Source organism: Pseudomonas fluvialis (genome assembly GCF_014207935.1).
GTDB classification, from domain to species: Bacteria; Pseudomonadota; Gammaproteobacteria; order Pseudomonadales; family Pseudomonadaceae; genus Aquipseudomonas; species Aquipseudomonas fluvialis_A.
Map to the genome: position 1 here is coordinate 55,781 of NZ_JACHLL010000002.1, position 56,834 is coordinate 112,614.

The window sequence follows — 56,834 nt, forward strand, 5'->3', positions numbered from 1 at the left end:
GCCGACGATGGCCACGCGCTCGCCGGCATGCAGCTCCAGCTCGACCCCGGCCAGCACCTGTACCGACTGCGGGCCTTCCTCGTAGGACTTGCCCAGGTTGCGACAGCTCAGAACCGCCTTATCACTCATAACGCAAAGCCTCCGCAGGCTGCGTGCGCGAGGCACGCCAGGCCGGATACAGGGTCGCCAGGAAACTCAGCAGCAGTGCCGCGCCACAGATCAGCAGCACATCCTGAGCCATCACCTGGGACGGCAGATAATCGATGAAATAAACGTCGGAATTGAGAAACTGGTGGCCCAGCGCGCCTTCCAGCCAGCGCACGGCGGCACTCACATTCAGCGCCGCGAGAATGCCCAGCACGCAGCCGATGGCAGTGCCGATCACGCCGATCACCGTGCCCTGGACCATGAAGATGGCGAGGATCTGCCGCGGCGTGGCGCCCAGGGTGCGCAGAATGGCGATGTCCGAACGTTTGTCGTTGACCACCATGATCAGCGTGGAAATGATGTTGAAGGCTGCCACCGCAATGATCAGCAGCAGCAACATGCCGATCATCGACTTCTCCATGCGGATGGCCTGGTACAGATTGCCGTGGCTGCGCGTCCAGTCACTGGCGTAATAGTCGTAATCCTTGTTCGAGCGATCCCGCACCAGCTCCCAGGCCAGCTGCGGGGCCTGGAACAGGTCGTGCAGCTTCAGGCGCAGGCCCTGCACATGATCAGGCTTCCAGCGGTGCAGGCGGCCAGCATCGGCTATATGCACCAGACCGAGATAGCCATCCAGCTCGCCGGCGCCCACGTGGAACAGCCCGACCACGGTGAAGCGCTTCATCCGCGGGAAGACGCCGGCAGGTGTCACCGCCACATCCGGCGCGATGAAGGTGACCTTGTCGCCGATCTTCACGCCCAGGTTGTTGGCCGCCTTGTCGCCGATGACGATGCCGAACTCACCGGGCTGCAGGCTGGCCAAGCGGCCCTGCTCGGGCAGAAAGAAGCGCGAGATGATCGACACGCGGTCTTCCAGCTCGGGCTGCACACCATTGAGCAGCACCTTCTGCACCACGCCGTTATTGCTCAGCAGGCCACGCAACTGAATGAACGGGGCTACTGCGGCGACTTCCGGACGGGCGCTCAGTTCGTCGCTGAGTTCATGCCAGTTGCCCAGCGGCTGATAGGCCTCCAGAGTGGCGTGCGGCACCATGCCGAGCACCTTCTGCTGCATTTCACGGTCGAAGCCGTTCATCACCGACAGCACCAGAATCATCACCAGCACGCCCAGGGCGAGGCCGATGATCGAGGTCAGCGAGATGAAGGATATGAAGTGGCTGCGACGGCGGGCACGGGTATAGCGGCTGCCGATGAAAACGGGAAAGGGTCTGAACATGTCGGCCTGAAATACGGAGGGGAAAACGTCCTTGTGGCGGGGCTTGGCTGGCAGCGTTTACACTCAGACCATCGCTACCAGTCGGGGTTCGCCATGTCGACACCAGACGCGGATGACCGCCGCGAATACTACCGTATCGAAGATACGATCGCACTGGAATTTCACCCCCTGAGCGGCCCCGAGGCACTGGCTCAGGATGTGCTGCACGACCCGTCGCCGCTGTTCAATCTGCTCAGCGAACTGCACCTGCTGGATTACGAGTCGCAGCACCTGCAACGGCAGATCAGCGGCCGTGACCGCACCCTGGCCGACTACCTGAAAATCATCAACAAGCGCATCGACCTGCTCGGCCAGGCCATGGCCCAGGGCCTGCTGCGCGAGATCGGCGCCCCGCGCAGGGTCAGCCTGTCCGAGGGTGGCATCAGTTTTCCCAGCAGCCAGAGCGCCGAGATCGGCAGCCATGTCGCCCTGAAGATGGTCCTGATGCCGCAGGCCCTCGGCCTGCTGCTGCGCGCGCAGATTGCCCACTGCCGACTTCGCGAGGATGGCAGTTACGAGATCGGCGCCGAGTTCGAGGCACTGACCGATACCCAGCGCCAGTTGCTGGCCCGGCACATTCTGCAGAAGCAGGCGCTGGAGCGGCGCCAGGCCCGCGAACAGGACCACGAGCAACCATGAGAACCCTTGGACTCGCCCTGTTGCTGGTCACGACGCTGTCGATCCAGGCGCAGACCTTGGAAATCCCGCTCGGTGAGCAAGGCGATCCGCAGCTGACCCAGCTGCCGCAAACCGGTGAATCCCGGCGTAGCGTGCTGGAGCGCTTCGGCCTGGCCGATGAGGAGCATGCCCCCGTCGGTCAGCCGCCCATTACCCGCTGGGACTACCGCGAATTCAGTGTGTATTTCGAATACGACCACGTGGTGAACAGCGTTCGCCACCACCGTCCCCAGTACCTGAAGGAACAACCATGACGGTCATCTACGGACACCGCGGCGCCAAAGGCGAAGCTCCGGAAAACACCCTGGCGAGCTTTCAGCGCTGCCTGGAACACGGCGTCACCCGCTGCGAGCTGGACCTGCACCTGTCGCGCGACGGTGAACTGATGGTCATCCACGACGCCACCCTCAAGCGCACCACCGGCCATCGCGGCAAGGTCAGCCAGCACAGCGCCGAAGAGCTGATGCAGCATGATGCCCGCCTGGGTTGCCCGCCCTGGCTGCAGCCCTGCCCTATTCCGCGCCTGGAAGAACTGTTCCAGCGTTGCCCGTTCGAACACTGGCAGCTGGAAGTGAAAAGCGCTTCGCGGGTGCGCGCCGCCCGCACGGTGCAGGCCATCGAGGCCCTGGCCAGCCGCTACAACCTGCTGGACAAGGTCACCGTCACCTCTAGCTCGCGCGAGGTACTGCGTGCCCTCAACCGCCTGACACCCAACCTCAAGCGCGGCCTGGTCGCCGAATACGCCTGGCTCGACCCGATCAAGGTCGCCCGCCATCACGGTTGCCACCTGCTGGCGCTGAACTGGACGCTATGCACCCCGGAGCGCCTGCTCAAGGCGCAGAAGGCAGGGCTGCACGTGTCGGTCTGGACGGTGAACGAGCCTGCCCTGATGCGGCGCCTGGCCGACTTTGGCGCCGACAGCATCATCACCGATTTTCCCGGCCTGGCGACTGTCACCCTCAAGTCCTGAGGCCGCACAACAGGCAATAAAAAACCGGCCCTGATGGCCGGTTTTTTATTGCCTGTTCAGAAGCTCTCGCGGTTGGGCCAGTGCCAGCACTGGCCGTCGCTCAAGCACGCTCCCCCCGCTTCAGGCCAGCGGTCGGAGCCGCTCAAAAAAGCCGGTTGAGGCCGTCAAAAGCAGCCACACGATAGGCCTCGGCCATGGTCGGGTAGTTGAAGGTGGTATTGACAAAGTACTTGAGGCTGTTGGCCTCACCCTTCTGGTTCATCACCGCCTGGCCGATGTGGACGATCTCCGAAGCCTGGTAGCCGAAGCAGTGCACGCCGAGGATTTCCAGGGTGTCGCGATGGAACAGTATCTTCAGCATGCCCACCGGCTCGTTGGAAATCTGTGCTCGCGCCATGCCCTTGAAGAAGGCCTTGCCGACTTCGTAGGGAATCTTCGCCTGGGTCAGCTCCTGCTCGTTCTTGCCGATCGAGCTGATCTCCGGAATGGTGTAGATGCCGGTCGGCACGTCGTCGACAAAACGCGAGCTGTCGTTTTCCGCCATGCTGCCCGAGGCCGAACGGCCCTGGTCGTAGGCGGCACTGGCCAGGCTCGGCCAGCCGATCACATCGCCAGCGGCATAGATATTCGGCACCGAGGTGCGGTAGCGCTGATCGACATCGACCTGACCGCGGCTGTTGACCTTGATGCCGACGTTTTCCAGAGCCAGCTTGTCGGTGTTGCCGGTACGGCCGTTACACCACAGCAGGGCATCGGCCTTGATCTTCTTGCCGGACTTGAGGTGCAGGACTACGCCGTGCTCGAGGCCTTCGACGCGCTCGTACTCCTCGTTGTGGCGGATCAGCACGTTGTTGTTGCTCAGGTGATAGCTCAATGCATCGGAAATCTCGTCGTCGAGGAAGCTGAGCAACTGGTCACGGGTGTCGATCAGGTCGACCAGCACGCCAAGGCCGCTGAAGATCGAGGCGTATTCGCAACCGATCACGCCGGCGCCGTAGATGATCAGGCGGCGCGGGGTGTGGGTCAGGCTGAGGATGGTGTCGCTGTCATAGACGCGCGGGTGGCTGAAGTCGATATCCAGCGGACGGTAAGGACGCGAGCCGGTGGCGATGACGAACTGATCAGCGATCAGACGCTCGACCGTGCCACCCGGTGTCACCACCTCGACAGTGCGCTCATCGAGGAAGCTGGCAGTGCCGCAGAACATGTCGATACGGTTGCGCGAGTAGTACACGGTGTGGGCGGCGACCTGCTTGGAGATCACGTTCTCGGCGCTTTTCAGCACGTCCGGGAAGGAGAACCAGCGTGGCTCGCCGATCTGGCGGAACAGCGGATTGGTGTTGTACTGCATGATCTGCCGCACCGAATGACGCAGTGCCTTGGACGGGATGGTGCCCAGGTGCATGCAGTTGCCGCCGACCACCTTGCGCTTGTCGACCACCGCCACACGCTTGCCCTGGCGCACGGCATTCATCGCCGCACCCTCGCCCGCCGGGCCCGTGCCCAGAATCACCACGTCATAGTTGTAAACCGTCATATTCACTCCTTGCACTGCATCAAGGCGCCCTGCCGGCACCTCTGCCACGCGGCTCATATCAAAGACATAAGCCTAGCTAGCTGAATTCGGCCTGCACATTAGCGCTTGGTCGCGTCGTAGGCGAGATTTGTCTTCACTACATCCTTGTCGCGATTCACTTCCTCGCACTTCTGCCGGTTGCCGCCGCAGATCGAGCACTCCTTCTCGATGCCCAGCGCGGCAATACCCCCACAGGAGCCGGCAATCGGCTTTCGGCCAAACATCACACCGACGGCCATCGCCAGAACCACCAGCAGCATGGTGAGAAAAACGATTAACCAGGTCATGGCTGATCTCCATCGAACTGCCGGGCGAATGCCGGGCTACTGTGGGTGACGAAACCATCGCCCTCGCGCGTCACGAAAAAAGCGGCAATCTGCTCGCGCTCGGCATAGGCCATGCCGCGCTCCGGCCCCAGCACCATCAGCAGGGTCGAAAGCCCGTCGGCACGCAGAGCCTGCGGATCGATAACCGTGACCGAGGCCAGGCGATGACTGATGGGCCTGCCGGTCTGTGGATCCAGAGTATGCGAGTAGCGCCGGCCGTCCTGCTCGAAGTAATTGCGGTAGTCACCGGAGGTCGACACGCCCAGGCCGTCCAGGGCGATAACCTTCTGTGCCACCTGCTGGTCATCGCGCGGCGCCTCGATGGCGATGCGCCAGGGCGTGCCGTCTGGCTTGTGGCCTGCGGCCTTGATCTCGCCGGTGATATCCAGCAGGTAACTGTGCACACCCTGCTCGACCAGTCGTGCGGCAATACGGTCTACCGTGTAGCCGGCAGCAATGCTGTTGAGGTCGAGCTGCACGGCGGCGTCCTTGCACAGCTGGTCGCCGTCGATACGCAGGTGATGGTGACCGGTACGCTGACGCACTTCGGCGATCTCCTCCGCCGTCGGTACGCGCTCGCCGCGCGAATGCGGGCCGAATCCCCAGAGATCGAGCAGCGGTTCCAGGGTCAGGTCGAAGGCGCCATCACTGCCTACTGACAATTGCTCGCCGAAACGCACCAGCTCCAGCACGGGGGCCGGCATCGCGCGGCAGCTGCCGGCCGGCAGGCGGTTGAACTCGGATAGGTCGGAATCGGCGCGCCAGGTGGACATCTGCTGGTCCACCTCGGCCAGCAGAGCCTCGACATCAGCCTTGATCGCGGCGGGCTCAGGCGTGGTCTCGCCCGGCACATATTTGAGCGAGTAGTGGCTGCCCATTGTCGGGCCGCCGAACTCCTCGATCTTCTCGCCGCAACCGGCCAGCAGGGCGCTGGCCAGCAGCAGGCATAACGCGGGACAAACTTGGCTTGAGTGGCGTAGCGAGCGCAGCGTATTGGGTCGCAGCCAGCGCGCAGGAACCGCAGTGTACGAACAGCGGATTCCGAGCACTGCCTGTGGCACAAGACGCAAGCGCAGTAGCCAATCAGGCCGAGTTTTAGCCACCGAAGTCGTCCAGCAGTATGTTCTCGCGCTCGACGCCCAAGTCCAGCAGCATCTTGATCACCGCGGCGTTCATCATGGGCGGACCGCACATGTAGAACTCGCAATCCTCGGGAGCCGGATGGTCCTTGAGATACTGCTCGAACAGCACGTTATGGATAAAGCCTTTCAATCCCTGCCAATTGTCTTCCGGCTGTGGATCGGACAGCGCCAGGTGCCACTCGAAGTTGGGGTTCTCCGCAGCGAGCTGGTCGTACTCCTCGACGTAGAAGGCTTCACGCAGCGAGCGAGCGCCGTACCAGAAGCTGATCTTGCGCTTGGACTTGAGGCGCTTGAGCTGGTCGAAGATGTGCGAGCGCATCGGCGCCATGCCGGCACCACCACCGATGAAGATCATCTCAGCGTCGGTGTCCTTGGCGAAGAACTCGCCGAACGGCCCGTACACGGTGACCTTGTCGCCCGGCTTCAAGTTGAACACCCAGGACGACATCTGGCCCGGCGGCAGATGGTCCTTGCCCGGTGGCGGCGAGGCGATGCGGATATTGAATTTGACGATGCCCTTCTCGTCCGGGTAGTTGGCCATGGAGTAGGCGCGGATCACCGGCTCGTCGACCTTGGACACATACTTCCACTGGTTGAACTTGTCCCAGTCACCCCGGTACTCGGGCTGGATGTCGAAGTCCTTGTAGTTGACCACGTGCGGCGGGCATTCCAGCTGCACATAGCCGCCGGCGCGGAAGTCCACGCTCTCGCCTTCTGGCAGGCGCAGGGTCAGCTCCTTGATGAAGGTAGCGACGTTGGGGTTGGACTCCACCGTGCATTCCCACTTCTTCACGCCGAACACCGACTCCTCCACCTCGATGTGCATGTCCTGCTTGACCGGAGTCTGGCAGGACAGGCGCCAGCCCGCCTTGGCCTCGCGCTTGGTGAAGTGCGACTCCTCGGTCGGCAGCATCTCGCCGCCGCCGCTTTCGACGATGCACTTGCACTGCGCGCAGGTGCCGCCGCCACCACAGGCCGAGGACAGGAACACGTTGTTCGCCGCCAGGGTCTGCAGCAGCTTGCCGCCGGCCTGCACAGTGAGAGTACGCTCACCGTTGATAACGATGCTCACGTCGCCGCTGGACACCAGTTTGGCGCGAGCCAGCAGGATCAGCAGGACCAGCGCCAGGACGATGCCGGCAAACATGCCCACCGCCAGAAAAAACTCGAAACTCAGCATGGCCACTCCTTACAACTGGATGCCGGAGAAGGACATGAAGCCCAACGACATGAGGCCGATGGTGATGAAGGTGATGCCCAGCCCCTGCAAGCCCTCCGGCACATCGCTGTACTTGAGTTTCTCGCGAATGCCGGCCAGCAGGGCGATGGCCAGCGCCCAGGAAATCCCCGAACCAAAGCCGTAAACCACGCTCTCGCCGAGGTTGTAGTCGCGCTCGACCATGAACAGCGAGCCGGCCATGATCACGCAGTTCACCGTAATCAGCGGCAGGAACACACCGAGGGCGTTGTACAGCGCCGGCATGTACTTATCGAGCAGCATCTCGAGGATCTGCACGATGGCCGCGATCACGCCGATGTAGCTGAGCAGGCCGAGGAACGACAGGTCGACTTCCGGCAAGCCGGCCCAGGCCAGCGCGCCTTCCTTGAGCAGCCAGGTATACAGCAGGTTGTTGGCCGGCACGGTGATGGCCTGTACCACCACCACGGCAATGCCGAGACCGATGGCCGTCTCGACCTTCTTGGAAATGGCAATGAAGCTGCACATGCCGAGGAAGAAGGCCAAGGCCATGTTCTCGATGAACACGGACTTCACGAACAGACTGAGGTAGTGCTCCATCAGCAGGCCTCCTTGTCCGAAACCTGCGGCGCCAGGCGGAACGCCGGTGCCTCCTTCTGCTCCGGCTTCCAGCTGCGCAGCGCCCAGATGATCAGGCCGATCAGGAAGAACGCCGAAGGCGGCAGCAACAGCAGACCATTGGGCTGATACCAACCGCCATCATTGACGGTCGGCAGGATGCTGTAGCCCAGCAACTTTCCCGAACCGAACAGTTCCCGCACCACACCCAGCACGACCAGCATGGCGCTGTAGCCCAGGCCGTTGCCGATGCCGTCGCAGAACGCCAGCAGTGGCGGGTTCTGCATGGCAAAGGCCTCGGCGCGGCCCATCACGATGCAGTTGGTGATGATCAGGCCGACGAATACCGACAGCTGCTTGGACAGTGAGTAGGCGAAGGCCTTGAGCACCTGATCGACCACTATCACCAGGGACGCAATGATCACCATCTGCACGATCATGCGGATGCTGCTCGGAATCTGGCTGCGGATCATCGAGATGAACAGGTTGGAGAAGGCCGTCACCAGGGTCAGGGCAATCGACATGACCAGTGCCGTCTTCAGGTTGGAGGTCACCGCCAGCGCCGAGCAGATACCGAGGATCTGCAGACCGATGGGGTTGTTGTGCAGGATGGGATCGAGCAGCACGCTCTTGTAGGTGGGTTGCGACATGCTTATGCCTCCCCTGCTTTCTGGGTAAGGAGCTTGAGATTGGCCAGCAGCGGCCCGAAGCCGTTTTCGCCGAGCCAGAAATGCAGCAGGTTGTTGACGCCCTTGCTGGTCAGTGTGGCGCCGGCCAGGCCGTCGACCTGATGCGCAGCCTTGGTCGACTGCGGATCGACGCTGCCCTTGATCACTTCCACGGCCAACGTGCCCTGCTCATCGAACAGGCTCTTGCCGGTCCACAGTGCCTTCCATTTCGGGTTATCCACCTCACCACCGAGGCCCGGCGTTTCGCCGTGCTGGTAGAAGCCAAAGCCCACCACCGTGTTCAGGTCCCCTTTCACCGCAATAAAACCGTACAGGGTCGACCACAGGCCATAACCGCGCACCGGCAGAATCAGGCTCTCCAGCTGGCCATCACGCTCGACCAGGTAGACGGTGGAGAAACGCTCACGACGCTTGATCGAAGCGATGTCCTGCTCACGCGGCAGGGCATCGGACAACTGCGGATCCTTGGCTGCCTTGAGCGGGTCGAAGCTGGCGGCGTCCTGGGCTTCGCTGAACTGCCCCGTCTGCAGGTCCACCACACGGGCTCTGATTCGCTCGGCATAGAGCGCCTTGACCTGTTTGGCACTGAGGCCTTCCCCGCCCAGCCCGGCAATCGTCAGGATACTGCGCTGTTTGTCCAGCTGGCGGTTCTCTACCTGGGTCGGTTTCAGCATCACCGCGCCGCCGGCAACGAAAATGGAGCACACCAGGCACACCAGCATCGCCACTGTCAGGGTGCGCAGAGTCGATTCTTGCTTAGCCACGCGCGATCCTCCGCTTGATGTTGGCCTGCACGACGAAATGATCGATCAGTGGCGCGCAGAGGTTGGCGAACAGAATCGCCAGCATCATGCCCTCGGGGAACGCCGGATTGACCACGCGGATCAGCACGACCATCAGGCCGATCAGGGCACCAAAGATCCACTTGCCGGTATTGGTCATGGATGCCGATACCGGATCGGTGGCCATGAAGATCATGCCGAAGGCGAAGCCGCCCGCCACCAGATGCCAGTACCAGGGCATGGCAAACATGGGGTTGCTACTCGAACCAATGCTGTTGAGCAGCAGGCTGGTCGCAACCATGCCCAGCATCACCCCGCCGACGATGCGCCAGGAGGCGATTCGGGTCAGCAGCAGCACGGCGCCCCCGATGAAAATGGCCAGGGTGCTGGTTTCCCCCATCGAGCCCTGCTCAAAACCGAGAAAGGCATCCCACCAGGACAGACCTTGCGCCGTCACCTGCTCGATACCACCCGCCGCTGCTACCGACAGCGTGGTCGCGCCGGCAAAGCCATCCACTGCCGTCCACACCGCATCTCCCGACATCTGCGCCGGGTAGGCGAAGAACAGGAAGGCACGACCGACCAGTGCCGGGTTGAGGAAGTTCTTGCCGGTGCCGCCGAAGACTTCCTTGCCGATCACCACGCCGAAGCTGATACCCAGTGCCACCTGCCACAGCGGAATGCTCGGCGGCAGGGTCAGGGCAAACAGCACCGAGGTTACGAAGAAGCCTTCGTTGACCTCATGGCGACGGATGGAGGCAAACAGCACCTCCCAAAAGCCACCAACGATAAAGGTGACCGCATAGACCGGAATAAAGAAGGCCGCGCCCTGGATAAAGTTGTCCCAGATGCTGCCTGGATCGAAGCCCGCCAGCGCGCCGATCAGGCCGAAGCGCCAACCATCCTGGGCCGCCAGGAGCGCGGCGTTGCCAGCGAAGAGACTGTTGGCCTGGTAGCCGATGTTCCACATGCCGAACAACATGGCCGGGAAGGTACACAACCACACGGTGATCATGATGCGCTTGAGGTCGATACCATCGCGCACATGGGCAGTGCTTCTGGTCACACTGCCGGGGCGATAGAAGAAGGTATCGAAGGCCTCATAGAGGGCGTACCACTTTTCATAGCGGCCGCCCTTCTCGAAGTGGTGTTCGATCTTGTCGAGGAATTTGCGTAGAGACATGGATCAGCCCTCCTTCTCGATGCGAGCCAGGTTGTCCCGCAGGATCGGGCCGTATTCATATTTGCCAGGACAGACGTAGGTGCACAGCGCCAGGTCTTCCTCATCCAGCTCAAGGCAGCCGAGCTTCTGGGCCATCTCGGTATCCCCGACGATCAGGTAGCGCAGCAACTGGGTCGGCAGGATATCCAGCGGCATCACCGCCTCGTAGCTGCCCACCGGCACCATGGCGCGCGGGCTGCCGTTGGTGCTCGTATCGAAGGCAAAGCGCTTGTTGCCGAGCAGCCGGGAGACGAACACGTTGAGCACCGAATGCTTGTTGACCCCGGCGCGCAGGTAGTGAAGAAACTCGCGCTCATCGCCCTCGTGCAGGCAGGACAACTGCTGGTGATAACGTCCCAGGTAGGCAAACGGCCCGCGCGCATGACGCCCGCCGAGCACCGATCCGGAAATCAGGCGGTTGCGCCCCTCCTGCAATTCGCCGCTGGCCAGAGCGTCCAGGCTGGCACCAAGACGGGTGCGCAGCAGACGCGGGCGCTTGACCGCCGGGCCACCCAGGGCAATGACGCGCTCAGAGTTCAACTGCCCCGTGGTGAAAAGCGCGCCGATGGCCAGCACATCCTGGTAGCCGATGTGCCAGGCCGTCTTGCCGGCAGACACAGGATCGAGGAAATGCATATGGGTGCCTGGCAGACCGGCCGGATGCGGGCCGGAAAACTCGGCAACCTCGACATTGGCCTGCACCTCGCCCGGCAGAGCCTGGCCGGCAGCCCTGCACAGGAACACCCTGGCCAGACGGGCCAGCACGCTCAGGCCATTGGCGAAGTCGGCCGAGCGCTCGGCAATGATCGGCGACGGATCAGCCGCCAGCGGGTGGGTATCGATGGCCGTGACGAAGATCGAGCTGGGAACGGCATCAATGGCCGGCACCTTGCTGAACGGCCGGGTACGCAGCGCCGTCCACAATCCGGACTGCTGCAGGTTGTCGCGCACCTGCTGCGGGTCGAGTGCAGCCAGCTCGGCGGCGTCAAAGCGGGAAAACTCGACGGACTCATCACCCTCGACGTCGATCACCAGCGACTGCAGCACACGCTGCTCGCCGCGATGAATGGCACTGACCACGCCGGCTGCCGGTGCGGTGAACACCACACCCGGATTCTTCTTGTCGGCAAACAGCACCTGGCCGAGCCGGACCCGCTCCCCCACCTGCACCGCCATGGTCGGACGCAGACCGTGATAGTCGCCGCCGAGCAAGGCGACACTGGAGACAGCCGGCGCCAGCTCGATGAGCGGCGCGGGCTGGCCACTGATGGGCAAATCCAGCCCACGCTTGATTCTTATCATTTCCACTCCCCCACTGCAGATTCGGACCAGAATGCCAGACCTGCAGTCCCCTGTTTGAACAACCGGTCAATTATAGGGATGCCGGCACCCTGACCACCATCCACAAACGCGACAGGCAACACCTGGCAATAAAGCCCGGATTGACCCAGCAACGCCGCTGAGAAATAAAGCACCCATCCCCTTGCGAGGACCGAGCACCATGCATCGCTGGCTACTGATCCTGAGTTTGCTGAGCCTGCCAGTGGCCGCCGATGAGGCCAGCCGCCTGCAGCAGGCAGCCTTTGCGCCTCAATTGCAGCACCAGCAAACGGTTCTGCTACGCAAGAACCAGAGCCTGCTGCGTTATCTTTGGGTCGATGTGTATGCCGCAGCGTTCTACAGCGAAGCCCAGGTAAGCCCACAGCGCGCGCTGCGCGAACAACGCGACCGTCACCTGGAGCTGTATTACTTCCGTGAGATCAGTCGAGACGACGTGATCAAAGCCGCCTGGGTCACGCTGGAGCGTCAGCATAGCCCGCAAGTCCTTGAGCCCTTGCGAGGCGAACTCGACCGGCTGCATGCGAGCTTTAACGACATCCGCCCCGGCGACCGCTATGGACTGGACTACAGCCAGGCAACAGGCCTGCGTCTGCTGCGCAATGGCGAAGTGATTTTCCACAGCGGGGATGCCCGCCTGGCTCAGCTGTATTTCGGCATCTGGCTGGCCCCCGAAGGACTGTCCGACGAGCTGCGCGATGCGCTGCTCGCCGAACGCTGAAACCCCTTAGCTCGCTGCGCGGCGCTTGAGCCAGTAGCACAGGCCGATAAACGCCAGCCACAGCGGGATGGCATAGACCGACAGGTTGATCCCCGGAATCTGCAGCATGACCACCAGGATCAGGCCGACAAAGGCCAGGCACAGGTAGTTGGAGAACGGGTACCACAGCGACTTGAAGCCAGGCTCAATGCCCCGCGCCAGCAGGCTCTGACGGAACTTGAGGTGCGACAGGCTGATCATTGCCCAGTTGATCACCAGGCTGGCCACTACCAGCGCCATGAGCATTTCCAGCGCCTGCTGCGGCGCCAGGTAGTTGACCAGTACACACAGCAGCGTGATCAGTGCCGACACGCCGATGGCCAGCACGGGCACACCGCGCTTGTTCACGGTCATCAGCACCTTGGGCGCATCCCCCTGCTCGGCCAGGCCGAAGAGCATGCGGCTGTTGCAGTACACGCCGCTGTTGTAAACCGACAGCGCCGCGGTCAGCACCACGAAGTTGAGGATATGCGCCGCCGTGTCACTGCCGATCAGCGAGAAGATCTGCACGAACGGACTGCCACTGTACGGATCGCCCGCTGCATTGAGAGTCTCCAGCAGCTTGTCCCAGGGATAGAGCATCAGCAGCACGCTCAGGGCGCCGATGTAGAAGATCAGAATCCGCCAGATCACCTGGTTGATGGCCTTGGGAATCACCTTCTTCGGCTCCTCGGCCTCGGCCGCGGTAATGCCAACCAGCTCCAGGCCACCGAAGCTGAACATGATGATCGCCAGCACCATCACCAGCCCCGAGAGACCGTTTGGGAAGAAGCCGCCATGGGCCCACAGGTTGCTCACCGCCGCCTGCTCGCCTCCGCCGCCGGAAACCAGCAGGTACAGGCCAAGCAGGATCATGCCGATGATCGCCACCACCTTGATCAGCGCAAACCAGAACTCGGTCTCACCGAAGACTTTGACGTTGAACAGGTTGATGGCATTGATCAGCACGAAGAAAGCCGCTGCGGTCGCCCAGGTCGGCACATCCGGCCACCAGAACTGGATGTACTTGCCCACCGCCGTGAGCTCGGCCATGCCGACCAGCACATAGAGCACCCAGTAGTTCCAGCCGGAAAGAAAACCGGCGTAACCGCCCCAGTACCGGTGTGCAAAGTGGCTGAAGGAGCCGGCCACCGGCTCTTCGACGATCATTTCGCCCAGCTGGCGCATGATCAGAAAGGCAATGAAGCCGGCAATCGCGTAGCCGAGAATCATCGAAGGACCGGCCGATTTCAGCACCCCGGCAGAGCCGAGGAACAGGCCGGTGCCGATCGCGCCACCAAGGGCGATCAGCTGGATATGACGGTTTTGCAGACCACGTTTGAGTTCGCCCGTGTGCATGGGTAGCTCCTGTAGGAGTCGGCTCAAAGCCTGCTGCGCGCCGGGCCTGCTGCGTTAAAAGCAGGTTCGAAATGCTCATTTACCATTCGTAAACTCCGCTTCCTCACCTGCTTTTGCCTTGCATGCCTCTAGCTCGCGAGCCTTTGAGCAGTCTCTAAAACCATTGCGTCAGGCTTCATTCGCCAACGCTGAAATGGCCGCTGCACGGGATCGCCGCACACCAGCCATGAACGAAAAACGGGAGCCGAAGCTCCCGTTTCTCTTCTCGCCTAGCTTAGCGCGGGAAAGCCGGCGGGTTGACCCCGGCCATGTCTTCCATCACGCGAACCACCTGGCAGCTGTAGCCGAACTCGTTGTCATACCACACGTACAGCACGACACGATTGTCGTTGCTGATGGTGGCTTCGGCATCGACCACACCGGCGTGGCGCGAGCCGACGAAGTCGGTGGAGACCACTTCCTGCGAGTTGACGAAGTCGATCTGCTTCTGCAGGTCCGAGTGCATGGCCATCTGGCGCAGGTACTCGTTGATCTCTTCGCGGGTGGTGGCCTTCTCCAGGTTCAGGTTGAGGATGGCCATGGAGACGTTCGGCGTCGGTACGCGAATGGCGTTACCGGTCAGCTTGCCCTTCAGTACCGGCAGGGCCTTGGCGGCTGCAGTGGCGGCACCAGTTTCGGTGATCACCATGTTCAGCGCGGCGCTGCGGCCACGACGGCTGCCTTTGTGGAAGTTGTCGATCAGGTTCTGGTCGTTGGTGTACGAGTGAACGGTTTCGACGTGGCCGTTGACGATGCCGTACTGGTCATTCACGGCTTTGAGCACCGGCACGATGGCGTTGGTGGTGCAGGAAGCGGCGGAGATGATCTTGTCGTCGGCGCTGATGTCGCCATGGTTGATGCCATGCACGATGTTCTTCAGCGCGCCCTTGCCCGGTGCGGTCAGCACCACGCGATCGATACCCGGGCAGGTCAGGTGCTGACCCAGGCCCTCGGCATCACGCCAGACACCGGTGTTGTCGACCAGCAGAGCATTGTTGATGCCGTACTGGGTGTAATCGATTTCCTTCGGGTCCTTGGCGTAGATCACCTGGATCAGGTTGCCGTTGGCGGTCAGGGTGTTGTTTTCCTCGTCGATGGTGATGGTGCCATCGAACGGGCCATGCACCGAGTCGCGACGCAGCAGGCTGGCGCGCTTGACCAGGTCATTGCTGGCACCCTTGCGCACAACGATGGCGCGCAGGCGCAGGCCGTCGCCACCACCGGTTTTCTCGATCAGGATGCGCGCCAGCAGACGGCCGATACGACCGAAACCGTAGAGCACCACGTCAGTACCCTTGCGCTGATTGACGCCCTGCTGACCGGCTACGGTCGCCAGCTCGTCCTTGACGAACTGCTCGACGCTGCGGCCATTGCCTTCGGCCTTGAACTTGCTGGCCATCTTGCCCAGGTCCACGGAAGCGGCGCCCAGCTTGAGCTCGCTCATGGCCTTGAGGATCGGGAAGGTATCGTGGACCGACAGTTCGGCCTCGCCTTCGATGCGGTGACGGGCGAAACGATGGGCCTTGAGGATGGAGATCACCGAACGGTTGATCAGGCCACGGCCGTAGATCGAGGTCACCACATTGTTGTTGCGGTAGAGCTGACCGATCAGAGGAATCATGGCCTCAGCGAGGGCTTCACGATCGATCCATTCACCGAGACACTGGTCGGGCTTCTGAGTCACGGGCAATACCTTCCGATATGTAGGGGCTGAAAAAAGGGGCTACATTATGCCGGCCTCGCCCTGCCGGAGCAATGCACGACTGTCGCTGCGTGCCTGCTGGCTTTCACGCTCGCCTCCCGCCTGCCCACCTCGCTACAATCGGCGCCTTGTCATTTTGGGGCCGATGCCTGTGTCCGTACTGCACTTGCCGAAACTACCGGCTGCCGCCGGCAAACAGCTCTGGGGCAACCTGCCGGGAGCCGCCCAGGCGCTGGCCATCGCCGAGGCCGCCAGCGCGGCCCGCCGTTTCACCCTGCTGCTGACTGCCGACAGCCAGAGCGCCGAGCGCCTGCAGGAAGAACTGTCGTTCTTTGCCCCGGAACTGCCTGTGCTGCACTTCCCGGACTGGGAAACCCTGCCCTACGACCAGTTCTCGCCGCACCAGGACATCATTTCCCAGCGCATCGCCACCCTCTACCGCCTGCCGGAGATCAAGCACGGCGTTTTGGTCGTGCCCATCGCCACCGCTCTGCACCGCCTGGCGCCGACCCGCTTCCTGCTCGGTTCCGGCCTGGTGCTGGATGTCGGCCAGAAACTCGATGTCGAGGAAATGCGCGCCCGCCTGGAGGCGGCCGGCTACCGCTGCGTGGACACCGTTTATGAACATGGCGAGTTCGCCGTGCGCGGTGCGCTGATCGACCTGTTCCCGATGGGCAGCGAGACGCCCTACCGCATCGACCTGTTCGACGACGAGATCGAAACCCTACGTACCTTCGACCCGGAGACCCAGCGCTCAGTGGACAAGGTGGAGTCGATCCGCCTGCTGCCGGCACGCGAATTCCCGCTGGAAAAGAAGGCCGTCACCGATTTCCGCGGGCGCTTCCGCGAGCGCTTCGATGTCGACTTCCGCCGCTGTCCGATCTATCAGGACCTTGCCTCGGGTATCACCCCGGCCGGTATCGAGTACTACCTGCCGCTGTTCTTCGAGCAAAGTGCCACCCTGTTCGACTACCTGCCGGGGGATACCCAGGTGTTCTCTCTGCCCGGCATCGAGCAGGCCGCCGAGCACTTCTGGAACGATGCGCGCAACCGCTATGAAGACCGCCGCTACGACCCCGAGCGCCCACTGCTACCGCCGGCCGATATCTTCCTGCCGGTCGAGGACTGCTTTGCACGCCTGAAGCACTGGCCGCGCGTGGTGGTCAGCCAGGAGGACGTGGAAGTCGGCGTCGGCCGCGAACGTTTCAACGCCCAGGCGCTGCCGGAGCTGGCGATCCAGGCCAAGGCCAGCGAGCCGCTGGCGGCCCTGCGCCGCTTTATCGAAGGCTATCCGGGCCGCGTACTGTTCTGCGCTGAATCCGCCGGACGCCGCGAGGTGCTGCTGGAGCTGCTCGCCCGTCTCAAGCTGAAACCCGTGGAAGTCGGCGGCTGGCCTGAATTCAGCGCCTGCGGCGAACGCTTGGCCATCACCATCGCACCACTGGACGAAGGCCTGCTGCTCGACGACATCGCCCTGATCGCCGAAAGCCCGCTGTTCGGCCAGCGCGTGATGCAGCGCCGGCGCCGTGAGAAATCACGCGACGCCGGCGACAATGTGATCAAGAACCTCACCGAGCTGCGTGAAGGCGCACCGGTGGTGCATATCGACCACGGCGTCGGCCGCTATCTGGGGCTGGTGACCATGGAGTTCGACGGCCAGGCCGCCGAATTCCTCGCCCTGATGTATGCCGAGGAAGCCAAGCTCTATGTACCGGTTTCCAGCCTGCACCTGATCGCCCGCTACACCGGCAGCGACGACGCCCTGGCCCCGCTGCACCGCCTGGGCTCGGAAACCTGGCAGAAGGCCAAGCGCAAGGCTGCCGAGCAGGTGCGCGATGTCGCCGCCGAGCTGCTTGACATCTACGCCCGCCGCGCCGCCCGCGAAGGCTATGCATTCAAGGACCCGGCCGCCGACTACGCCACCTTCAGCGCCGGCTTCCCCTTCGAGGAAACGCCGGACCAGCAGAGCGCCATCGACGCCGTATTGGCCGACATGCTCGCCGCCAAGCCGATGGACCGCCTGGTCTGCGGCGACGTGGGTTTCGGCAAGACCGAAGTGGCCATGCGCGCCGCCTTTATCGCCGTGCACAGCGGTCGCCAGGTCGCCGTACTGGTACCCACCACCCTGCTCGCCCAGCAGCACTACAACAGTTTCCGCGACCGTTTCGCCGACTGGCCGGTGACGGTCGAGGTGATGAGTCGCTTCAAGTCGGCCAAGGAAGTCAACGAAGCTGTGGCCAAACTGGCCGAGGGCAAGGTCGATATCGTCATCGGCACCCACAAACTGCTGCAGGACGACGTGAAGTTCCACAACCTCGGACTGGTGATCATCGACGAAGAGCACCGTTTTGGCGTTCGTCAGAAGGAACAGCTCAAGGCGCTGCGCAGCGAAGTGGATATCCTCACGCTCACGGCCACGCCGATCCCGAGAACGCTGAACATGGCGGTGTCGGGCATGCGTGACCTGTCGATCATCGCCACGCCGCCGGCACGCCGGCTGTCGGTACGCACCTTCGTCATGGAGCAGAACGAGCCGACCATCAAGGAAGCGCTGCTGCGCGAGCTGCTGCGCGGCGGCCAGGTGTACTACCTGCACAACGATGTGAAGACCATCGAAAAGTGCGCCGCCGACCTGGCAGCACTGGTGCCGGAAGCACGCATCGCCATCGGCCACGGGCAGATGAACGAGCGCGACCTGGAACGGGTGATGAGCGACTTCTACCACAAGCGCTTCAACGTACTGATCGCCTCGACCATCATCGAAACCGGTATCGACGTGCCGAGCGCCAACACCATCATCATCGAGCGCGCCGACAAGTTCGGCCTGGCCCAGCTGCACCAGCTGCGCGGCCGCGTGGGCCGCAGCCACCACCAGGCCTACGCCTACCTGCTGACCCCGCCGCGCAAGCAGATGACCGAAGATGCGCAGAAGCGTCTCGAAGCCATCGCCAACGCCCAGGACCTCGGAGCCGGCTTCGTTCTGGCCACCCACGACCTGGAAATCCGCGGCGCCGGCGAACTGCTAGGCGACGGCCAGAGCGGGCAGATCCAGGCGGTCGGCTTCACCCTCTACATGGAGATGCTCGAACGCGCGGTCAAAGCCATCCGCAAGGGCGAGCAACCGAACCTGGAACAGCCACTGGGCGGCGGCCCGGAGGTCAACCTGCGCGTACCGGCACTGATCCCCGACGACTACCTGCCCGACGTGCATGCTCGCCTGATCCTCTACAAGCGCATTGCCTCAGCCATCGACGAGGACGGCCTGAAGGAGCTGCAGGTGGAGATGATCGACCGTTTCGGCCTGCTGCCCGATGCCACCAAGAATCTGGTGCGCCTAACCCTGCTCAAGCTGCAGGCGGAAAAGCTCGGCATCCGCAAGGTCGACGCCGGCCCGCAAGGCGGCCGCATCGAATTTGCCGGCAACACCTGCGTCGATCCGCTGACCCTGATCAAGCTGATCCAGAGCCAGCCCAACCGTTACAAATTCGAAGGTGCCACCGTCTTCAAATTCCAGGTGCCAATGGAGCGCCCGGAAGAACGATTCAATACCCTGGAGGCGTTGTTCGAGCGCCTGACTCCCTCTCAGTAAAGGACTGCCCCATGCGTCGCAACCGTTTTCTCGCCGCCCTGCTGCTCAGCCTGCTTGCCCCCCTGGCCTGGGCTGATCGCCTGTATCAGGTCGAGGTAATTGTCTTCCGCCAGGCCGGCGAGCCACTGCCCGCCAGCCAGCTGGCTCCGGATGACTGGGCGGCCAAAAGCCAGAACATCGACGGTTTTGCCCCGCAACCACTGGCCCTGCAGGTCGAAGCCGCCAAGCTGACGCCAGCCAATGGCTATGAAGTGCTACTGCATAAGAGCTGGAGCCAGAACGTCGGCGTCAACCCCAGCCGCGTGGCGCTGAGCAACGGCGAGCCGCAACTGGGCCACTACCCGGTCGAGGGCACCCTGACACTGCAGCAGAATGAAGTGCTCAACCTGGATGCCAGCTTCTGGGCCAACCAGTTCGACGCCGATGGCTTGCTGACCGCCAGCGAGCACCTGCAGCAGAGCACACGTCTCAAGGAAGGCACGCTGACCTATCTGGATCACCGCAGCCTGGGCGTGCTGCTGCGCGTCAGCCCGCTTTAACAGGCCCTGTTAGCCGGCCGGAACTCCTGCCCGGCCTGCAAGCCAGCCGTCCGCGCCCAGTTGAGCGCTTCGAGGCGATTGCGCACACCCACCTTGCGGAACAGGTTATACAGGTGGCGCTTGACGGTGCTCTCCTCCACCCCCAGGCGCGCGGCGATCTCGCGATTGTTCTCGGCCACCAGCAACCCGCGCAGCACCTGCCACTCGCGGCGAGTCAGGGCTGGAAGCGCAGCCGGCTGCGGCGTATGGCGGGCACGCTGACGCTGGAAGGCCTCGGCCAGGATCGCCCGCGGAATCCACAGTTCGCCCTGCGCAATCAGCTCCAATGCCTGCAGCACGCGAGCGGGTGCCTCCCGGAACGAAAGCACACCACAGACGCCGGCATTGAGCAGCAGGAAGTCATCGCGAAAGGGTTCCTGGGCATTGATCAACAGCCAGCGTCCGCGCCCCAGCAGGCACTCGGCCGGCAAAGGCAGGGCATGGCCCTGCTCAAGCACGCGCAGATCAAGCAGTCCCAGGCTATCGGCGGACATATCGGAGAGGATCGCATCGGCCTCGCCACGCAGCGCGTAGCCATTGACCGAGAGGAAATCGTGCAGCTCTGCGGTGGCGGGATCACGGGGAGCGATAACGAAAAGCGCCCTGGAGCTATCCGCGCTCGAATCACCCGCTCCTGAACCAGTCGTTCTTGAAAGAGTCGTCCTTGAATCATCCATTGCGCTTCAGCCTCCTCTCACTCCCGTCCTGCTGGCGGGGGCGCATCATAGCCAAAGCCGCGCCGGCAGCCTGCAGTTTCCGTGCAAACTGTCGAATGGTTCATTCTTGCACCACCACCCAGACCGGCGGCGCCTGACACGTCAAGCCAGACCGCCACCCAGCACCAGGAATGCCGCCTCGCCGCGATTGGTCGCGCCGACCTTGCGCAGCAGGTTGTGAACGTGACTCTTGATGGTATGCGGGCTCAAGCACAGGTGCTCGGCAATCTGTGAATTGGGCAGCCCCTTGCGCACAAGCTCAAGAATTTCCCGCTCACGCGAGGTCAGGCGAACCTTGATCTCGGCGGGCTGGTGCAGCCTGCGCAACTGCCGCAGCAACTGCTCGGTCAGGCCACGCGGCAACCAGTCACCACCATGCAGCAGGGTGTCGACCCCGCGAAGAAACTGCTCACGCGGGCAACTGCTGACAAACACCCCGTTGATCCATGGATACTGCTCGACCAGTGGCTCTGCCTGCTCCTGCGTGACATTGACCAGCGCCACCGGTCCTTTGCCATTGAGATCGGCAAACAGCCGAGGTAACTCGTCGTCCGCGAAACTCTGCACATCCAGCAACCACAGCGAACCTCTGGACGACTCCTGCGCACCACCAATGCGCAGGGCCAGAGCGGGTTGCTGCTCGATGTAGTGATGAAACAACTGAGCCAACAGCTCGTTGCCACTGAGCAGCACAAGGTCTGCGGGTAATTGCGTATTGAACGGCGCTGAAACATTAATGCCCATCCAAGTTCTCCTCCATGCTGAACTCAGGGGGGCCACCCTAACTAATTAATGCCGATAATAAAAATTACCGTTTCAGCTAAGCGGCCCAAAGTTAGGACAAGCAAGGCGCAACAACTGCAACCTTGGTTGTACATTGCCAATCAAGCATCCCTTCTGCCTAGAACTCCCGTTCTAGAGCGCTGCCAGCAACGCAGCCAGAACACTGCGCACCCGCCCCATGCCACGCCCCAGCTCGGACTCGATATCCGCCATGCTGATCAACTGAGTGGATTTACCCGCCGCAGGATTAACCACCAGCGCCAGGCAGGCATAGGGCAGTTCCAGCTCCCGCGCCAGAGCAGCCTCGGGCATGCCGGTCATGCCGACGATGTCACAGCCATCGCGCTCCAGACGGATAATCTCCGCCGCCGTTTCCAGTCGCGGCCCCTGGGTACAGGCATACACGCCGCGCGCGGAGAAGGTCTGACCACACTGATGCAACGCCTGACAGAGCCGCTCTCGCAAGGACTCGTCATAGGGGTGGCTGAAATCGATATGCGTGACATGCTCCAGTTCGCCATCGAAAAAGGTACTGGCCCGCCCCCAGGTGTAATCGATCAACTGGTGGGGCACGCACAGATGCCCCGAGCCCATGGCCGGATGAATTCCCCCCACCGCATTGACGGCAATCACCGCGCAGGCACCGGCCTCGCGCAGGGCCCACAGATTGGCCCGGTAATTCACCTGGTGCGGAGGAATCCGGTGCGGATGCCCATGACGCGCTAGAAACAGCACGTCGCGGCCGGCATATCGGCCTTTCAGCAACGGTGCCGAAGAGTCGCCATAAGGCGTCGGCACCACAAGCGACTCACTGAGCTCCAACCCATCCAGCTCGGTCAATCCCGAACCACCAATCAGTGCGATCACCGACATTCCCTCAATTCAGCAGCTGCGCGCCACGCAGGGCAGCCACTGCAGCCTGCCAGCGTGGTGATTGTTGATAGTCGATTCCCGGAAACTGCCGGCGGCGCATGCTCGCCAGAGCCGCAACCGGCGTCACCTTGAGCTGCTGCAGGCGCACCAGGGCCAGCTCGGCCGCTGTACGGTCATTGCATACCAGGCCCATGTCGCAGCCAGCCGCCAGCGCCGCCTCAATGCGCGCGGCTGCATCACCGGCAACATGGGCACCGGCCATGGACAGGTCGTCACTGAAGATCACGCCGCGAAAACCCAGCTGGCCACGCAGCTCACCCTGCAACCAGCGGGAGGAGAAACCGGCCGGTTGCTCATCGACCTGCGGGTAGATGACATGCGCCGGCATAACCGCATCCAGCTTGTCGCTCAACAGCGCAAACGCCTTCATATCCGCCTGACGGATTGCCTCCAGGCTTCGCTCGTCACGCGGTATGGCCACATGGGAATCGGCATCTGCCCAGCCATGACCGGGGAAGTGCTTGCCACAGGCGGCCATCCCAGCCTCATGTAGGCCATCGATGAAGGCAGCGGCCAGCAACGCGATCTGCGCCGCATTGTCGGCAAAGGCCCGCGATGCAATCACCGTATTGCGACCGTAGTCGACGTCCAGCACCGGAGCAAAACTCAGGTCCAGACCACAGGCCAGCATCTCGGTCGCCATCAGCCAGGCACATTCACGCGCCAGCGAAACGGCCTCGGCACAACGACCAAGATCGCGCATGGCCGGCAGGCGAACCACGCCACGACGCAGTCGCTGCACGCGACCGCCTTCCTGATCGATAGCCAGCAGCAGATCCGGACGCACACGGCGTACCGCCGTACACAACTCGCGCACCTGACGCGGATGCTCGACGTTACGTCCAAACAGAATCAGACCGCCCACCTGCGGGGCACGCAACAACTGGCGATCCTCAGCCGTCAGGCAGGTGCCGGCAATATCCAGCATCAGCGAACCATGCATTCCATCATTCCTGTCAAAACATGGAGGCGAGTTCGGCCTGCCGAGCCTCGCCGATCAAAACCCGGCAATGCACGGGAACCTGCTCAAAAAGCTCAAGGACATCGGCATTGCGCATGCGGATACAGCCATGCGACTCAGGCTGCGACATCGGCTCGCAATCCGGTGTGCCATGGATGTAGATATAACGCTGGAAAGTGTCACAAGAGCCCAGCCGGTTACGTCCCGGCTCAAGCCCTGACAACCAGAGAATGCGGGTGAGTATCCAGTCACGCCCAGGAAACTGTTCGTGCAGCTCCGCAGTCCAGACCTCACCAGTCCAGCGCCGGCCACGTAGGACAGCCCCCAGAGCAAGCCCGGCGCCGATCTTCGCGCGCACCTGATGCCAGCCTCGGGGCGTACAGCCGGAACCGGAAGTCTCGCCGGGACCATTCTTGGCAGAAGAAATGGCATAGGAATGCAGCAGTTGCTTGCCGCTATAGACGTACAAGCACTGTTCAGCGAGGCTGATCAAGAGAAGGTCGGGGATCTGCATGGGGCGCTAGCTTAACGCAACCGCCAATGCCCTGCAGCGAGGATCAGGGCTTGGCTGGCGCCTTGGGCCGCGGGCGCAGCTGCGCACTGATCAGCGACGGCTCATTCAATCCGGTTTCGGCGCGCATACCGGCAGCCAGGAACGGCACCATGAGACGCATCACCTGCTCGATAGAGGTATTCACGCCAAAGTCGGCTTCTGCCATGGCCCGCAGGGCCTTGATCCCAGACATGCTGAATGCCGCGGCACCCAGCATGAAATGCACGCGCCAGAACAGTTCAAGCGGCGGCACCTTCGGTGCAGCCTCGTTGACCAGCAGCATGTAGCGGCGGAACACCTTGCCGTAGACTTCTTCCAGATACTTGCGCAGGTGACCCTGGCTCTGGCTGAAGGCCAGCCCGAGCAAACGCATGAAGATGGCAAGATCATTGCCACTGCGCGGTTTGACCGCCAGCGCCTGAGCCACCAGCAACTCAAGCAGTTCTTCCAGATTGGCCGCTTGTTCAGGCTTGCCTTGGCGACGATCCAGTTCACGCTCAAGGCTCTGGCAGAAAGGCCCGAGGAAGCGCGAAAAGACTGCTTGAATCAGCGCTTTCTTGGAGCCGAAGTGATAATTGACAGCAGCCAGGTTGACCCCAGCCTTGCTGGTGATCAGACGCAGCGAGGTTTCGGCAAAACCCTTCTCGGCAAACAACTGTTCTGCCGCATCAAGAATCCGTTCGACTGTTTCCGACTGCGCCATGGGTCACTCACCTGACAAACACTTGTTTGAAACATACGTTTCAGCCCGAGACTCTGTCAAGTCGCACCCGAAATAAATGACGCAACGGTCACTTTCGCACGATCAGCAGACTAGCACGGGCCAAAAGCAACACGCTTAAGCGGAAAGAAAACAGCTGTTGCCAACCCGAAAATCACTGTATATATTCACAGCAACTGTATAAAAAAACAGAGACAGCCATGCTGAAGCTCACACCACGCCAGTCCGAAATCCTCGACTTCATCAAGCAATGCCTGGAAGACAACGGTTTTCCACCGACTCGCGCGGAAATTGCGCAACAGCTCGGATTCAAGTCCCCCAATGCCGCCGAAGAGCACCTCAAGGCTCTGGCACGCAAGGGCGCGATTGAAATGACCCCCGGTGCATCACGCGGCATTCGTATTCCTGGCTTCGAGCCGAACAGCCAGGAAGAAGATGGGCTTCCCGTCATTGGTCGCGTAGCGGCCGGCGCCCCGATCCTGGCCCAACAGAACGTCGAGGAATCGTGCCGCATCAACCCGGATTTTTTCCACCCAAAAGCCGACTATTTGCTGCGTGTACGCGGCATGAGCATGAAAGACATCGGCATCCTCGATGGCGACCTGCTCGCGGTGCACACCACCCGAGAAGCCCGCAATGGGCAGATCGTCGTGGCACGAATTGATGAAGAAGTCACGGTCAAACGCTTCAAGCGCGAAGGCAATCAGGTCTGGCTGATCGCCGAGAACCCTGAGTTCGCCCCTATCGAGATCAATCTCGAAGAGCAGGAACTGATCATTGAAGGCTTGAGTGTCGGCGTCATTCGCCGCTAATGGAGGCTGTATGCAGTACTCGCAATCGCTGACCCACCGCCCGCAACTGTCATTGTTTCAGGAGGCGCTGTTCGGCTCGAACGTAGCAGAGACCCTGGCTGAACCAGTTACTGCGCAAAGCAACTCCGTCGGCACCCAGCACATCAGCGAACTGCAACTGAACGCCTCCGCCAGCAACTACCAACTGTTACTGGCCCCCATTCTGCGAGAGCTCAGCACCAATAGCGGCAATCGCTGGATCACCCTGGTCGCCCCACCTGACAGCCTCAATCAGGAATGGCTACGCCAGGCCCGGCTCAACCGCGAACGTATCATCGTACTGCAGCCAAGAGGTGCGCAAAGCGCACTGGAGCTGACCTGTCAGGTCCTCAGTCTTGGTCATAGCCACACCGTGATCTGCTGGCTGAACGATATCGGCAACTTGACCCGTGAAGCACTGGAAGCGGCATCAAGCCAAGGTCATACGCAACTGCTGAATATCCGCTGCGTCTGAAATTCAGTGCAGAACTCGTGAGCTGCTGTCGTGATCATCACGATCCAACTCACCGTCTGCCAGGCGACCGGCCATTTGCACGCCGATATTGAGCATGGCCTTGGCCACTTCGACATGATGGCCCTGCATGAAGGCGCGGGCGTCTGCAGAGAAATCGAGCGTTACCAGGGCTTCTTCATCATCCGCACGACGCAGAATGATGCGCCCATCGGGCAGTTCGACGATTTCAAGAAAGGAAGTGGGCATTAAAGTGTCTCCAAGCAAGTCTGCCATTGTAACAGCCGACATGCAGACAGCCCTAGGGTCGGCTGTCGCTTCGTCACAGCCGCAACCACACAGCAGTCCCTAACCCTGAGACGGAACGATCACCACTCGCTCAGCGAGCCACGGAAGCGCAGGGCAAGCTCCTTGAGCTGTTGCCGGCAGAACTCAAGCTCATCGGCCGAAACCGGCAGCGCCTCGTCTTCCAAGGTCACCGCCGAAATCAAGGGCATGGTCACATCCTGCTTGGCCGGCACGACCTCACGCGGTGGCTGAAACAACGCGTGATAAGCATTCAGCAACTTGGCCAGCCAGGTCTCGGCATGCTGCGCAAGCTCTACCAGCTCAGCCATCTCCGGGCTGGGCGATGCCGCCAGACGCTCAGCGCTGAGCAACTGCTCCACCACACTGGCGTCAGCCTGAGGCAGGCGATAATAGCCTGCGATCTCGTGGCACAAGCCCAGCAGCGCACCGTACAGATGGAACAGGCAGGCCTCTCGCTCAGCCTGCACTTGCGCCTGCCAGTTCATGGCTCGCCCCGCCTCCGCCTTGCGCCAGAAATCCAGGGCAACGCCTGCAAAATACAGCTTCTGGTTGGTGCGGGTGTAACGCTCATTGGCCATGACCAAACCTCCTGCCTTACCTCGGCACTGACTCAGCGTTTGTCTTCAACCTGCCACTTGCCGTCGGCATAGAATGCGCGCCAGCCGCTTGGCTTGCCATCAATCTCCGACTGCACGTACTGCTCCTTGCTCTTGCGACTGAAGCGAATCACCGCGGGGCGACCATCCGGGTCCTTTTGTGGCGCTTTGAGCAGGAATTGGTACTTGGGATCCAGTTCATCGGCGTGTGGCAACAACTCCAGCACCAACGGCGCTCGTGTCTCGCGATTCTTGGGGAACTGGCTGGCGGCGAGGAACAGACCGGAAGCGCCATCGCGCAGCACATAGACGTCATCCACCTTCTCGCAACGCAGCTCCGGCATCTTGATCGGGTCGCACTTGGGCGGCGCCGCTTCACCACTGCGCAACAGCTTGCGGGTGTTCTTGCAGTCGGCATTGGTACAACCGAAGAACTTGCCGAAGCGGCCGGTTTTCAGCTGCATCTCGCTGCCGCACTTGTCGCACTCCAGGCTCGGACCTTCGTAGCCCTTGATGCGGTACTGCCCCTGCTCAATCTCGTAGCCCGAACAATCCGGATTGTTGCCACAGATATGCAGCTTGCGGGTTTCATCCAGCAGATAGGCATCCATGGCAGTCGAGCAGATCGGACAGCGATGTTTGTTCAGCAGCACCAGCGACTCGGACTCACCCTCGTCATCGGCAGCAATCTCGCCGCCGGGGATCAGGTTGATAGTGGCCTTGCAACGCTCCTTCGGCGGCAGGGCGTAGCCGGAGCAGCCAAGGAAAACGCCGGTAGAAGCGGTGCGGATCATCATCGGTCGACCGCAGTCACGACAGGCAATGTCGGTCAGCGTCGGCTGATTGGCACGCATGCCACTGTCAGCCACTTCCGCCACTTCCAGCTTCTTCTTGAAGTCGCCGTAGAATTCATCGAGCAAGTGCTTCCAGTCGCGTTGGCCCTGAGCCACGTCGTCCAGATGCTCTTCCATGCCGGCGGTAAAGCCGTAGTCCATCAGATTGGCGAAGCTTTCGTTGAGACGTTCGGTGACGATGTCGCCCATCTTCTCGGCGTAGAAGCGGCGGTTCTGTACCGCTACGTAGCCACGATCCTGGATGGTCGAGATGATGGCCGCATAGGTCGACGGACGACCGATACCCCGCTTTTCCAACTCCTTGACCAGGCTGGCTTCGGAGAAACGTGCCGGCGGCTTGGTGAAGTGCTGACTGGGGTCGAGCTTGATCAGCTTGAGCGTCTCGCCTTCGCTCATATCCGGCAGCACGTCGTCTTCGCCGGGTTTGCTCTGCTGCGGCTGCGCCTTGGTGTAACCATCGAACTTGAGGATGCGGCCCTTGGCGCGCAGCTCGAAGCTTCCGGCCGCCACGGTGACGCTGGTCGACAGGTATTCGGCTGGCGGCATCTGGCAGGCGACAAACTGACGCCAGATCAGCTCATAGAGGCGCTCGGCATCGCGTTCCATGCCGGAAATCTGGGTCGGCCGCAGGTTGACATCGGACGGGCGAATCGCTTCGTGCGCCTCTTGGGCGCCCTCCTTGCTCGAATAGACATTCGGCTTGGCCGGCAGGTACTTCTTGCCGTACTCACTCTCGATGAAACCACGCACCATCTCCACGGCATCGGCCGAGAGGTTGGTCGAGTCTGTACGCATATAGGTGATGTAGCCGGCCTCGTAGAGACGCTGGGCCATCATCATGGTCTTCTTTACGCCGAAGCCGAGACGATTGCTCGCCGCCTGCTGCAGGGTCGATGTGATGTAGGGCGCCGACGGCTTGCTGCTGGTCGGCCGATCTTCACGCTTGGCGATGCTGTAGGCGGACGCCTTGAGCTGTTCCAGCGCGGCCATGGCCTGAGCTTCGTTGACCGGTTTGAAGGCTTCGCCCTTCTCGCGGACCACTTCGAAGCGCACATTGGCGTTCTTGGCGGTACCTAGGTCGGCATGCACTTCCCAGTATTCTTCCGGAACGAAGGCACGGATTTCCTTCTCGCGCTCGACCACCAGCTTCACCGCCACCGACTGCACACGGCCGGCGGACAGGCCACGGGCGATCTTCTGCCACAGCAGCGGCGAGACCATATAGCCCACCACGCGGTCGAGGAAGCGGCGTGCTTGCTGGGCATTGACCCGGTTGATATCCAGCTCGCCGGGCTTGGAGAAGGCCTCCTGGATGGCCTTCTTGGTAATTTCGTTGAACACCACGCGCTTGTAGCGGCTGTCATCACCACCGATGGCTTCGCGCAGGTGCCAGGCGATGGCCTCCCCCTCGCGATCCAAGTCGGTTGCGAGGTAGATGGTGTCGGCATCCTTGGCCAGACGGCGCAGCTCCTCGATCACCTTTTCCTTGCCGGGAAGGATTTCGTACTTGGCCTTCCAGCCATGCTCCGGATCGACACCCATGCGCGAAACCAGCTGGCGCTTGGCTTTCTCCTTGGGCGACAGCGCCGGTGCCTCGGCCGCCGCGGCCTTGCCACGCTTGACCGGCTCCTTGGCGCCACCACTGGTGGGCAGGTCACGGATATGGCCGATGCTCGACTTCACCACGTACTGGTTGCCCAGGTACTTGTTGATCGTCTTGGCCTTGGCCGGGGATTCCACGATGACCAGCGATTTGCCCATGGATCGGAAAATTCCTGAATGCAGTAAAAAGAAAGAAGGCGGGAGCCGTCTACAGCGGCACCGCTATATATAGTGGCCAGTATCGACAGGTCAAGCGCGCTACTGCTTTGCGCTTGCGCCGCTCTGGCCAAGCAGAGGCGATGACTCGGCAGTCAGCAAGGCGAAGCGGACAATCTGCTCGCCATCGACCAGCACGGTTTCGCAGAACATGCTCAACGGGCGAACCCACAGACCATAGTCGCCGTACAGCGCCTGGTAAACCACCAGCTCTTCCTCGGTCTCCGAATGCCGCGCTGTACCGAACACCCGATACTGCTGACCTTTATAGTGACGATAGAGCCCGGGCTGAATGTTCATCTGCACTCCGCAAAAATCTGTTCACTAGAAAAACAAAAAGCCGGGGCATAGCCCCGGCTTTTTCATCTCGGATCGCTTAGACGCGTTCGAAGACGGTAGTGATGCCTTGGCCGAGACCAATACACATGGTGGAGACACCCAGGGTGCCGCCATTCTGCTTCATCACGTTCAACAGGGTGCCGGAGATACGCGCACCGGAGCAACCGAACGGGTGGCCCAGGGCGATCGCGCCGCCGTGCAGGTTGACCTTCTGCTCCATCTTGTCGAGGAGTTTCAGGTCTTTCAGCACCGGCAGAGCCTGAGCGGCAAAGGCTTCGTTGAGTTCAACGAAGTCGATGTCGTCGATGGTCAGGCCAGCACGCTTGAGGGCTTTCTGAGTGGACGGTACCGGACCGTAACCCATGATCGCCGGATCGACACCGGCCAGAGCCATGGCACGTACCACGCCCAGCGGCTCGATACCGAGGTCCTTGGCGCGCTGCGCGGACATGACGATCATGCAGGAAGCACCGTCGGTGATCTGCGAGGAAGTACCTGCAGTCACGGTGCCGCCTTTCGGGTTGAACGCCGGCTTCAGGGCAGCCAGGCTTTCCAGGGTGGTTTCCGGACGAATGGTTTCGTCGAAATCGAACACCTTCAGGAAGCCATTCTCGTCGTAGCCTTGCATCGGGATGATTTCATCCTTGAACTTGCCTTCGACGGTAGCCTTGTGTGCCAGACGGTGAGAACGCTCACCGAAGGCATCCTGCTGCTCACGGCTGATGCCGTGCATTTTGCCGAGCATTTCAGCGGTCAGACCCATCATGCCCGACGCCTTGGCGGCGTACAGGGACATGTGCGGGTTCGGATCGACGCCGTGCATCATGCTGACGTGGCCCATGTGCTCCACACCGCCGATGACGAACACGTCACCGTTGCCGGTCTGGATCGCCTGCACGGCAGTGTGCAGAGCGGACATGGAGGAACCGCACAGGCGGCTCACGGTCTGGCCGGCACTGGTGTGCGGGATCTGGGTCATCAGCGACGCCATGCGCGCGATGTTCCAGCCCTGCTCCAGAGTCTGGTTCACACAGCCCCAGATCACGTCCTCGACTTCCGCCGGGTCGATCTTCGGGTTGCGCGCCAGCAGGCCGCTGATCAGGTGTGCCGACATGTTCTCGGCACGGGTATTACGGTGCATGCCACCCTTGGAACGACCCATCGGGGTACGACCGAAGTCGACAATGACTGCATCTCTCGGATTCAGGCTCATAAATTCACTCTCGCTCTAAATCGTTCGCGATTAACCGAAGAACTTCTGGCCGTTTTTGGCCATCTCACGCAGCTTCTCGGTCGGGGTGTACAGCGCGCCCAGGTCGGCATACTTGTCGGCCAGGGCAACGAACTCGGCCACACCGATAGAATCGATGTAACGCAGTGCACCACCACGGAAGGGAGGGAAGCCGATGCCGTAGATCAGGCCCATGTCGGCCTCAGCTGCGGTTTCGACGATGCCATCTTCCAGGCAACGAACGGTTTCCAGGCACAGCGGGATCATCATCCAGTTGATGATGTCTTCGTCGGTGACTTCACGCTGTTCGTACACGATCGGCGCGAGGACTTCCTGAACGCTGGCATCGACGACTTTCTTCGGCTTGCCGCGCTTGTCCATCTCGTAGGCGTAGAAGCCCTTGCCGTTCTTCTGACCGAGGCGATTGGCTTCGTACAGAGCGTCAACGGCGGAGCGACGGTCGTCCTTCATGCGATCAGGGAAGCCATCGGCCATCACGTCACGGCCATGGTGGCCGGTGTCGATGCCGACAACGTCCATCAGGTAAGCCGGGCCCATCGGCCAGCCGAACTTCTCCATCACCTTGTCGATGCGAACAAAGTCGACACCGGCGCTGACCAGCTTGGCGAAGCCACCGAAGTACGGGAACAGTACGCGATTGACCAGGAAGCCCGGGCAGTCGTTGACCACAACCGGGGTCTTGCCCATCTTCTTGGCGTAGGCAACAGTGGTGGCAACGGCCACTTCGCTGGACTTCTCGCCACGGATGACCTCAACCAGCGGCATCATGTGTACCGGGTTGAAGAAGTGCATGCCGACGAAGTTTTCCGGACGCTTGAGCGCCTGGGCCAGCAAGTTGATGGAGATGGTCGAGGTGTTGGAAGCGAGGATCGCATCCTCACGCACCACACCTTCAACTTCAGCCAGAACGATCTGCTTGACCTTCGGATTCTCGACCACGGCCTCGACGACGATGTCGACGTTACCGAAATCACCGTAGGACATGGTCGGACGAATGGCGTTCAGCGCTTCGGCCATCTTGGCCGGAGCCATGCGGCCCTTGGCAACGCGGTTGCCGAGCAGCTTGGAAGCCTCGTTCAGACCCATCTGGATACCCTCTTCGCGGATATCCTTCATCAGGATCGGAGTGCCCTTGGACGCGGACTGGTAGGCGATACCGCCACCCATGATGCCGGCGCCCAGTACGGCAGCCAGTTTCACGTCCTTGGCCACTTCGTCGAAGCCTTTGGCCTTCTTCTTCAGTTCCTGGTCATTCAGGAACAGACCGATCAGACTGGCAGCAACCGAGGTCTTGGCCAGCTTGACGAAACCAGCGGCTTCCACTTCCAGCGCCTTGTCGCGACCGAAGTTGGAGGCTTTCTGGATGGTCTTGATGGCTTCAACCGGCGCCGGGTAGTTCGGGCCGGCCTGGCCAGCAACGAAGCCCTTGGCAGTCTCGAAGCTCATCATCTGCTCGATGGCATTGAGCTTGAGCTTTTCCAGTTTCGGCTGACGCTTGGCCTTGTAGTCCAGCTCACCGGAGATGGCGCGCTTGACCAGATCCAGGGCTGCTTCCTGCAGTTTGGCCGGAGCCACGACTGCATCGACAGCACCAACTTTCAGTGCGTCGACAGCCTTGTTTTCCTTGCCGCCGCAGATCCACTCGATGGCGTTATCGTTACCGATGACGCGCGGCAGACGCACGGTGCCGCCGAAGCCCGGGTAGATACCCAGCTTGACTTCCGGCAGGCCTACCTTGGCGGTTTCGCTCATTACGCGATAGTCACCGGCCAGGCACATTTCAAAACCGCCGCCCAGCGCGATGCCGTTGATGGCGACCACGGTCGGAACGGACAGGTCTTCGAAGTCACTGAAGATCTTGTTGGCTTCGAGGTTGCCAGCGATCAACTCTTCGTCGGACAGTTTGAAGTTGTCGACGAATTCGGTGATGTCGGCGCCGACGATGAACACGTCTTTGCCGCTGGTCACGATCACGCCCTTGACAGAAGCATCGGCCTTGACGGCATCGACAGCCTGGCGCAGCTCGTTGAGGGTGAGGCGGTTGAACTTGTTGACGGACTCACCCTTGAGGTCGAACTTCAGTTCGACGATACCGCTCTCAAGAGCCTTAACCGTGATGGCTTTACCTTCGTAAATCATCAACTGATCTCCACGCAATGGAAGCTGAACTGTACACATCGGACGCCGGAGGAGGCTTCCTCACGGCGCAAGCCGTCTAGGATAGCCCCAAAACCAGCCAGCACACCCGCCGACGCGATATTCGGGAACGTGAGGAACAGGCAAACGCCTGATTCATACGCCCGTTTGATTTGGGTGCGCACACCATCGTGCAAAAGCCAGTAATTGTCAATTAGCCAGGCAACCACCGCTTAATCCCTGCAACCAGCCAGATAGGGCCTTCCAGGCTGATTGCCTTTTTCCGCTGACAAAAATTCACAAAACAGATGAATGGTGATTCAGGGACTGGCAAAGATTGCACAAACGTACTCGCAATCCGCTAGCCAAAAGATGGTATGGCAGGTAAATTCCCGGCAAAGAGCCGTTCCGAGCGGCTCGCTACAAAAACAAAAGCAAGCCCGACCGGGCACCGGAGCTGTACATGTCTAGCCGTCTGACCTCCCTTCTGCTCAGCAGCCTGCTGATGCTTCCCCTTTCCTTTAGCGCCCACGCCGGCGAGCCCAGCCAGGACCTGATCACCCTTCATCACCTGCGCCTGGCTGCTCAGAAGACCCTCAGCGACTTCTTCATGTTCAACGGCATGGAGGGCGACCAGCGTTACGCCAAACAGATCAAAGCATCGGAAGAACAGGTAAGTGTGGCGCTTCAACAACTTCAGGATCTTTCCGGCGAAGGCTCTAAAGCCCTGCACAACCAGCTGCAACAACAATGGCAGGCTTATCAGGAAGAACTAAAAGCCCTGATCACAGCCCTGGAAACCGAAGGCTTTACCGACCTGCAGCCGATCGCCGACTTGGCAAAACGGAACCAGCAGCTCCTGGTCTTGAGCGGAGAGCTGTACGGCAAGATCCAACAGGAAAGCAGCACCAGCGTACCGCCACTGACCGAACGCAGCCGCGAGCTGGGACTGTTGATGCAGTCCATCTCGGTCAACTATGCCTCACGCAACGCATCGGTCGGCGGCACATTTATTGGTGGCAGTGGCGGTGAGGATGAAAAACCGATTGATGAACTGGCCAATGACTTCCAGAAGCGCCTCTCTGAGCTCAAAGCCTCGCCACGCAATACAGCGGAAATCAAGGCGAGCCTGCAAAGCGTGCAGACCAAGTGGAACTACATCGAGAAATCGCTGAAGAACTACAACGAAAACAGCGTGCCCTTCCTGATCAGCAAGTATTCCGAACAGATCATCAGCGGCCTGGAAAAAACTTCCGAGCTTTACGCTGCCGGTAAGCTTTAAACCCTACAGCGCGGACGCCACTGCGGCGTCCGCCGCTCATAGGCGTGCCAACTGCTGCATGACTTCCACCACCGCCTTCAGCTCCTCCTCGCCGCCCCGCTCCCCCCAGTACAGCGCCAGCATCTGCTTGTTCGCGTCGACCTGATAGACATCCGCCGGCAAGCGCCGCAACAGCTGCAGCAAGGGTTCTTCTGCACAGGGCTCACGCCAGCGGTTATGCCACTCCCCCGGGGCCACCTGCCAGAAGCTCCAGTCGCCACGACTGGCCAGGCGCTGGCGGTGATATTGCGGACAGGCTGCTGGCGGCTCCGGTTGCATCCAGTGCGGCCACTCCGGCCGCGCCATCTGCATGCCCAGTCCCATGCGCCGCGCGGCCAGGCGCACATCCATCTGTCCACGTTGACGCCGGGACGGCACAATCCACACCAGCGGACTGAAGGCCGCGGCCAGCAACAGCACGACAATCCATGCATTCATGGACAGAACCTCTCAAACAAGCGCCATACTCAAATAATGGCTAAACGGAACAGGAGTTTGTCATGGTCTACCAGCACGTACTGATTGCCGTCGATCTCAGCGAGGAATGCCACCCGGTGCTGCAACGCGCCATCGAGCTGGCCAGTCGCGATGGCGCCCGAGTTTCCCTGATCCATGTGATCGAGCCCATGGCCATGGCCTTTGGCGGCGATGTCCCGATGGATCTATCGATACTCCAGCAACAGCAGCAACAGCAGGCCCAGCAGCGCCTGGACAACTTTGCCCGGCAGTACCCACAACTGACGCCGGACAACTGCCACCTGGGCTTTGGACAGCCACGCCAGGAAATCCATCAGTTGGCCAGCGAACAGCAGTGCGACCTGATCGTCGTCGGCAGCCATGGCCGTCACGGTCTGGCCCTGCTGCTGGGCTCAACCGCCAACGACCTGCTGCATGGCGCTCCCTGCGACGTACTGGCGGTGCGCCTGAAAAAGCCGGCCTGATACCGGCTTAGGCGCCAAACTCCAGCGAATCACCGGCACTCATGACCATCGGCCTGATCTTCTGCAGCTGGGTTTCCAGCGAGTAGCTCAGGCTCGAGGCCATGGAAAAGAAGCTGAGGAAGGCCTTGAGGTTGGAGTCGCCTTCACAGGTATCGAGGATGCGCTGCCAGAAGGCCTGATTGACCAGCTGCAGCTGCTGATACAGACGCACCAGCCCCTTGAGATCCCAGTCGGCCAAGCGGCCTTCGCGGTAGTTGAAGTACTGCCTGGTCAGGTACTGCGATACCGCCCGCTGAATGAACTCCGACTGGCTGGCGAACGGCAGATGCTGCTGCGCCATCGGCCGCAGACGCCCCAGCAGCGGGCAGGCACTGGTGGCCATGATCACACCAAGCAGGGAACGCAAGCCCTCTTCCAGTCCCACCCGCTTGTAATACTGGCGTTCGGGTGTGAGCACGGTGATATCGGCTTTCTGCACGGCTGGCAGGCCGCGGAAGTCCTCGATCACCTGGAACAGATCAACCGCCGCAGGGCAGTGGCTGCAAGTTTCCTTCTTCAGCGGACAGTTGCTGCACTGGTTGAACTCCAGGCGCGTCCACTTCGGGGCCTGCTCGGCCCGTGCGGTGTCATAGCCACGATCCAGCTCGATCTGATAATCGAACTGGTGGCTGTCATCGACAATGATCCGGTACTCAATCGCCATGGCATCTCCGGCTTAGGCTGGGGTTATTGTTGTCAGGCTTCCAACTCGGTCCAGCGCTCCAGCAAGGCATCCAGCTCCTGCTGCAGGGTGGACAAACGTTCCAGCGCGATACGGCTGTATTCGGCCGGGCGCTGATAGAAATTCGGTTCGGCGACTTCGCTCTGCAGCGCCGCCAGCTCGACCTCCAGGGCTTCGATCTGCGCGGGCAGGGCCTCCAGCTCGCGCTGTTCCTTGTAGCTCAGTTTCTTGCGCGGCGGCGCCTCCTGCGGCGTTTTGCTGACAGGCGTCACATCGACCTTGGCCGCAGCCGCCGGAGCACGGGAATCGTCGCCACCCACACCCAGGGTTTTCAGAGAGCCGCCCTGGCGCAACCAGTCCTGGTAGCCGCCGACGAACTCGCGCACCACACCCTGCCCCTCGAAGACCAGGGTACTGGTCACCACATTGTCGAGGAAGGCCCGGTCGTGACTGACGATCAGCACGGTGCCAGGGAAGCCATCGAGCACTTCTTCCAGCAATTCGAGGGTTTCCACATCCAGGTCGTTGGTCGGTTCATCCAGTACCAGCAGGTTGGCCGGCTTGCTGAACAGCTTGGCCAGCAATAGACGTGCCCGCTCGCCACCGGACAATGCCGAGACCGGTGTGCGGGCGCGCTGTGGGCTGAACAGGAAGTCGCCCAGGTAGCTCAGTACATGGCGATTCTGGCCATCGATGGTGATGAAGTCGCGACCCTCGGAAAGGTTGTCGATCACCGTCTTGTCCAGCTCCAGCTGGTGACGCAACTGGTCGAAATACGCCACTTCCAGCTTGGTGCCGATCTCGATCCTGCCCGAGGTCGGCTGCAGATCACCCAGCAGAAGCTTGAGCAGGGTCGTCTTGCCACTGCCGTTGGCGCCGAGCAGGCCGATACGATCGCCACGCTGCAGGACCATGGAGAAATCCTTGAGCAGTACCGCGCCACCGGCATGGGCGAAGCTGATGTGCTCGGCGACTATGACCTGTTTGCCGGACTTGTCCGCTGTTTCCAGCTGGAAGCTGGCCTTGCCCTGACGCTCGCGGCGCTCGGCACGCTCGGCGCGCATGGCCTTGAGGGCGCGCACGCGACCTTCGTTGCGGGTACGGCGGGCCTTGATGCCCTGACGAATCCACACTTCTTCCTGGGCCAGGCGCTTGTCGAACAGCGCATTGGCGGTTTCTTCCGCCGCCAGTTGCTCTTCCTTGTGCACCAGGAAACTTGCGTAATCACCGTTCCAGTCGATCAGATGGCCACGATCGAGCTCGAGAATACGCGTCGCCAGATTCTGCAGGAAGGCACGGTCGTGGGTGATGAACAGTACGGCACCGTTGAATCCCAGCAGCGCTTCTTCCAGCCAGGCAATGGCGCCGATATCCAGGTGGTTGGTCGGTTCGTCCAGCAGCAGCAGATCCGGCTCGGCCACCAGGGCCTGCGCCAGCAGCACCCGGCGGCGCCAGCCACCGGACAGCTCGGCCAGGGTCTTGTCGGCCGGCAGTTGCAGGCGACTGATGGTGCTGTCCACCAACTGCTGCAAGCGCCAGCCGTCACGGGCTTCCAGCGCCTGCTGGACCTGGGTCAGGCGCTCCAGCTCGGCGTCGCCCAGATCGTGCTGAACCAGGTGATGGTATTCGGCCAGCAGCGCCCCCACCTCGGCCAGGCCCTCGGCGACCACATCGAACACCGTGCGCTCGTCGGCACGCGGCAGCTCCTGGGGCAGCTCGCCGATTTTCAGGCCGGGCGCCCGCCAGATTTCGCCGTCGTCCAGCGCCTGGGTACCGCGCACCAGCTTGAGCATGCTCGACTTACCAGTACCGTTACGCCCGATGATGCACACCCGCTCGCCCCGGGCGATCTGCCAGGACACCCCATCCAGCAGCGGCGTACTGCCATAGGCCAGGGATACATCGCTGAATTTGAGCAGGGTCATGAGGTGCCTCCAGTCGCAGGGCGCGCATTCTAACGGTTGCCACTGGGTCAATGCTGGCCTTTTTTCATCATATGCTGGCACATCTGCGAGCGCGTTCACGCAAGCCCGGCAAACCGTTAAGCTAGGCGCCTTTTGCGGGGTGCCGAGCACCTCCCCTGACCTTTTTATGGATGAGTGATGCGCGGTCCCCTGCTTTCCCTGCTCTGCGGCCTACTCTGCCCCCTGCTGGCCCTCAATGCCCAAGCGGCCAGTCTGCAACAGCAACGGCTGTACTACGACGAAGCCAAACGCGCCCTGAGCAAGGGCGATGCCGGCCCTTACCAGCGTTACGCCAGCGCCCTGCAGGACTATCCGCTGGAGCCCTACCTGGCCTACGACGAGCTGACCCACCGGTTGAAGTGGGCCAGCAACGACGAGATCGAAACATTTATCGCCGACCACGGCGATCTGCCGCAGATCGGCTGGATGAAACTGCGCTGGCTGCGCTGGCTGGCCGAACGCGGTGACTGGCAGACCTTCATCAACTATTACGATCCCAAGCTCAACTTCACCGAGCTGGACTGCCTCTACGGGCAGTACCTGTTCAAGCACGGCATGCTCAAGGAAGGCCAGGCCCAGGCGGAGAAACTCTACCTGGTCGGCAAGTCCCAGCCAGAAGCCTGCGACGTCCTGTTCGGCCTGTGGCGCGAACACGGCGGAGTCAATGAACAGCAGCGCTGGCAACGCGCCAAGCTGGCCGCCGAAGCACGCAATTACGGCCTGGCCAGCTTCCTCGTCAAGGGCCTGCCGACTCTCGGCAAGCAGGGCGAGATGCTCCTGCAGGCAGCGCAGAACCCCAACCTGCTCAGTCAGCCCTCACGCTTCGTTCCGGCCGACCGCGCCATGGCCGACGCCGTTGGCCTGGGCCTGCGTCGCCTGGCCCGCCAGGACCCGGAAAAAGCCCTCGGTCTGCTCGACCTGTATGCCCGGCAGATGGCCTTCTCCAGTGACGAGAAAGTCGCCATCGCCCGCGAAATCGGCCTGACCCTGGCGCGCCGCTTCGACGCCCGTGCCCTCAAGGTCATGGCCCAGTACGATCCGGAGCTACGCGACAACACCGTCACCGAATGGCGTACCCGTCTGCTGCTGCGCCTCGGCCGCTGGGACGAGGCCTACCAGCTGACCCGTCAGTTGCCGGAAGACCTGGCCAACACAACACGCTGGCGCTACTGGCAGGCCCGCAGCCTGCAACTGGCCCAGCCACAGAGCCAGCAACCGCTGCTGGGCTACCAGCCGCTGGCGCGGGAACGCGACTACTACGGATTCCTCGCCGCCGACCGTATCCAGGCGCCCTACAGCCTCAACCACAAACCACTGCCACTGGACCCGCGCCTGCTGCAGAAGGTGCGCAACACCGCCGGCATCCGCCGCGCCATGGAATTTCACAACCGAGGCCTGATCGCCGATGGCCGCCGCGAGTGGTACCACGTCAGCCGTCTGTTCAGTCGCGACGAGATGGTCGCTCAGGCCAAGCTCGCCTATGACATGCAGTGGTACTTCCCGGCCATCCGCACCATCAGCCAGGCGCAGTACTGGGACGACCTGGATATCCGTTTCCCCATGGCCCACCGCGACAGCATGGTTCGCGAGGCCCGCCTGCGTGGCCTGCATTCGAGCTGGGTGTTCGCCATCACCCGTCAGGAAAGCGCGTTCATGAACGATGCCCGCTCCGGCGTCGGCGCCATGGGCCTGATGCAGCTGATGCCGGCCACCGCCAAGGAAACCGCCAAGCGCTACGGCATTCCGCTGGCCAACCCGCAGCTGGCCTACCAGCCGGACATCAACATCCAGCTCGGTGCCGCCTACCTCAACCAGGTGCTCGGCCAGTTCAACGGCAACCGCGTGCTCGCCTCGGCCGCCTACAACGCCGGCCCCGGCCGCGTGCGACAGTGGCTGAAGGACGCCAAGCACCTGTCCTTCGACGTCTGGGTGGAAACCATCCCCTTCGACGAGACACGCCAGTACGTGCAGAACGTGCTGTCCTACGCGGTGATCTACGGTAAGAAGCTCAATGCGCCGCAACCGCTGGTGGACTGGCACGAGCGTTTCTTCGACGCGCAATGAGCCAATGAACCAATGAACAAGGGCGCCATCCGGCGCCCTTGTTCATTCTGTTTCAGTCGAGAATCTCGACGGCCTGTCCCAGGCGCAGCTCACCGCAACCACGCGGCAGCACGTTCTGGCCGAAGTACACCTCGCCTTCGCGCTCGCGGTAGGTCTTGAGCGTCGTCAGCGGCTCACGGTCGGCGCTGCGCTCGCCGGTGTGCGGGTCCAGGGTGGTGAGAATGCAGCGCGAGCAGCCCTTGACCAGCTCGAACTCAAGACCGCCGATACGGATGCGCCGCCACTGGTCCTCGGCATAGGGCTCACAGCCCGTCACCACCAGATTAGGGCGAAAGCGCAACATCTCCAAAGGCCGCCCCACGCGTGTGGACAGATCGCCCAGCGAGGCCTGACTGATCAGCAGCAAGGGAAAGCCATCGGCAAAGCCCACCCGATCGGCGGGCTGCGCATACTGCTGGTCGACCTGCCGCGCCAGCGCCTCGGGCACCTGCACCAGACGACAGGGCTGACCGATTACCTGCTGCAACCACTGCGCGGCCTCATCACCGGCATCCGGCACCTCAAGGCTGTCGCGCCAGACCGTCACTGTGCGCCGCACCGCCTCGCTGCCGGGCACCGTGACCAGCAGCTCGGCCAACCCGGGCGCCTGCAGGCGCAGCGAGCCGTCGACCTGCCACAGGGCACTGATCCGACCGATGGCCGGCAACGCCCGCTGCGTGAGGAAACGGCCGCTGGCGACATCCACCAGCATCCAGCGTCGGTCGCCGATCAGGCCCTGGGCACCGACAAAGCTTTGCGACAGCACTTCGGCAGCCGCCGACTTGAGCGGGTAACGGTACAGCGCAGCAAGGCTCAGCATGGCTGGCTCCAGAATGACAAAAGGCGCTTATAAAGCGCCTTTGTCTCTGGCTCAAGCCTGATGTTCAGATCTTGCCCTGATCTTCCAGCATCTGCAGACGTTTGCGCACGGTATCCACCAGCTTGTCGGGCTGGAACTTGGAGAGGAAATCATCGCAGCCGACCTTCTTCACCATGGCCTCGTTGAAGCTGCCCGATAGCGAGGTATGCAGCACCACATACAGATCCTGCAGACGCGGGTCGTTGCGAATCTCGGTGGTCAGGCGATAACCGTCCATCTCCGGCATTTCGGCATCGGTGATCACCATCAGCAGCTTGTTCGGTACATCGGCATTCGAGTCGGCCCACAGCTTCAGCAGTTTCAGTGCCTTGAGCCCGTCGCCGGCCGAATGAGTACGGATATCCAGCTGGGCCATGGTCTCGCGCAGCTGGTTCATGGCCACGCCCGAGTCATCCACTAGCAGCACCTCGCGCCCGCGCGCCTTGGCCAGCAACGGGTCTTCCAGCTTGCTGGCCGACACCTTGCTGCTCATCGGCACGATTTCCGAGAGCACCTTCTCGACATCGATGATCTCGACGATCTGATCGTCGACCTTGGTGATCGCCGTCAGGTAATGCGCACGGCCGGCACCACCGGGCGGCGGCAGGATGGATTCCCAGTTGAGGTTGAGGATGCGGTCCACACCGCCGACCAGGAAGGCCTGCACCGAGCGGTTGTACTCGGTGACGATGATGGTGCTCTTGTCGCTGGGGGTCAGCGGACGCATGCCGATCGCCTGGGACAGGTCGATCACCGGCAGCGTCTGGCCACGCAGGTTGACCACCCCGCAGACCACCGGATTGCGCTGGGGAATCAGGGTCAGCTTGGGCAGGTGCAGCACTTCCTGCACCTTGAACACGTTGATGGCGAAGAGCTGCCGCCCGCTGAGGCGGAACATCAGGATTTCCAGGCGATTCTCGCCGACCAGTTGGGTTCGCTGATCGACAGTATCCAGAATGCCAGCCATTGAGGGCTCCTCACGAGTCACGCTACTGCAGATTGACCAAATAGATTGACCAAGTTATCGGCTGGCACAGGCGCAGCTTAAGCACCGCGCGCAGCTTATTAGTCCAGTGTAGCTGGCAACGGAAAATCCGCCCTCAGGCCGGGTAGCCGGTGATCTCGCGAATACTGCTGTAAAGCGGCTTGAGCTGCTGGTACATGCGCTGGTAGACCTCGTGATACAGACGCTCATACACCTGTTGCGCCTGCGGATTGGGCTCGAAGACCCGTCCCACTCGGGTCATGGCGGCAATCGCCGTGGGGAAATCGGCATGCAGACCCAGTCCCACCGCGCAGTCGATGGCCGCACCAAGCCCGGACGTCTCGTAAAGATGCGGACGCTCGGCCGGCAGGCCGAAGATATCCGCCGTTAGCTGCATCGCCGCATCGCTCTGCGAGCCGCCACCGGAAACGCGCAAACGTCGGATCGGTGTGCCCGAGCGCTTCTCGATCTTTTCCTTACCCTGACGCAGAGCGTATGCAAGGCCCTCGAGGATGGCGCGATAGAGGTGGGCACGGGTGTGCACATCCCCGAAACCGATGATCGAGCCCTTGGCTTCCAGCCCCGGCTCACGGATACCCGGCGACCAGTAGGGCTGCAGCATCAGCCCCATCGAGCCGGGCGGCACGCTGTTGACTAGTTCGTCGAACAGGGTTTCCGCCGCCACGCCCAGCTCCAGACCACGCTGGCGCTCGGCATAGCCGAACTGCTCCTTGAACCAGCTGACCATCCAGAAGCCCCGGAAGATCATGACTTCGGTGTTGTAGTGATCGGGGATCGCCGCCGGGTAAGGCGGAATCAGCGGAATGGTTTCCAGGTACTGGGCACGGGTGGTGTTGATGGTCGCCGTGGTGCCATAGGACAGACAGGCCACACTGGGATCGACACCACCGGCACCGATCACTTCGCAGGCCTTGTCCGAGGCAGCGGCTATGAGTGGCAGGCCCTGCGGGATGCCGGTGTGCCGGCTGGCTTCGGCGGTGATGCAGCCCAACTGCTCGCCTGGCTTGACCAGCTCGGGCAGCATCGAAGGCTCGACCGGCATGGCCTGCCACTTCCAGTCGCTGGGTTTGGCCCAGCACAGGCGCTTGTAATCGAACGGCAGATAGGCCACGCAACTGCCCACCGAATCGACGAAGCGCCCGCACAGTCGATGGGTCAGAAAGCCCGACAGCAACAGGAACTTGTGGGTACGCGCCCAGATATCCGGCTGCTGCTGGGCAATCCAGTTGGCCTCGGCCTGGGCGCGGAAGTAGTCGATGGTTTCCTCTTCGCGGATCAGCCTGAACAGCCAGCCCCACGGTCCCTTGATCTTGCCCTCGACCTCGGCGCGGCGCTGGTCCAGCCAGAGCATGGCCGGACGCAGCGGCTGGCCCTGCTCATCGACGTTGATCAGCGTGCCGCGCTGGGTAGTCAGCGACACCCCGGCGATCTGCCGGCGGTCGATGTCGACGCTGGCCCACAGCTGCGCGCAGGCATCGCCGAGGCTGCGCCAGTAGTATTCCGGATCCTGTTCGGCCCAGCCGGGATGCTCGGAGTAATAAGGTTCCAGCTCGACCTTGCCCTTGCCCAGCAGATTGCCGGCCAGGTCGAACAGCAAGGCCCGTACGCTCTGGGTGCCGTTGTCGATGGCCAAGAGGTAGCGTTGTTCCGTCACGATGGGCTCCCGGCCGGTGCAGGCAGGCTGTAGCACTGCTGCCACAACTGCAGATAGCGTTGTTGTTGTTCGTCCCACTGCGCATCGCTCCAGCCCAGCCGGGCCTGGCACAGCTCACGCACGCGTGGCAATTCGGCAGCACCACCCTGTGCCAGCAACAGACCCAGACGGGTTCGGCGCAACAGCAGATCATCCAGCGACAACACCAGCTCATGGCTGGCGGCATGGGCCAGCTCGGCCCACAGCGTCTGGGTCGCCCCGACGCACTCAGTACCCACCTGCGCCACACAATCGGCAACGGCAGGCAGCTCTCGCCCGTAACGACCACGCAGGCGGCGCTGCGCGGCGGGCGTAAGCCCGGACAAGGCATACTCTGGCTGGAAGCGGAACACCGCCTGCCCCTGATCGTCCAGCGGCTTGCCGAGCATGCCAGCGCAGGCACGCAGCACTTCCAGCGCCAGCAGGCGGAAGGTAGTCAGCTTGCCGCCGGCCAGGGTCACGCAGCCGGGCTCCTGCCACAGCGCATGCTCGCGTTTCTCATCCGACGGATTCTTGCTCTGCGCACCGTCGCTGACCACCGGGCGCACCCCGGCCCAGGTAGACAGCACATCGTCACGGCCGATGGCTGCGCCGGGAAACTGCTGGGCACAGGCGGCCAGGAGGTAATCCACCTCTGCAGGGCTGATGCTCGCATCCTGATCCAGCGACCCGGCATGATCGAGGTCGGTGGTGCCGATCACCGTGGCGCCTTCCCAGGGGAAGACGAATACCGGCCGGCCATCCTCGGCGTGCATGAAGCTCAGCGCATGCGCCACCGGCAGGCGCCAGGCGGGCAGCAACAGATGACTGCCGCGCAACGGACGGATGTGCTCGGCGGTGTCACGCCGGCGCAGGGCATCGGCCCAGGCGCCAGTGGCCTGGGCTACCACGCCGGCCGTGAAACTGAAGCGCTCGCCCGTCAGGCTGTCCTCGGCCAGCAGTCCGACCACCCTCCCCCCCTCGCGGCGCAACTCGACCACACGCAGGCCATTGAGCGCCTCGCCACCCTCGGCGCGCGCCTCGCCGAGCACGCGCATGACCAGGCGAGCATCGTCGGTCACCGCGTCCTGAAAGCACGTGGCACCGGCCAGGCCCTCTTCCTTCAGCCCCGGCTGCAGGAAGCGCAGTTGCTGCAACGGGTAGTACAGGTGATTGCGCTTGCCGGCCAGGGCGTCGTACAGCGCCAGCAGCCCGCCGAATACCCGCGGCCCGGGAAACTGGCCCTGATAGTGGGGGAACAGGAAACTCAGCGGATCAACCAGCCCCGGCGCCTCATCCAGCAGGCGCTGGCGCTCGCGTACCGAGTCGCGGGTCAGGCCCAGCTGGCCCTTGGCGATGTAGCGCAGACCGCCGTGCACCATCTTCGACGAGCGGCTGGAAGTGCCCCAGGCAAAATCGCGCTGTTCGAGCAACAAGCAGCGCCAGCCCCGGCGTACCGCTTCGCGCAGGATGCCGGCACCGCTGATACCGCCACCGACCACAATCAGGTCCCAGGGCTGCGCTGCCAGTTGCGGCAGTGCGCGCTGGCGCCAGGCGGCATTCCACGCCTCGTGCTGGCTCATGCTCAGTCTTCCAACAGCACGCCGGGCGCCAGGCGCTGATCCGGGTCGAAATGACGCGACAGGGCCTTGAGTGCCGCTATGCCCTGCTCGCCTTTTTCCACCGGCAGATAGGGCGCGTGGTCGCGACCAACACCGTGCTGATGGCTGATGGTGCCGCGGTTGTTGACGATGGCCAGGCTGGCCGCGTGCTTGAGCTTGCTCCAGCGTGCCAGGGTTTGCGCATAGCTGGCAGCCGGGCGGAACACATAGCTGGTGTAGATGCTCGAACCCTCGCCGTAGACATGCGACAGGTGGGTGAACACATGCACCTGCTCGCCCTCGGCGCTCAGCGCGTTGCGCAGGCTGTCCTCGACCTGATTGAGCAGGTGATCAACATTGGCCCAGTCGGTGGCGGTCTCCAGGGTATCCACTGCGTAGCCGGCCTCCCACAGGCCATGACGCAGGTAAGGAAAACGGAAGCGGTTCTCCGCCCATTTCTTGCCCAGCAGGGTGCCGGTAAATACGCCGCCGAAGCCCTTGAGCAGCCGCTTGGCCTGTTTGATCGACAGTGCATTCTGCTGGCGATTGCCGGTCACCCCAAAGGTCAGCATGCACTTGCCGGCACGGGCGCCGCGAAAGGCCAGATACTTCTCCAGCAGGGCGATCTGTTCAGGATGTCCCGCCAGCGCCAGCTGGGTTTCAGTCTCGATGGCATTGGATAGGCGCAGCATCGACAGCGGCACCCGTGCCTGCACCAGGCTGCGGATAGCCGCTAGCGCCTGCGACCAGCTGGGCAGAAAGACGGCGTAGAACTTCTCTTCCTCGGCCAGGCGGGTGATGCGCACCTTGACCTCGGAAATGATGCCGAAACGCCCTTCGCTGCCGAGAATCATCTCGCGCAGATCGGGGCCGGCCGCCGATGCCGGAAAGGTCGGAATCTCCAGGGTGCCGGCGAAGGTCTCGATCTTGCCGCCGGCGAACAGCTGCTCGATACGCCCGTAGCGCAGCGACTGCTGGCCACTGGAACGGCTGGCCACCCAGCCGCCCAGGGTCGACAGTTCCCAGGACTGCGGAAAATGCCCCAGGGTGTAACCCTTGGCGCGCAGCTGCGCTTCCACCTGCGGACCATTGGCACCGGGACCGAAGGTGGCGATCAGGCTTTGCTCGTCGATTTCCAGCAACTGGCTCATGCGCGCAAGCGACAGGGTCAGCACCGGACGCAGTCCATCGCGAGGGTTGATATGGCCGGCCACCGAGGTGCCGCCACCATAGGGAATCACGACCACATCATGCTGCTGCGCCCAGACCAGCAGCTCGCGGATCTGCGCTGCGGTTTCCGGCAGGGCCACGCCGTCGGGGAACACGCCAAACTCGCCGGAACGCATGGCCAGCCAGTCCGGCAGGCTCTGCCCACGGGCATGGCGCACGCGCACCTCAGCCTCGACCGATACCAGCGGATGCGCAGGCAGACGCGAAGCCAGCACCTTGGCCAGCACCTGTTCCAGGCTGGCATCGACCAGTACCTGGCCGGCACCGATGCGGGATTCAAGAAAACCCTGGCCATGGGCCGGCAGCTCCACCACGGTTGCCTCGTCGCCCCATCCGTTCCAACGTCGCATGCTTGATTCCGCCTATTCCGGTCACCAGTAATGGCTGCCTATACTAGCCGGCCGCGGTCTGCCGTCACTGTCGAATCGGGACAGCCGCTGTCGCCAATCAAGACACCCAGAACAACAAGAATGACCACCTCACTCGGCTACACCTCGGTTCCCGCATTGCTCAAGTACATCCGCCAGGGTGAAGCCCTGGGCCTGGATATCGACGCTGCGCTGCAGGCGGCCGGCATCAGCCAGTCCCTGCTGGCCGACAACAGCCAGCGCATCCCCAGCGAAGTGCATGAGCGGCTGATCGCCCACTTCATCGAGGTCTCCGGTGACCCGCTGTTCGGCCTGCACGCGGCGCGCTACGTCCAGCCCGGTTCCTGGAGCGTGCTCGGCTACATCACCATGAACTGCGCCAACCTGGGCGAAGCCATGAGCCGCATCGCGCCCTACGAGAAACTGGTGGGCGACATGGGCGTTAGTTCCATCGAAGCGCTGGCCGACCATGTCCGCCTGATCTGGACCTGCCGCCACGAAAAACCGCTGATCCGCCGGCACATGGTGGAGAACGTGCTGGCATCCTGGCTGCTCTACGCACGCTGGATTGCCGACATGGACCGCTCGCCCCAGGCGGTCTGGTTCGAGCATGCGCAGCCGGCTGACACCTCGCTTGCCGAATACGAGACGGTGTTCGGCTGTCCCGTGCTGTTTGAACAGCCCTGCAGCGCACTGCTGGTGCCGCTGGCCTACCTTGCCGTGCCGCTGCGCCAGGCCGACGCCAACCTGCTGCGCACCCTGGAAGAACACGCCCTGACTCTGATGGCCGGTCTCGATCAGGACGAGCCGCTTCCCGTGCGGGTGAAGAACGCGCTGCGCCTGCTGCTCAAGGACGGTTTGCCACGCAAGGAGCGGGTGGCAGAAAAGTTCAACATGACGGTGCGCACCCTGCAGCGCCACCTGCAGCTGGCTGGCACCAGCTACCAGGAAATTCTCGACGCCCTGCGCCAGGAACTGGCCGAGCACTACCTGCTGCGCAGCGACTTGCCGATCCAGGACATCGCCAGCTACCTGGGCTTTACCGAGTCCCGCTCGTTCCATCGCAGCTTCAAGGGCTGGACCGGCATGACGCCCGGCGAATACCGCCAGCGCCATGCCGATAACGCCTGACGGGCTATTGCAAAGAACTCAGCCCAGCAGCTCGCTGAACGGGATAAAGCGCAGGCTGTCGCCCTCGGCCAGGGTCGTGTGCTCCAGCACCTCGACCAGGCCATCCGCCCAACTGGCACTGCGCAGCACACCGGAACTCTGATTTGGATACAGCACCGCCCGCCCCTGTTCCAGCCGTGCCCGCAGGTATTCACGGCGACTGCCGGGCTTGTTCCAGGCGAAGGCCGCCGGCACGGCAAAGCCCAGCGGTGCCACCTCGGCCACACCCAGGCGCCGCAGCAGGTAGGGCCGCGCCAGCAGGCCGAAGGTGACCAGCGTGGAAGCTGGATTGCCGGGCAGGCCGATCACCGGAACGCCCTGATACTGCCCGCAGGTCAGGGGTTTGCCGGGTTTGATCGCCAGTTTCCACAAGGCCAGTTCACCGCCTTCGCGCAGCACCTGGCCGAGAAAATCGGCCTCGCCCACCGACACCCCGCCGGTCGACAGGATCAGGTCCACATCGTCCAGCTCGGCCAGAGCAGCGCGGGTCCTGCCCAGATCATCGGGCAGAATGCCGGCATCCAGTGCGTCGCAGCCCAGCCGTTGCAGCCAGGCCAGCAAGAGGCTGCGGTTGCTGTTGTAGATCTGCCCAGGACCGAGCGCCTGCCCCGGCGCGACCAGCTCATCACCTGTGGACAGTACCGCCACCCGTGGTCGCCGGCGCACTGGCAGCTCGGCAAGACCCAGTGAAGCGGCCAGGCCCAGCTCGATCGGCGTCAGTCGTGTGCCGGACGCCAGCACGTCCTCGCCGACGCGGGTTTCCTGGCCCTGCGGGCGAATGTTCTGGCGCGCCCTGAGCGGCTGCAGGAAGCGCACCCGCCCGTCACTCAGCACCTCGCAGTTCTCCTGCATTTCCACGCAGTCGGCACCGGCCGGCACAGGGGCTCCGGTGAAAATGCGCGCACAGCTGCCGGACTGCAAAGCGGCGGGGGCTTGTCCTGCAAAAATCTGCTGGCTGACCGCCAGCGGCTCACCCTGCCAGTCGGCCAGATTCAGCGCATAACCATCCATGGCGCTGTTGTCCCAGGGCGGCAGGTCCAGCCCGGCCACCAGCGCTTCGGCCAGCACCCGGCCATCGGCGTCCGCCAATGCCACCTGCTCGACACCCTCGATCGGCGCAGCCCCGGCCTGCCGCAGCAGGCGCTCCAGCGCCGCCTCGACGCTGAGCAGACTCATCCACGGCTCTCGCAGGCGGCCACGGCCTTGAGGTGCGGCACGAAGTTGCACGGCCGGTGCCGGGCATCCAGCTGCTCGCCGAGAATGCCGTCCCAGGCTGTGCGGCAGGCATTGGTCGAGCCCGGCAGGCAGCACACCAGGGTGCCATTGGCCAGACCGGCCAGCGCACGGGACTGAATGGTGGAGGTGCCAATGTCGGCCACGGAAATCTGCCGGAACAGCTCGCCAAAGCCATCGACCTGTTTGTCCAGCAGGCAGCGCACCGCCTCCGGCGTGCTGTCGCGGCCAGTGAAGCCGGTGCCGCCGGTGATGATCACCACCTGCACGCTGTCCTCGGCGATCCACTGCGCCACCTGGGCGCGAATGCGGTACAGATCGTCCTTGAGCAGCACCCGCGCCGCTAACTGATGCCCAGCCGCCTGCAGGCGATCAACCAGCAGCTGGCCGGAGGTGTCGGTATCCAGGTTGCGGGTATCGCTGACGGTCAACACGGCAATGGCAAGCGGAACAAATGCGGTTTCAGCCTTGTGGCTCATGGCAGGCTTCCTGTTGTGGGAGTGACGTGGCCGGTGTTATATCACAGCCCCGCACAGCCCTTGGCAGAGCCTTGCATGCCTGATTCCCCAGTATTTCCCTGCTCGATCCTGCTGCTGGCCGGCGGCCGTGGCCAGCGCGTCGGCGGTGAGGACAAAGGCCTGCTCGACTGGCACGGCCAACCGCTGATCAGCTGGCTACAGCAGACCGTGCGTGGCCTGACCGATGACCTGATCATCTCCTGCAACCGCAATCAGGATCGCTACGCGGCGTTCGCCGACCAGTTGGTCGGCGATGGCAACCAGGATTTCGCCGGGCCGCTGGCCGGCATTCGCGCCGGCCTTGCCGTCGCCCGACATGAGCAGCTGCTGGTCCTGCCCTGCGATGCCCCGTTGGTCGACCTGGCGCTGCTTGAGGCCTTGCTGGCAAAGGCCGGTACGCAGCCGGTAGCGGTGCGCCGCAATGGTTTCTGGGAGCCGCTGTTCAGCGTCTGGCCCACCGCCATGGCGCCCGCCCTTGAAACAGCCTGGGACGCCGGCGAGCGCAGCCCGCAACGACTGCTGAGAGGCCTGGAGCCTGTAGCCGTCGACTGCCCGACAGACGATCCGCGGCTGGCCAATCTCAACACCCCGCAATTGCTGGCGGCGGCGCGACAGCACTAGAAGCGCGCAAAAACTTTCCGCTAACCCCTTGTGCACCAAAACTTTTTCGGTAAAATGCGCGCCAACAACGGAGCGTAGCGCAGCTTGGTAGCGCGTCTCGTTCGGGACGAGAAGGTCGCAGGTTCGAATCCTGTCGCTCCGACCAAAATCCCGAAAAACCGGCCTAAATGGCCGGTTTTTTATTGCCTGCGCAAAAGTGCCCTGCGCGACCGTAGAACCCGTTTACGATCTTGCGAGCTAGAGCGAGACAAGGCAGAAACAGCCGAAGAAGTGCAGTTTACGAGTGGCAAATGAGCATGACTCGCTACGCTCGCCCCTTCGGGGCCGCACTAAAGTGCGTTGGCCACAAGCGGCCTGCTGAGGCTGTTTTTAACGCCGTATCGCCGACGCGCAGCAGATCGTAAACAGGTTCTCAGCGTAGGAAGCTCACCAACTGCTCGGCCTCGAACGGCCAGTTGAGTTCCGCGCCGCTGTCCATACGACGCAGCACCGGAATGCGCAGGCCATAGGCCTCGACCCAGCTCTCCTGCTCGGCGATATCGATCAACTCGACCAGCAGACCGCGCTCGACAAAAGGCATCAGCAACGCCTCGGCCACCTCACACAGATGACAGCCAAGGGTGCCGAACAATTGGCATTCGGGAAACATCATGCGCACCTCGCAGAAGATCAGGTGCGCAGTTTATCAGGCTGCCTGCGGCTGTGACGCCAGGCCGGATTGCGCCCCTTGCTGCAGCGCGGCAAAGCCATCGAGCAGGCTACGGTTGAGCCAGCCGGCCTTTTCCAGCTGCGCATCATTGAGGCGCGGATCGAGGGCAAAGCCGCCGTCGAGCAGTTGCTCCAGCAGACCACGGCCCTGCTCGGCCAGCTCATTGACCTGATTCAGCGCCTCCAGCAGGCCGCGGGCATAGTCGCCCAGCGCCGCATTGCCGGCACTGGCCGGTTGCGCCGAGTTGCCCGCCACGGCGGCATAGGCATCGGTGGCCTGACGCACGCGAGTCTGGGTCAGCTGCAGGGACATCGACGCCAACTGCTCGCCATCCATCTGCAGACTCATGGCGCGGTCGAAGGCGCCGACCATGTCGCCACTGTAGAAGCTGCCGGAAAGCCCCTCGACCTGCTTGAGCAGATCGCTCAGCGCGGTCATTTCCTCCTGATCCAGTTCACCCTCGACGCTGATCTGGAAGGCCCCGATCTGCACGCTGGAGGACCGCTGGTAGGCCAGCACGCCACTGTTCTGGCCATCGCTGGCGGCGAGCATGCCCTGCTCGCTGTAGCTTGCCGAAGCCTGGGCCACGGAGATGCGCAGGCGGTCGCCATCGCGGGTGGTCACAGCCAGGTCGAAGGTCTCGGCCACGGCGGCAAAACGTTCACGGTAACTGGCCAGCGCCAGGCTGGCCGGCTGCGACGCCAACTCCGGAGCCACCTCGGGCGCCGTGCTGGGCGCCAGTTCGTTCAGGCCCTGCTGAATACGCTGGTAGGTATCGTCGAGATCGCTGGCAACCTGCCCCTGCAGCAGCCCCATGCCATCGAGAATCTTGCGCGCCTCGGCAAAGCCCTGCTCAACACCCTGACGCGCCTGAGCCAACAGGCCCTGCAGCTTTTGCGGATCGGCGCCCGCCGCTGCTTCAGTGCTCAGTCGCTGCTCGATAAAACCGAGTACACGGTCGGCCACCTTGGCCGGCGTGTAATCGCCGACATTGCCCTTCAACGCTTCCGGCTTCAGCCCCAAGCGCTCAGCCAGGCGATTGGCCAGCACGCCCTGCTGATCGACATTCTGGCGCCGGGCCTGCGCGGCATCGAAGGTGGTCGGGCGTTGTGCGGCAAAGGGCAAGGCGGCAAGGCTGTTCATGGCGGTGTACCGGAACGGGGTATCTGTCCGTTTGGCGGCCTTTGGCCGGAAAACTTGAGGCACTCATCACGGCATCCGACAGACGGCCGCTGCCTGCCCTTGATGCAGATCAGGACCCATGGCCGACAGGCTGGACGCCTGCCGGCAAGCCCGGCATGCTGCTGAAAGCTAAGGAGATTTCCCCTTGTTCAATAATCTGCTGATCCTTCTGGCCGCCTCGCTGGTGGTGATTGCCCTGTTCCGCCGCATCAACCTGCCGCCGGTGCTGGGCTACCTGTGCGTCGGACTGATCAGCGGCCCGGCAGCGTTCGGCTGGATCGACAAGCTCGGCCACGACGCCAACCTGCTCGGCGAGATGGGCGTGGTGTTCCTGCTCTTCAGCCTGGGCCTGGAGTTCTCCCTGCCGCGCATGCTAGCGCTGCGCAAAACCGTATTCGGCCTCGGCAGCCTGCAGGTGATTGCCTGCAGCCTGCCGCTGGCGGGGCTGTTCTATGCCCTTGGGGTGCCCCCCAGCACGGCCTTTCTGCTGGGTGCCGGCCTGTCGCTGTCCTCCACCGCCATCGTCAGCAAGGAGCTGACCAGCCTCGGCGAAATTTTCAGCCCCCACGGCCAGAACGCCATCGGCGTCCTGCTGTTCCAGGATCTGGTCGCCGTATTCCTGCTGACCCTGGTACCGGTGTTCGCCGGCCAGGGCGACAGCCAGTGGCAGATCGAACTGCCGCTAACTCTGGGCAAAGCCGTGCTGCTGTTCGTCGGCCTGATGGTGGTCAGCCGCTGGCTGTTGCCGCCGCTGTTCCATGAAGTGGCCAGCGCCCGTTCGCCGGAACTGTTCGTCATGCTGGCGCTGGTCATTGTGCTGCTGACGGCCTGGCTGACCCATCTGCTCGGCCTGTCCATGGCCCTCGGCGCTTTCCTCGCCGGCATGCTGCTGGGCGAGAGCCACTACCGCCACCAGATCGAGGCAGATATCCGGCCCTTCCGCGACATTCTCCTGGGCCTGTTCTTCGTCAGTGTCGGCATGCTGATCGATCTGTCGCTGTTCTTCAGCGAGGGACCGAAGATTCTCGCCCTGACCCTGCTGCTGCTGGGCAGCAAGGGACTGATCGTGGCGCTGCTGGTCAAATGGCGCGGCGCCAGCACGGAAACCGCCTGGCGTTCCGGCCTGGCACTGGCCCAGGGCGGCGAATTCTTCTTCGCCCTGCTGGCCCAGTTGCAGAACCTGGGCGCGGTGCACAACAGCGCAGCCAATGTGCTGGTGGCCTCGACCTTCTGTTCCATGGCCGTCACCCCGCTGCTGCTACGTGCCGCGCCGCGGTTGGCGGCGCGCTGGCACCGCCGGGGCAAGGGCCATTCGCCGCTGGAGGAAATCCAGACCAGCAGCGCAGAACTCAGCGGGCATGTACTGATCTGCGGCTACGGCCGCGTCGGCCAGTCGATTGGCCGCTTCCTGCGGCGCGAGCAGATTCCCTTCATTGCCCTGGATGATGACCCGGTACGGGTGCAGGAAGCCTCGGCCGGCGAGGAGAAGGTTCACTACGGCGACTCGAGGCGCAGCGATCTGCTGCAGGCGATGAACATCGCCAAGGCGCGCCTGCTGGTGGTGGCGGTGGACGACATCGGCGCGACCCGGCGCATCGTCGAGCAGGCCCGTGTGCTGCGCGCCGACATCCCGATTCTGGTGCGCACCCGCGACGACAGTAGCCTGGCCGAGCTGCAGAGCCTGGGCGCCAGCGAGGTGGTGCCGGAAATTCTCGAATCCAGTCTGATGCTCGCCGCGCACACGCTGACCATGCTCGGCGTGCCGCGTCATCGGGTGCAGAAGCACACCGACGAGGTACGGCATAACCGTTATCGCCTGCTGCAGGGCTTCTACCACGGCGGCCAGGTCGACCTGCTGGATGCCCACGGCAGACCACGACGTCTGCTGCATGCCGTCACCCTCAGCGCTCAAGCCCATGCCTGCGGCAAACCGCTGGACGACCTGTCACTGGCAGCGCTGGAAGTGGAACTGCAGGGCGTAAGGCGTGATGGCCAGGATCTGTCTCTGGAGCACCTGACGTTGCAGGAAGGCGACACGCTGCTGCTCAGCGGCACACTCGGCGCCGTGGAAGCAGCAGAAAGCTACCTGCTCGGCGGCAGCTGAACCCCGGCGGCGACCAGCAGCACGCTGGCCGCCGCAGCGGCCTGACGCCCCTGCTCGGCCGGTCCCTGCACATGGGCCAGACTCAGCGCGCCCTCAAACAACAGCAGCAACTGCTGGGCCAGCAGCGCCGGCTGCGCCACGCCCAGCTGCACCAGCGCACCATTGAACAGCTCGGCCAGCAGCACTTTGTGCCGCCGCGCCTGCTGGTGCAGCGGGTGTTCGGCCTGCTGGAATTCCGCCGCCGCATGGCTGAAGGGACAACCGCAGAAGTCCGCCGCCGCGATCCACTGCTGCAGCCCTTCGAAACAGGCCTGTAGAGCTTGCGCCGGCGGCTGCGCGAACACGGCCTGCAGCAGAGTCGCCAGCTGTTCGTGACGTCGCTGCAGTGCCGCCAGCATCAGCTCGTCCTTGGAGGCAAAGTGCTTGTACAGAGTCATCTTGGCCACCCCGGACTCGGCCAGAATGCGCTCGATGCCAGTGGCGTGATAACCCTCGCGATAAAACAGCTGCAAGGCCGTATCCAGCAGTTGCTCGCGCTTGCTTGTGGCCATCATCCCCTCCTCGATCGAAACGCCGGTCATCGGCCAGCGCCTTGAACTATACAGACTGGTCTGTCTATTATCCAGGCATCCACAAGGAGACGGATCATGAACCGCGCCAAACGCCACCGCAGCAACACCCGCCTGAGCATCCTGCTCGCCCTTGCCCTGGCGCTACCCAGTGCCCACAGCCTGGCTGCGGGATTGCGTTTCAGCCTGGTCAGGACCGCCGAGACCGAGACCCTCGATGCCTTCACCGTAGAAGGTGGCCAGTGGACCGAAAAGGCCATTGCCAACCATGTCGCCGTGCTGGTCGAACACCATGCCGCCACCCTGCTGATCGATACCAGCCTGGGCCGCCAGGTAGACAGCCAGTTCAACAGTGAAATGCCCTGGTGGGACAAGCCCCTGCTGCAGTACGGCAAGGTCGACCCGGTGCGTGACCAGCTCGAACGCGCCGGCCTTCGCCTGGACCGCATTCTGCTGACCCACAGCCACTGGGATCATGCCTCGGGCCTGCCCGACTTTGCCGAAGTGCCAGTGTGGGCGCCCTACGCCGAGATCGAGTTCAGCCAGATCGCCACGCCGCCGGCGGTACTGCCCAGCCAGTTCCGCCACAAGCCACGCTGGCGCCCGGTGGTATACGAACCGACCCCTTTCCTGGGGTTCGAAGAGAGCCTGGATCTGTTCGGCGATAGCGCTGTGGTGCTGGTGCCCATGCCCGGTCATACCCCGGGCGGCATGGGTGTATTCCTGACCCTCGAAGACGGCCGGCGCTTCTTCTTCACTGGTGATACCAGCTGGCGCCTGGAGGGCTTCACCGGACCGAAGGAAAAGTTCTGGATCAGCCGCGCCATGGTCGACAACGACCCGGCACAAACCACCGCGCAGCTGCGCAAGGTCCATGAGCTGATGGCCGCAGAACCCGAGCTGCGGGTGATCCCGGCTCACGATGAACGGGTCCAGCGCACTCTGGGCTACTTCCCACACTGGATCGAGTAACTCGACCAAGGTCTAAAGGCTGTAATTGTTTCGTCATGTTGTAGTCCGCGGGCAGCATCAACTGCGGCTCTGCCGCCTCACCTGCCCGCGTGGAGACAACAACAAATGATCCCAACCCCACTCGCCCGTGCCGTAGCTTTTGCCACCGCCAGCACCTGCCTGACCCTGCCGACACTTGCTCAGGCCGAGTTCATCAAGGACAGCAAGGCCAGCCTGGAGCTGCGCAATTTCTACATGAACCGCGACTTCCGTCAGGACGGCGATCCGACCCTGCCGAAAGTGACCGGCAAGACGCCAACCGAGTACCGCAGCAAGTCCGAGGAGTGGGCCCAGGGCTTCCTGCTGCGCTATGAATCCGGCTTCACCGAAGGCACGGTTGGCGTCGGTGTGGATGCCATCGGCACCCTGGGCGTCAAGCTCGACTCCGGCCGTGGCGAAAGCGGCACCGGCCTGCTGCAGGTCGACCGGGAAACGGGGGAAGCCCAGGACAGCTATGGCGACCTCGGAGCCACGGCCAAGCTGCGTGTGTCGCAGACCGTACTCAAGGCCGGTACCCTGATGCCCAAGCTGCCGGTGGTGATGTCCAACGACTCGCGCCTGCTGCCGCAAAGCTTCCAGGGCGGCCAGATCAACTCGCTGGATATCGCCGGCATGACGATCGACGCCGGTCAGCTAAGCCGGGTCAACCAGCGCGACTCCTCGGACCACGAGGTCATGACCATTACCAAC

54 protein-coding genes and 1 tRNA gene (2 of these 55 running past the window's edge) are annotated in these 56,834 nt (G+C 62.7%); 17 read left to right on the forward strand and 38 right to left on the reverse strand.

What is annotated here, in order from left to right; all coding sequences use genetic code 11:
• Together lolD and HNP49_RS05305 are read right to left on the reverse strand one after the other, a co-directional pair.
• A protein-coding gene (gene lolD, locus HNP49_RS05300; RefSeq protein WP_184681295.1) for a lipoprotein-releasing ABC transporter ATP-binding protein LolD crosses the window boundary here: on the reverse strand, positions 1–129 show its start. Its footprint begins 555 nt before the window's first position; 129 of the gene's 684 nt are visible here — the first part of the coding sequence; its start codon is at positions 127–129; the stop codon falls past the left edge of the window.
• Positions 122–1,384 (reverse strand): lipoprotein-releasing ABC transporter permease subunit, encoded by a 1,263-nt coding sequence (locus HNP49_RS05305; protein ID WP_184681297.1) that lies wholly within the window; start codon positions 1,382–1,384, stop codon positions 122–124. The genes lolD and HNP49_RS05305 overlap by 8 nt, the downstream gene beginning before the upstream one ends.
• A gap of 93 nt (positions 1,385–1,477) precedes the next feature.
• Here HNP49_RS05305 and HNP49_RS05310 point away from each other — a divergent pair, with 93 nt between their 5' ends.
• The 3 genes from HNP49_RS05310 to HNP49_RS05320 are packed head-to-tail and all read left to right on the forward strand — an operon-like array spanning position 1,478 to position 3,071.
• Positions 1,478–2,062: a PilZ domain-containing protein gene (locus HNP49_RS05310; protein ID WP_184681298.1), complete on the forward strand. Its 585-nt coding sequence runs from the start codon at positions 1,478–1,480 to the stop codon at positions 2,060–2,062.
• A complete protein-coding gene (locus tag HNP49_RS05315; protein ID WP_184681300.1) occupies positions 2,059–2,355 on the forward strand; it encodes a phosphodiesterase in 297 nt (98 codons plus the stop codon). The genes HNP49_RS05310 and HNP49_RS05315 overlap by 4 nt, the downstream gene beginning before the upstream one ends.
• Positions 2,352–3,071 (forward strand): glycerophosphodiester phosphodiesterase, encoded by a 720-nt coding sequence (locus HNP49_RS05320; protein ID WP_184681301.1) that lies wholly within the window; start codon positions 2,352–2,354, stop codon positions 3,069–3,071. Before HNP49_RS05315 ends, HNP49_RS05320 begins: the two co-directional genes overlap by 4 nt.
• A gap of 142 nt (positions 3,072–3,213) precedes the next feature.
• Here HNP49_RS05320 and sthA read toward each other — a convergent pair whose 3' ends face one another.
• The 9 genes from sthA to HNP49_RS05365 all read right to left on the reverse strand — a co-directional run bounded on the left by sthA (position 3,214) and on the right by HNP49_RS05365 (position 11,926).
• Positions 3,214–4,608, reverse strand: a complete 1,395-nt coding sequence (sthA, locus tag HNP49_RS05325; protein WP_184681303.1) for a Si-specific NAD(P)(+) transhydrogenase — start codon at positions 4,606–4,608, stop codon at positions 3,214–3,216.
• Positions 4,609–4,706: 98 nt separating this feature from the next.
• A complete protein-coding gene (gene nqrM, locus HNP49_RS05330; protein WP_184681305.1) occupies positions 4,707–4,934 on the reverse strand; it encodes a (Na+)-NQR maturation NqrM in 228 nt (75 codons plus the stop codon).
• The gene (locus tag HNP49_RS05335) at positions 4,931–5,962 is read right to left on the reverse strand and encodes an FAD:protein FMN transferase (RefSeq protein WP_409372531.1); all 1,032 of its coding nucleotides are present in this window, start codon (positions 5,960–5,962) and stop codon (positions 4,931–4,933) included. The genes nqrM and HNP49_RS05335 overlap by 4 nt, the downstream gene beginning before the upstream one ends.
• A 106-nt stretch (positions 5,963–6,068) precedes the next feature.
• The gene (gene nqrF / locus HNP49_RS05340; protein ID WP_184681306.1) at positions 6,069–7,295 is read right to left on the reverse strand and encodes an NADH:ubiquinone reductase (Na(+)-transporting) subunit F; all 1,227 of its coding nucleotides are present in this window, start codon (positions 7,293–7,295) and stop codon (positions 6,069–6,071) included.
• A 9-nt stretch (positions 7,296–7,304) separates the two neighbouring features.
• Positions 7,305–7,913: an NADH:ubiquinone reductase (Na(+)-transporting) subunit E gene (gene nqrE, locus HNP49_RS05345; RefSeq protein ID WP_184681307.1), complete on the reverse strand. Its 609-nt coding sequence runs from the start codon at positions 7,911–7,913 to the stop codon at positions 7,305–7,307.
• Complete coding sequence (locus HNP49_RS05350; protein WP_184682493.1) at positions 7,913–8,587, reverse strand: NADH:ubiquinone reductase (Na(+)-transporting) subunit D; 675 nt, start codon at positions 8,585–8,587, stop codon at positions 7,913–7,915. The genes nqrE and HNP49_RS05350 overlap by 1 nt, the downstream gene beginning before the upstream one ends.
• On the reverse strand, positions 8,584–9,384 hold the full coding sequence (locus tag HNP49_RS05355; protein WP_184681308.1) for a Na(+)-translocating NADH-quinone reductase subunit C: 801 nt from the start codon (positions 9,382–9,384) through the stop codon (positions 8,584–8,586). The genes HNP49_RS05350 and HNP49_RS05355 overlap by 4 nt, the downstream gene beginning before the upstream one ends.
• Positions 9,377–10,585 (reverse strand): NADH:ubiquinone reductase (Na(+)-transporting) subunit B, encoded by a 1,209-nt coding sequence (locus tag HNP49_RS05360; protein ID WP_184681309.1) that lies wholly within the window; start codon positions 10,583–10,585, stop codon positions 9,377–9,379. Before HNP49_RS05360 ends, HNP49_RS05355 begins: the two co-directional genes overlap by 8 nt.
• Positions 10,586–10,588: 3 nt before the next feature.
• Positions 10,589–11,926: a Na(+)-translocating NADH-quinone reductase subunit A gene (locus HNP49_RS05365; protein WP_184681310.1), complete on the reverse strand. Its 1,338-nt coding sequence runs from the start codon at positions 11,924–11,926 to the stop codon at positions 10,589–10,591.
• Between the two features lie 199 nt (positions 11,927–12,125).
• On the opposite strand from HNP49_RS05365, the gene HNP49_RS05370 reads away from it, so the two are divergent.
• Positions 12,126–12,683: a chalcone isomerase family protein gene (locus tag HNP49_RS05370; RefSeq protein ID WP_184681311.1), complete on the forward strand. Its 558-nt coding sequence runs from the start codon at positions 12,126–12,128 to the stop codon at positions 12,681–12,683.
• A 6-nt stretch (positions 12,684–12,689) separates the two neighbouring features.
• On the opposite strand, the gene HNP49_RS05375 is transcribed toward HNP49_RS05370, so the two are convergent.
• Together HNP49_RS05375 and HNP49_RS05380 are read right to left on the reverse strand one after the other, a co-directional pair.
• Complete coding sequence (locus tag HNP49_RS05375; protein ID WP_184681313.1) at positions 12,690–14,060, reverse strand: amino acid permease; 1,371 nt, start codon at positions 14,058–14,060, stop codon at positions 12,690–12,692.
• A 274-nt stretch (positions 14,061–14,334) separates the two neighbouring features.
• Positions 14,335–15,783, reverse strand: a complete 1,449-nt coding sequence (locus tag HNP49_RS05380) for a glyceraldehyde-3-phosphate dehydrogenase (protein WP_184681314.1) — start codon at positions 15,781–15,783, stop codon at positions 14,335–14,337.
• A 169-nt stretch (positions 15,784–15,952) separates the two neighbouring features.
• On the opposite strand from HNP49_RS05380, the gene mfd reads away from it, so the two are divergent.
• Together mfd and HNP49_RS05390 are read left to right on the forward strand one after the other, a co-directional pair.
• Positions 15,953–19,390, forward strand: a complete 3,438-nt coding sequence (gene mfd / locus HNP49_RS05385; protein WP_184681315.1) for a transcription-repair coupling factor — start codon at positions 15,953–15,955, stop codon at positions 19,388–19,390.
• Positions 19,391–19,401: 11 nt separating this feature from the next.
• A complete protein-coding gene (locus tag HNP49_RS05390; protein WP_184681316.1) occupies positions 19,402–19,929 on the forward strand; it encodes a CsiV family protein in 528 nt (175 codons plus the stop codon).
• Here the strand turns inward: HNP49_RS05390 and HNP49_RS05395 are convergent.
• From HNP49_RS05395 to HNP49_RS05420, 6 genes are all read right to left on the reverse strand, one after another.
• Positions 19,926–20,645 (reverse strand): response regulator transcription factor, encoded by a 720-nt coding sequence (locus tag HNP49_RS05395; RefSeq protein ID WP_184681317.1) that lies wholly within the window; start codon positions 20,643–20,645, stop codon positions 19,926–19,928. The genes HNP49_RS05390 and HNP49_RS05395 overlap by 4 nt on opposite strands.
• 141 nt (positions 20,646–20,786) lie before the next feature.
• On the reverse strand, positions 20,787–21,428 hold the full coding sequence (locus HNP49_RS05400) for a response regulator transcription factor (RefSeq protein ID WP_184681318.1): 642 nt from the start codon (positions 21,426–21,428) through the stop codon (positions 20,787–20,789).
• 171 nt (positions 21,429–21,599) lie between these two features.
• Entirely contained in the window at positions 21,600–22,340 is a 741-nt protein-coding gene (locus tag HNP49_RS05405; protein WP_184681319.1) for an S-methyl-5'-thioinosine phosphorylase, read from the reverse strand.
• A gap of 4 nt (positions 22,341–22,344) precedes the next feature.
• Complete coding sequence (gene nagZ, locus HNP49_RS05410) at positions 22,345–23,343, reverse strand: beta-N-acetylhexosaminidase (RefSeq protein ID WP_184681320.1); 999 nt, start codon at positions 23,341–23,343, stop codon at positions 22,345–22,347.
• 13 nt (positions 23,344–23,356) lie between these two features.
• On the reverse strand, positions 23,357–23,875 hold the full coding sequence (locus HNP49_RS05415; RefSeq protein ID WP_184681322.1) for a L,D-transpeptidase: 519 nt from the start codon (positions 23,873–23,875) through the stop codon (positions 23,357–23,359).
• 43 nt (positions 23,876–23,918) lie between these two features.
• Positions 23,919–24,617, reverse strand: a complete 699-nt coding sequence (locus HNP49_RS05420) for a TetR/AcrR family transcriptional regulator (protein ID WP_184681323.1) — start codon at positions 24,615–24,617, stop codon at positions 23,919–23,921.
• Between the two features lie 218 nt (positions 24,618–24,835).
• On the opposite strand from HNP49_RS05420, the gene lexA reads away from it, so the two are divergent.
• The gene (gene lexA / locus HNP49_RS05425; RefSeq protein WP_184681325.1) at positions 24,836–25,447 is read left to right on the forward strand and encodes a transcriptional repressor LexA; all 612 of its coding nucleotides are present in this window, start codon (positions 24,836–24,838) and stop codon (positions 25,445–25,447) included.
• Positions 25,448–25,457: 10 nt separating this feature from the next.
• Entirely contained in the window at positions 25,458–25,940 is a 483-nt protein-coding gene (gene sulA / locus HNP49_RS05430; protein ID WP_184681326.1) for an SOS-induced cell division inhibitor SulA, read from the forward strand.
• A gap of 3 nt (positions 25,941–25,943) precedes the next feature.
• On the opposite strand, the gene HNP49_RS05435 is transcribed toward sulA, so the two are convergent.
• From HNP49_RS05435 to fadB, 6 genes are all read right to left on the reverse strand, one after another.
• Positions 25,944–26,186 carry a hypothetical protein gene (locus tag HNP49_RS05435; RefSeq protein WP_184681328.1) on the reverse strand — a complete coding sequence of 81 codons (243 nt, stop codon included), beginning with the start codon at positions 26,184–26,186 and terminating at the stop codon, positions 25,944–25,946.
• A gap of 119 nt (positions 26,187–26,305) precedes the next feature.
• Positions 26,306–26,824, reverse strand: a complete 519-nt coding sequence (locus tag HNP49_RS05440) for a DUF6586 family protein (protein ID WP_184681329.1) — start codon at positions 26,822–26,824, stop codon at positions 26,306–26,308.
• 32 nt (positions 26,825–26,856) lie between these two features.
• Positions 26,857–29,457: a type I DNA topoisomerase gene (gene topA / locus HNP49_RS05445; protein WP_184681330.1), complete on the reverse strand. Its 2,601-nt coding sequence runs from the start codon at positions 29,455–29,457 to the stop codon at positions 26,857–26,859.
• Positions 29,458–29,556: 99 nt separating this feature from the next.
• Positions 29,557–29,814 (reverse strand): DUF1653 domain-containing protein, encoded by a 258-nt coding sequence (locus HNP49_RS05450; protein ID WP_184681332.1) that lies wholly within the window; start codon positions 29,812–29,814, stop codon positions 29,557–29,559.
• A 76-nt stretch (positions 29,815–29,890) separates the two neighbouring features.
• Positions 29,891–31,066, reverse strand: coding sequence for an acetyl-CoA C-acyltransferase FadA (gene fadA, locus HNP49_RS05455; protein ID WP_184681334.1), 1,176 nt, complete (start codon positions 31,064–31,066; stop codon positions 29,891–29,893).
• A gap of 30 nt (positions 31,067–31,096) precedes the next feature.
• Positions 31,097–33,244, reverse strand: a complete 2,148-nt coding sequence (gene fadB / locus HNP49_RS05460; RefSeq protein WP_184681335.1) for a fatty acid oxidation complex subunit alpha FadB — start codon at positions 33,242–33,244, stop codon at positions 31,097–31,099.
• A gap of 460 nt (positions 33,245–33,704) precedes the next feature.
• Between fadB and HNP49_RS05465 the strand changes: the two genes are divergently transcribed.
• Positions 33,705–34,523, forward strand: coding sequence for a hypothetical protein (locus HNP49_RS05465; protein WP_184681336.1), 819 nt, complete (start codon positions 33,705–33,707; stop codon positions 34,521–34,523).
• Positions 34,524–34,559: 36 nt separating this feature from the next.
• Here HNP49_RS05465 and HNP49_RS05470 read toward each other — a convergent pair whose 3' ends face one another.
• Positions 34,560–35,000 carry a hypothetical protein gene (locus HNP49_RS05470; protein WP_184681337.1) on the reverse strand — a complete coding sequence of 147 codons (441 nt, stop codon included), beginning with the start codon at positions 34,998–35,000 and terminating at the stop codon, positions 34,560–34,562.
• A 62-nt stretch (positions 35,001–35,062) separates the two neighbouring features.
• Here HNP49_RS05470 and HNP49_RS05475 point away from each other — a divergent pair, with 62 nt between their 5' ends.
• Positions 35,063–35,503, forward strand: a complete 441-nt coding sequence (locus HNP49_RS05475; RefSeq protein ID WP_184681338.1) for a universal stress protein — start codon at positions 35,063–35,065, stop codon at positions 35,501–35,503.
• Between the two features lie 7 nt (positions 35,504–35,510).
• On the opposite strand, the gene HNP49_RS05480 is transcribed toward HNP49_RS05475, so the two are convergent.
• Entirely contained in the window at positions 35,511–36,206 is a 696-nt protein-coding gene (locus tag HNP49_RS05480) for a DUF6901 family protein (protein WP_184681339.1), read from the reverse strand.
• Positions 36,207–36,238: 32 nt separating this feature from the next.
• Positions 36,239–38,149 (reverse strand): ATP-binding cassette domain-containing protein, encoded by a 1,911-nt coding sequence (locus HNP49_RS05485; protein ID WP_184681340.1) that lies wholly within the window; start codon positions 38,147–38,149, stop codon positions 36,239–36,241.
• 177 nt (positions 38,150–38,326) lie between these two features.
• On the opposite strand from HNP49_RS05485, the gene HNP49_RS05490 reads away from it, so the two are divergent.
• Positions 38,327–40,252 carry a transglycosylase SLT domain-containing protein gene (locus tag HNP49_RS05490; protein ID WP_184681341.1) on the forward strand — a complete coding sequence of 642 codons (1,926 nt, stop codon included), beginning with the start codon at positions 38,327–38,329 and terminating at the stop codon, positions 40,250–40,252.
• A 52-nt stretch (positions 40,253–40,304) separates the two neighbouring features.
• Here the strand turns inward: HNP49_RS05490 and HNP49_RS05495 are convergent, their stop codons facing one another.
• From HNP49_RS05495 to HNP49_RS05515, 5 genes are all read right to left on the reverse strand, one after another.
• Positions 40,305–41,111 carry an MOSC domain-containing protein gene (locus HNP49_RS05495; protein ID WP_184681343.1) on the reverse strand — a complete coding sequence of 269 codons (807 nt, stop codon included), beginning with the start codon at positions 41,109–41,111 and terminating at the stop codon, positions 40,305–40,307.
• A gap of 64 nt (positions 41,112–41,175) precedes the next feature.
• Entirely contained in the window at positions 41,176–42,117 is a 942-nt protein-coding gene (locus HNP49_RS05500) for a chemotaxis protein (protein ID WP_184681345.1), read from the reverse strand.
• Between the two features lie 133 nt (positions 42,118–42,250).
• The gene (locus HNP49_RS05505) at positions 42,251–43,810 is read right to left on the reverse strand and encodes an FGGY-family carbohydrate kinase (RefSeq protein WP_184681347.1); all 1,560 of its coding nucleotides are present in this window, start codon (positions 43,808–43,810) and stop codon (positions 42,251–42,253) included.
• A complete protein-coding gene (locus HNP49_RS05510; RefSeq protein ID WP_184681349.1) occupies positions 43,807–45,411 on the reverse strand; it encodes a glycerol-3-phosphate dehydrogenase/oxidase in 1,605 nt (534 codons plus the stop codon). The genes HNP49_RS05505 and HNP49_RS05510 overlap by 4 nt, the downstream gene beginning before the upstream one ends.
• 2 nt (positions 45,412–45,413) lie before the next feature.
• Positions 45,414–47,009 (reverse strand): FAD-binding oxidoreductase, encoded by a 1,596-nt coding sequence (locus tag HNP49_RS05515; protein WP_184681351.1) that lies wholly within the window; start codon positions 47,007–47,009, stop codon positions 45,414–45,416.
• 120 nt (positions 47,010–47,129) lie between these two features.
• Between HNP49_RS05515 and HNP49_RS05520 the strand changes: the two genes are divergently transcribed.
• The gene (locus tag HNP49_RS05520; protein ID WP_184681352.1) at positions 47,130–48,158 is read left to right on the forward strand and encodes an AraC family transcriptional regulator; all 1,029 of its coding nucleotides are present in this window, start codon (positions 47,130–47,132) and stop codon (positions 48,156–48,158) included.
• 18 nt (positions 48,159–48,176) lie between these two features.
• Here the strand turns inward: HNP49_RS05520 and glp are convergent, their stop codons facing one another.
• Entirely contained in the window at positions 48,177–49,373 is a 1,197-nt protein-coding gene (glp, locus tag HNP49_RS05525; protein WP_184681354.1) for a gephyrin-like molybdotransferase Glp, read from the reverse strand.
• A complete protein-coding gene (moaB, locus tag HNP49_RS05530; RefSeq protein ID WP_184681356.1) occupies positions 49,370–49,909 on the reverse strand; it encodes a molybdenum cofactor biosynthesis protein B in 540 nt (179 codons plus the stop codon). Before moaB ends, glp begins: the two co-directional genes overlap by 4 nt.
• 75 nt (positions 49,910–49,984) lie before the next feature.
• Between moaB and mobA the strand changes: the two genes are divergently transcribed.
• Positions 49,985–50,569 (forward strand): molybdenum cofactor guanylyltransferase MobA, encoded by a 585-nt coding sequence (mobA, locus tag HNP49_RS05535; RefSeq protein ID WP_184681358.1) that lies wholly within the window; start codon positions 49,985–49,987, stop codon positions 50,567–50,569.
• Positions 50,570–50,637: 68 nt separating this feature from the next.
• A tRNA-Pro gene (locus HNP49_RS05540) sits at positions 50,638–50,714 on the forward strand.
• 267 nt (positions 50,715–50,981) lie between these two features.
• On the opposite strand, the gene HNP49_RS05545 is transcribed toward HNP49_RS05540, so the two are convergent.
• Entirely contained in the window at positions 50,982–51,218 is a 237-nt protein-coding gene (locus tag HNP49_RS05545; RefSeq protein ID WP_184682495.1) for a glutaredoxin family protein, read from the reverse strand.
• A gap of 36 nt (positions 51,219–51,254) precedes the next feature.
• Entirely contained in the window at positions 51,255–52,421 is a 1,167-nt protein-coding gene (locus HNP49_RS05550) for a DUF5610 domain-containing protein (protein WP_184681360.1), read from the reverse strand.
• A 184-nt stretch (positions 52,422–52,605) separates the two neighbouring features.
• Between HNP49_RS05550 and HNP49_RS05555 the strand changes: the two genes are divergently transcribed.
• Entirely contained in the window at positions 52,606–54,564 is a 1,959-nt protein-coding gene (locus HNP49_RS05555) for a monovalent cation:proton antiporter family protein (RefSeq protein ID WP_184681362.1), read from the forward strand.
• Here HNP49_RS05555 and HNP49_RS05560 read toward each other — a convergent pair.
• Positions 54,543–55,115, reverse strand: a complete 573-nt coding sequence (locus tag HNP49_RS05560; RefSeq protein WP_184681364.1) for a TetR/AcrR family transcriptional regulator — start codon at positions 55,113–55,115, stop codon at positions 54,543–54,545. The genes HNP49_RS05555 and HNP49_RS05560 overlap by 22 nt on opposite strands.
• A 96-nt stretch (positions 55,116–55,211) precedes the next feature.
• On the opposite strand from HNP49_RS05560, the gene HNP49_RS05565 reads away from it, so the two are divergent.
• Positions 55,212–56,105: an MBL fold metallo-hydrolase gene (locus HNP49_RS05565; RefSeq protein ID WP_184681366.1), complete on the forward strand. Its 894-nt coding sequence runs from the start codon at positions 55,212–55,214 to the stop codon at positions 56,103–56,105.
• A gap of 105 nt (positions 56,106–56,210) precedes the next feature.
• Positions 56,211–56,834 carry the 5' end (the start) of an OprD family porin gene (locus tag HNP49_RS05570; protein ID WP_184681368.1) on the forward strand. The gene runs 696 nt beyond the window's last position, so only the first 624 of its 1,320 coding nucleotides appear in the window; the start codon lies at positions 56,211–56,213; the stop codon falls past the right edge of the window.

Bases quoted from the DNA above. Each gene is read 5' to 3' on its own strand.
- fadA (WP_184681334.1), bottom strand. From the start codon at position 31,066: ATGAGCCTGAATCCGAGAGATGCAGTCATTGTCGACTTCGGTCGTACC.
- HNP49_RS05560 (WP_184681364.1), bottom strand. From the start codon at position 55,115: ATGGCCACAAGCAAGCGCGAGCAACTGCTGGATACGGCCTTGCAGCTG.
- HNP49_RS05475 (WP_184681338.1), top strand. From the start codon at position 35,063: ATGGTCTACCAGCACGTACTGATTGCCGTCGATCTCAGCGAGGAATGC.
- HNP49_RS05405 (WP_184681319.1), bottom strand. From the start codon at position 22,340: ATGTCGGTGATCGCACTGATTGGTGGTTCGGGATTGACCGAGCTGGAT.
- HNP49_RS05320 (WP_184681301.1), top strand. From the start codon at position 2,352: ATGACGGTCATCTACGGACACCGCGGCGCCAAAGGCGAAGCTCCGGAA.
- HNP49_RS05390 (WP_184681316.1), top strand. From the start codon at position 19,402: ATGCGTCGCAACCGTTTTCTCGCCGCCCTGCTGCTCAGCCTGCTTGCC.
- nqrE (WP_184681307.1), bottom strand. From the start codon at position 7,913: ATGGAGCACTACCTCAGTCTGTTCGTGAAGTCCGTGTTCATCGAGAAC.
- HNP49_RS05375 (WP_184681313.1), bottom strand. From the start codon at position 14,060: ATGCACACGGGCGAACTCAAACGTGGTCTGCAAAACCGTCATATCCAG.
- fadB (WP_184681335.1), bottom strand. From the start codon at position 33,244: ATGATTTACGAAGGTAAAGCCATCACGGTTAAGGCTCTTGAGAGCGGT.
- mobA (WP_184681358.1), top strand. From the start codon at position 49,985: ATGCCTGATTCCCCAGTATTTCCCTGCTCGATCCTGCTGCTGGCCGGC.
- HNP49_RS05545 (WP_184682495.1), bottom strand. From the start codon at position 51,218: ATGTTTCCCGAATGCCAATTGTTCGGCACCCTTGGCTGTCATCTGTGT.
- HNP49_RS05490 (WP_184681341.1), top strand. From the start codon at position 38,327: ATGCGCGGTCCCCTGCTTTCCCTGCTCTGCGGCCTACTCTGCCCCCTG.
- glp (WP_184681354.1), bottom strand. From the start codon at position 49,373: ATGAGTCTGCTCAGCGTCGAGGCGGCGCTGGAGCGCCTGCTGCGGCAG.
- HNP49_RS05360 (WP_184681309.1), bottom strand. From the start codon at position 10,585: ATGTCTCTACGCAAATTCCTCGACAAGATCGAACACCACTTCGAGAAG.
- HNP49_RS05435 (WP_184681328.1), bottom strand. From the start codon at position 26,186: ATGCCCACTTCCTTTCTTGAAATCGTCGAACTGCCCGATGGGCGCATC.
- topA (WP_184681330.1), bottom strand. From the start codon at position 29,457: ATGGGCAAATCGCTGGTCATCGTGGAATCCCCGGCCAAGGCCAAGACG.
- HNP49_RS05520 (WP_184681352.1), top strand. From the start codon at position 47,130: ATGACCACCTCACTCGGCTACACCTCGGTTCCCGCATTGCTCAAGTAC.
- HNP49_RS05310 (WP_184681298.1), top strand. From the start codon at position 1,478: ATGTCGACACCAGACGCGGATGACCGCCGCGAATACTACCGTATCGAA.
- HNP49_RS05400 (WP_184681318.1), bottom strand. From the start codon at position 21,428: ATGGGCATTAATGTTTCAGCGCCGTTCAATACGCAATTACCCGCAGAC.
- HNP49_RS05450 (WP_184681332.1), bottom strand. From the start codon at position 29,814: ATGAACATTCAGCCCGGGCTCTATCGTCACTATAAAGGTCAGCAGTAT.
- lexA (WP_184681325.1), top strand. From the start codon at position 24,836: ATGCTGAAGCTCACACCACGCCAGTCCGAAATCCTCGACTTCATCAAG.
- nqrM (WP_184681305.1), bottom strand. From the start codon at position 4,934: ATGACCTGGTTAATCGTTTTTCTCACCATGCTGCTGGTGGTTCTGGCG.
- HNP49_RS05495 (WP_184681343.1), bottom strand. From the start codon at position 41,111: ATGCTGAGCCTTGCTGCGCTGTACCGTTACCCGCTCAAGTCGGCGGCT.
- HNP49_RS05415 (WP_184681322.1), bottom strand. From the start codon at position 23,875: ATGCAGATCCCCGACCTTCTCTTGATCAGCCTCGCTGAACAGTGCTTG.
- HNP49_RS05470 (WP_184681337.1), bottom strand. From the start codon at position 35,000: ATGAATGCATGGATTGTCGTGCTGTTGCTGGCCGCGGCCTTCAGTCCG.
- moaB (WP_184681356.1), bottom strand. From the start codon at position 49,909: ATGAGCCACAAGGCTGAAACCGCATTTGTTCCGCTTGCCATTGCCGTG.
- nqrF (WP_184681306.1), bottom strand. From the start codon at position 7,295: ATGCTGAGTTTCGAGTTTTTTCTGGCGGTGGGCATGTTTGCCGGCATC.
- sulA (WP_184681326.1), top strand. From the start codon at position 25,458: ATGCAGTACTCGCAATCGCTGACCCACCGCCCGCAACTGTCATTGTTT.
- HNP49_RS05480 (WP_184681339.1), bottom strand. From the start codon at position 36,206: ATGGCGATTGAGTACCGGATCATTGTCGATGACAGCCACCAGTTCGAT.
- HNP49_RS05465 (WP_184681336.1), top strand. From the start codon at position 33,705: ATGTCTAGCCGTCTGACCTCCCTTCTGCTCAGCAGCCTGCTGATGCTT.
- HNP49_RS05365 (WP_184681310.1), bottom strand. From the start codon at position 11,926: ATGATAAGAATCAAGCGTGGGCTGGATTTGCCCATCAGTGGCCAGCCC.
- HNP49_RS05550 (WP_184681360.1), bottom strand. From the start codon at position 52,421: ATGAACAGCCTTGCCGCCTTGCCCTTTGCCGCACAACGCCCGACCACC.
- HNP49_RS05395 (WP_184681317.1), bottom strand. From the start codon at position 20,645: ATGGATGATTCAAGGACGACTCTTTCAAGAACGACTGGTTCAGGAGCG.
- sthA (WP_184681303.1), bottom strand. From the start codon at position 4,608: ATGACGGTTTACAACTATGACGTGGTGATTCTGGGCACGGGCCCGGCG.
- HNP49_RS05305 (WP_184681297.1), bottom strand. From the start codon at position 1,384: ATGTTCAGACCCTTTCCCGTTTTCATCGGCAGCCGCTATACCCGTGCC.
- HNP49_RS05420 (WP_184681323.1), bottom strand. From the start codon at position 24,617: ATGGCGCAGTCGGAAACAGTCGAACGGATTCTTGATGCGGCAGAACAG.
- HNP49_RS05315 (WP_184681300.1), top strand. From the start codon at position 2,059: ATGAGAACCCTTGGACTCGCCCTGTTGCTGGTCACGACGCTGTCGATC.
- HNP49_RS05515 (WP_184681351.1), bottom strand. From the start codon at position 47,009: ATGCGACGTTGGAACGGATGGGGCGACGAGGCAACCGTGGTGGAGCTG.
- HNP49_RS05510 (WP_184681349.1), bottom strand. From the start codon at position 45,411: ATGAGCCAGCACGAGGCGTGGAATGCCGCCTGGCGCCAGCGCGCACTG.
- HNP49_RS05370 (WP_184681311.1), top strand. From the start codon at position 12,126: ATGCATCGCTGGCTACTGATCCTGAGTTTGCTGAGCCTGCCAGTGGCC.
- HNP49_RS05500 (WP_184681345.1), bottom strand. From the start codon at position 42,117: ATGGCTGGCATTCTGGATACTGTCGATCAGCGAACCCAACTGGTCGGC.
- nagZ (WP_184681320.1), bottom strand. From the start codon at position 23,343: ATGCATGGTTCGCTGATGCTGGATATTGCCGGCACCTGCCTGACGGCT.
- HNP49_RS05485 (WP_184681340.1), bottom strand. From the start codon at position 38,149: ATGACCCTGCTCAAATTCAGCGATGTATCCCTGGCCTATGGCAGTACG.
- HNP49_RS05440 (WP_184681329.1), bottom strand. From the start codon at position 26,824: ATGGCCAATGAGCGTTACACCCGCACCAACCAGAAGCTGTATTTTGCA.
- HNP49_RS05565 (WP_184681366.1), top strand. From the start codon at position 55,212: ATGAACCGCGCCAAACGCCACCGCAGCAACACCCGCCTGAGCATCCTG.